Genomic DNA, 44186 nt, shown 5'->3' on the forward strand with positions numbered 1-44186 from the left:
GAAGACGCATCCGATATCATCACTCCGTTGGCATCCGGCGAAGCAGGTTCGCAAGTTGACGCCGGGCGGCAGGCTGCGGCGAAAAAGAAGAAGCGGCCGAAGGCCAAATCCGGCTCCAGGTCTTCGGGTTCGAAGGCCGCAACCGCGGCCGTCGAGGCACGGATCGGGCACAAGTTCGCCGACGCAGGCTTGCTTGCGACCGCGCTGACCCACGTCTCGGCGCTGAAATCCTCGCGCAAGCGGGGCGACAGCTACCAGCGGCTGGAATTCCTCGGCGATCATGTGCTTGGGCTCATCGTCTCGGACATGCTTTACCGCGCGTTCCCGAATGCCGATGAAGGCGAGTTGTCGAAGCGGCTGGCCGATCTCGTGCGCAAGGAAAGCTGCGCCGACGTCGCCAAATCGCTGGGCCTCGTCGATGACATCAAGCTGGGCGCGGTCGGCGCGGGTGCCGGCGCGCGCCTGCGCAAATCCGTGCTCGGCGATATCTGCGAGGCGGTGATCGGGGCCGTGTTTCTTGACGGCGGCTACCAGGCTGCGGCCGAGTTCGTCGAGCGGAACTGGACCGAGCGGATGCACAAGCTGCGGCGGCCGCTACGCGATCCCAAGACCACGTTGCAGGAATGGGCCCAGGGCAAGGGCCTGCCGACGCCCGTCTATCGCGAAGTCGAGCGCACCGGGCCGCACCACGATCCGCAATTTCGGATCGCGGTCGAATTGCCCGGACTGGAGTCAGCCGAAGGCATGGGTGGCAGCAAGCGCGCCGCCGAGAAGGCCGCAGCCTCTGCGATGATTGCGCGCGAGGGCGTTGGCGGCAGCAGCAATGAGTGAGACCTCGCCGGACGCCGCTGCGCCCGCGACCCGGTGCGGCTTTGTCGCGCTGATCGGCGCGCCCAATGTCGGCAAATCGACGCTGGTCAATGCGCTGGTCGGCTCCAAGGTGACGATCGTCTCGCGCAAGGTGCAGACGACGCGAGCGCTGATCCGCGGCATCGTGGTCGAGGATGGCGCGCAAATCATTCTGGTCGACACGCCCGGCATCTTTGCGCCCAGGCGGCGGCTCGACCGGGCGATGGTGTCGACCGCCTGGAGCGGTGCGCATGATGCCGATCTCGTCTGCGTGCTGCTCGATGCGCGCGAGGGTCTGGACGACGAGGCGCACGCAATCTTCACCAAGCTTACGGATGTGGCGCATCCAAAACTTCTGGTGATCAACAAGATCGATCTGGTGCCGCGCGAAAAGCTGCTTGCGCTGGCGAAGGCCGCCAATGACCGCCTTGCATTTGCGCAGACCTTCATGATCTCAGCGCTTTCCGGCGACGGCGTCGACGATTTGCGCCACACGTTGGCGGCGATGGTGCCGGCGGGGCCGTTTCATTATCCCGAGGACCAGGTGTCGGACGCGCCGATCCGGCAGCTCGCGGCGGAAATCACGCGCGAGAAAATCTTCCAGAAGCTGCATCAGGAACTGCCATATCGCTCGACCGTCGAAACCGACAGTTGGACCGATCGTAAGGACGGCTCGGTCCGGATCGAGCAAACGATCTTTGTCGAGCGCGAAAGCCAGCGCAAGATCGTGCTCGGCAAGGCCGGCGCCACCATAAAGTCGATCGGGGCGGATGCGCGCAAGGAGATCGCCGCGATCATCGAGCAGCCGGTGCACCTGTTCCTGTTCGTGAAGGTGCGGGAGAATTGGGGCGAAGATCCCGACCGCTATCGCGAGATGGGGCTTGAGTTCCCAACTGAATGACCGCGGAATCATCTGAGAAGAACTTGTGAGACTGTTGGCGGCGGTGATGAAAGTTCCAAATAACGTGGTCTGGTTCGAGTTGCTGCTGTACCTGTCGCTGACGCTCGATGCGCTGTCGGTCGCGTTTCAGGACCGCTCGACCCTGGAAGGCGATCTGCTGGCGCCGATGATCCTGGAGGCCGGCCTTATCCTGTTGCTGGTCTATTTCGTTCACCTGGCCGCGCAAAAGCGCAAGAACTGGCCGCGCTGGGTACTGACGGCGCTTTTGGTCCTGTCCGTGCTGTCGCTGCTGCCGGCCTTCGCCGAAAACGGCATTCAGATCGACAGTGCGATTGAACTGGTGTCCTGCGTCCTGACCGCCGTTGGTCTCTATTGCTCGTATACCGGCGACGCGCAGGGTTGGTTCAATGCTTGACCATCCCGTGTCCCGGACGCGGTGCGGCGCTTCTTCCGCGCCGCTCCGCAGAGCCGGGACCTGGCCAAAGACGCGGTGGACGCACCGCTTTCGCACTGCGCAGCAACCGGGGAACGCTGTGGCGGTTGGCTGCGCCTTTCGCCAGAATCCGCTAAACTTGCCGCATGGAATGGATTGACGAGGGCATCGTGCTTGGGGTCAGGCGGCATGGCGAGTCTTCCGCCATCGTCGAACTCCTGACGCGCGGCCATGGCCGTCACCTCGGCCTGGTGCGTGGCGGCGCGGGAAAACGGATGCGGCCGTTGCTGCAACCCGGCAACAGCGTTTCCGCGGTGTGGCGCGCGCGGCTCGACGAGCACCTCGGCTATTACCTGGTCGAAGGCACGCGACTGCGCGCGGCGAATTTGTTTGCCTCTTCGCATGCGGTCTATGGCGTCACGCATCTGGCCTCATTGGCGCGGCTGTTGCCGGAGCGCGATCCTCACGAAGATATCTATGAAATGCTCGACCACGTGCTGGATGATTTCGAGAACGCGCGCGCGGCGGCGGCGCATCTGATCCGCTTTGAGCTTGCGATGCTCACCGAACTCGGCTTCGGGCTTGATCTGGATACCTGCGCGGCAACGGGCTCGACCACCGATCTCGTCTATGTCTCGCCGAAATCCGGCGGCGCGGTATCGCGCAGCGCCGGGGCTCCCTATCAGGATCGCCTGCTGCGGCTGCCGGCCTTCTTGCGCCAAAGCGAGGAGGGGGCGCAGGAGAAAGAAATCGGCTGGACGGAGCAGGATTTGCGCGATGGTTTTGCCCTGACAGGGCTATTTCTGCTGCGTCATGTGCTGGAGCCGCGCGGCCAGGGTCATTCCGACGCCAGAGACGGCTTTATCAACGCCGTAACGCGCCCGCGCAGCAAGCTCGCGGTTTCGTAACATTCACACTAGTGGAGTGGATTTGACATTCGCTAATTGCCTAACAGCAAGCTCCGGAAGCGAATGTCAAATCCAAAACTCCACTAGAATCCTATATTTTGCAAGTGGTCCTTTGATTCTAACATTCGCAAAAGTGCCTGCCGAGAAGGGGTGCGAATGTTAGAATCGGACCGCTAGCGGCCTAAATTGAGCCACTGATTCGCTGAAGAACCCGCTTTTCTTGCCTAGCTGTACTGGATAACTGCTCCCCATGGGAAAACGAACACCTCCGCCCGAGCCGGCCGAAGTCCACGAGGTCATGTTGCGCGACGCGCTCGAAGAGCGCTATCTCGCCTATGCGCTCTCGACAATCATGCACCGCGCGCTTCCGGACGCCCGCGACGGCTTGAAGCCGGTGCATCGGCGCATCCTATACGGCATGCGGTTGCTCAATCTCAATCCGAACGCGCCGTTCAAGAAGTCGGCCAAGATCGTCGGCGACGTGATGGGCTCGTTCCACCCGCACGGTGACCAGGCGATTTACGACGCCATGGTTCGTCTCGCGCAGGATTTTTCCTCGCGCTATCCGCTGGTCGACGGCCAGGGGAATTTTGGCAATATCGACGGCGATAATCCGGCCGCCTACCGTTACACCGAAGCGCGCATGACCGACGTCGCGCGCCTTCTCCTGGAGGGCATCGACGAGGACGGCGTCGAATTCCGCGCCAATTACGACGGTCAGACTAAAGAGCCGATGGTACTCCCCGGCGGCTTTCCCAATTTGCTCGCCAACGGCGCGCAGGGCATTGCGGTCGGCATGGCGACGTCGATCCCGCCGCACAACGCCGCCGAACTGTGCGATGCGGCGCTGCACCTGATCGACAAGCCGGATGCGAAATCCAAGTCGCTGCTGAAATGGGTCAAAGGCCCGGACTTCCCGACCGGCGGCATCGTCGTCGATTCCAAGGAAACCATCACGGAGGCCTACGTCACCGGCCGTGGCTCCTTCCGCGTGCGCGCCAAGTGGAAGCAGGAAGAAGGCGCGCGCGGCACCTGGGTGATCGTGATCACCGAGATTCCGTGGCTGGTGCAGAAGTCGCGCCTGGTCGAGAAGATTGCCGAGCTTCTGAACGAGAAGAAGCTGCCGCTGGTCGGCGATGTCAGGGACGAGTCCGCTGAGGACATTCGCCTCGTGATCGAGCCGAAGTCGCGCGCGGTCGATCCGGAACTCTTGATGGAATCCCTGTTCCGGCTCACCGAGCTCGAGAGCCGGATTCCGTTGAACCTCAACGTGCTGATCAAGGGCCGCATTCCGAAGGTCGTCGGCCTCGCCGAATGCCTGAAAGAGTGGCTCGACCATCTGCGCGACGTGCTGATCCGCCGCTCCAACTACCGCAAGGAGCAGATCGAGCATCGCCTGGAAATTCTCGGCGGCTACCTGATCGCCTATTTGAACATCGACAAGGTGATCAAGATCATCCGCACCGAGGATGAGCCGAAGCCGGTGTTGATCAAGACGTTCAAGCTCACCGAAGTCCAGGCCGAAGCCATCCTCAACATGCGCCTGCGCAACTTGCGCAAGCTGGAAGAGATGGAGATCCGCGGCGAAGACAAGGACCTTCGTGCCGAGTTGAAAGGCATCAAGGGAGTCCTGGCCTCGGAAGCCGAGCAATGGAAGAAGGTCGGCGAGCAGGTCGGTAAAGTCCGCGACATGTTCGGACCGAAAACGCCGCTTGGCAAACGCCGCACGCAATTTGCCGACGCGCCCGAGCATGACCTTGCGGCGATCGAGGAAGCCTTTGTCGAGCGCGAGCCGGCGACAGTGGTGATTTCCGACAAGGGCTGGGTGCGCACGCTCAAGGGGCACGTCGCCGATCTCTCGAACCTTGCCTTCAAGACCGATGACAAGCTCGGCCAGGCCTTCTTTGCCGAGACGACATCAAAACTTCTGCTGTTCGGCACCAACGGCAAATTCTATTCGCTCGACGTCGCAAAGCTGCCCGGCGGTCGTGGCCATGGCGAGCCGATCCGCATGTTCATCGATCTCGATCAGGATGCCGCTGTCGTCTCGACCTTCGTCAACAAGGGCGGTCGCAAGTTCCTGATCGCAAGCGGCGAAGGCCAGGGCTTCATCGTCAACGAGGACGATTGCGTCTCGACCACCCGCAAGGGCAAGCAGGTGCTCAATGTCGAGATGCCGAACGAGGCGCGCGCGATTGCCGTCGTCACCGGCGATCGGGTTGCGGTGATCGGCACCAACCACAAGATGGTGATCTTCCCGATCGACCAGGTGCCTGAGATGGCGCGGGGCCGTGGCGTCAGGTTGCAGAAATACCTCAAAGCCGAACTGTCCGACGTCACGGTGTTCGATGCCAAGGAGGGGCTATCCTGGAAGGATGGCGCCGGCCGCGACCAGAGCATGACGGCCAAGGAGCTGTCGGACTGGAACGGCAATCGAGCAGACGCCGGCCGCCTCGCGCATGGCCTGCCGAAGTCGAACAAGTTCGGCAAGGCGGTGGAATAATCCCTGGCTCCCCGGTGTGAGGTGACAAGCGCCGCGCGCCATTGTCGGCGCGGCGTTTGTCACGGTAAGGTGCTATGCAGGCCCGATGGCCGGCAGAAGCCTTAAAATCAAAAATATCGGGGAGAGGCAGCATGAACAGGGTATTGGGTCTGGCGGCAATTCTGGGCCTTGCGGCGATCGGCTTGGCCGAGCCCGCAAACGCCGGCGTCGAGAAGCTCTACGTCCTCAATTGCGGCGAGGGCGTTGCCGGCGACATCTCGCGGTGGTCGCCCGGCGTCAACGAAGGCAAGTCGATGGACTTCGTCGACAACTGCTATCTGATCAAGCACTCCCAAGGCTGGTTCTTGTGGGACACCGGCATTCCCGATGCGGTCGCGGATATGCCCAATGGCCTTGCTCCGGCCGATCTGCGATCCGTGACCTGGCATCGACCGAAGAAGCTCGCTGCCCAGCTCGAGCAACTCGGCGTCAAGCCGTCGGACATCAAGGCGATGGCGATCTCGCACACCCATCCCGACCATATCGGCAATGTCGAGATGTTCCCGAATACGATGCTCTATGTGCAGAAGGCGGAATATGAGTGGCCGGGCGCCAACGGCGCGCCGCGCTTCAAGGCTGAGCACCCGGTGACAAAACTCGAAGGCGATCGCGATATTTTCGGCGACGGCAGCATTGTCGTGCTCTCGACGCCCGGCCACACGCCAGGGCATCAGTCGCTGCTGGTGAAACTGCCGAAGACCGGCGAGTTGATTCTCACGGGAGATGCCGTCCACTTCAAGAGCAACTGGGAGAACCGCGGCGTGCCCGTCAACAATGTCAGCAAGGAACAGACGCTGGCATCGATGCAGAAGATTGCGGACCGTCTCGCGCAGGACAAGGGCACGCTCTGGATCAATCACGACAAGGCCCAGCGCGACACGCTGAAAATGGCGCCGGAATTTTATGAGTGAGGCGATCTGTCAGCCAAGTCATTGGCAGCGCCGCGTCGCAGCGGCGCTGGTGCTTGCATCGACGATGATCATCGCGATCCCCGCACGGGCCGAACCGGAGCGGGAAATCGCCTTTTATGACGACATCCGCATAGAAGTCCTCTCCGAGGGACGCGGGCCGCTCGTTGTCATGCTGCCCTCGCGCGGCCGCGGCGCGGAAGATTTCGACGACGTCGCGGACGTGCTGGTCAAGGCCGGTTTTTTCGTGGTGAGGCCGCAGCCGCGCGGCGCTGCCCTCAGCCTTGGGCCCGTGCAAAATCTCACGCTTCACGATCTCGCCCACGATGTCGCCGCCGTCATCCGCATCAAGGGCCATGGCGGTCCTGCAATTATCGTCGGACATGCGTTCGGCAGTTGGGTCGCACGCATGATCGCCGTCGATCATCCCGAACTCGTGCGCGGCGTCGTGATGATCGCGGCCGCGGCGAAAGGCTATCCGGTCGGCTTTTCCGGCGCGCAGGAATTGTCGGAAGCAGTGCGTAAATCGGGCGATTTCGCGCTGCCGACCAGCGAGCGACTGAGATATCTGCGATTGGCTTTCTTCGCCCCCAATAGCGACGCCAGAATCTGGCTCGATGGTTGGCATCCGGCGGCGGACGAAATGCAATCGGCCGCTGGCCGCGCCACCAAACAATCCGAGTGGTGGTCAGGCGGTGCGGTGCCGCTGCTCGATCTTCAAGGCGAACTCGATCCCTTCAAGCCGCGCGCCATGTCGAACGAGATGCGCGACGAATTCGGAGAGCGCGTTTCCGTCGTGGTGATCCCGAATGCGAGCCACGCCCTGATTCCGGAGCAGCCGGCTGCGGTCACCGAGGCGATCCTCGCCTGGATCGGCAAGCTGCCAAAATAGGTTTTAGCCGCTCTCGCTATCGGTCGCAGCTCGGCCCGAATTCGTCCGCAACAGCAAAAGCGCGGCGAGCGCAGAAAGGCTGAGTGCGGACGAGACGATCAGGACCTTGAGCCCGATCAGATCGATCAGGAGACCGAACGCCAACGGCGCTGCCGCCTGTGCCATGCGCGCCGGCGCGCCGATCAGGCCGAGGCGATAGCCGTAATCCTTCGGGCCGAAGATCGCCAAAGGCAGGGTGCCGCGCGCGATCGTCAAGACGCCGTTGCCCATTCCGAAAAGGATCGCAAAAGCGCCCGCGGCCGAGCCGCCAGCGACGCTCAGGATCGCCGCGCCAATCGGGTGGGTGAGGCAGGCAAGCCTTGTCGAAAGCAGCGGATGATAGCGCTTGAGAAGCGTCGCCTCGACGATGCGCGCGAAAACCTGCGCCGGACCGAACAACGCGCCGGCCGCAACCGCCTGCACGGCGGTCGCGCCGCCGGCTTCGAGAATGCGCGGCATGTGCGCCGCCATCGCGCCGGTCACGGTCCAGCCCGCGGCAAAGGTGAACGCCAGCAGGATCATGCTGCGATCGATCGGGATATGCGGTTTGATCGCGTTCGCTGCCTCAGCCTTCGCGACGGTCACCTTCGGCAGCATGAAGTAGTTGAGCGGCAGGCCGATCAGGATATGGGCAGCCGCCCAGGCAAAACAGGTGTCGCGCCAGCCGATATGGTCGAGCCCGAAGGCGGTCAGCGGCCATCCGACGGTCGAGGCAAAGCCCGCCATCAGCGTGATGCCGGTGATGGGTCCGCGCGCCGCATTGCCGTAGATGCGCCCCAAAGCGGCGAAGGCCGCGTCATACAGGCCATAGCCCATGCCGATGCCGAGCAGGATCCAGGCCACGACCAGCAGCGGAATGGAATTGCAGACGCCAAGCAGCACCAGACCCGCCGCGATCGTGACGTTGGAGGTGCACAGCACCGGCCGGCCGCCGAACAGGTCGATCTGCCGGCCGATCCGGGGCCCCAGCACTGCGGAGATCACCAGCGCCGCCGAGAAGGCGGCAAAAATCCAGTTGGCGGACATGCCGAGATCGTGGCCGATCGGATCGGCCAGAATGGCGGGCAGGTAGTAGCTCGAGGCCCACGCCAGCGTCTGCGTGGTGCCGAGCGCCAGGATAATCGGATACTGGCGGGTGCGCGCTTCGGACGCCATCAACTTTCCCACGGAGGCGTCATTCGTCGTTACGCCCTGTTGTCTTTCTCATGCTGCCATTTGCAGCGCCGATGTTGGAGGGGTCAACGCCGCTTCACGCAGGTGCATGCGCGGTAGCGGCATGGGCCGGCCCGCCGCTAGTCCTCTTTCGATCGTTCCTTGATGATGAAGCCGGTCGCCATCATCGCGATCGCGCCGGCCACTGCGCCCGTCAGCACCTGCGCCGCGATGATCTGAACGCCCGAGGGATCGTTCAGGCTGCCGTTCGCGGTGACGACGGTGGAGGCGTATTTCTGCAGGAAAATTCCTGCGAGCGCGCCGGTCACGAGACCGACGAGGCTATGGCCCCAAAATCCGAAGCGGTGCTCGTGGGCTGCGGCCGCGGCGATGTTCGCTCCGATCAGGCCAGCCACGGTCTGGATGATCAGATTGGCAAACGTCCATTCCATCAGAACAGGCCCCCTTGTTAAATCAACGAATAGCTTCCCTTCGATTCCAAGCAATTTGACTGTTGAATCGCAACGCCGATCATTTCCAGCCATGTCCCTTGCAGGTCTTTTCCCCGTCGCGATCGCACGGCATAATCCGCGGCTATGGAACTTGCGACCCGTGTCGGGTTGATGAACTGGCTGGTGAGCCAGGGCCTCACCGGCTTGCCCGAGAACGATCTGATCCGCGGCTTCTGCGAGCGCTGCTGCGCCGCGGGTCTCGATCTGTCGCGCGCCCTTGTCGCGATCGATACGTTGCACCCGATCTTTGAGGGACGCGGATTTCGCTGGAACGATATCGAGGGGAATGAGAGCGATCGCTTCGAATATGGACCGACGGGCGAGAATGACGAGGGCTGGCGCCAGTCGATCTTCTATCACATGCTCGCAAACGGACACGACGAGATGCGGCTCGACCTTGCGGACCCGGACGTTCTCCGCTTCTCGCGAATGCCGGAGCTCCTCGAGAGGGGGCACAAGCATCTGCTCGGTCTGGTCCACCGTTTCGGCGAGACCGGCGCGCTCGGGCAGATGGATTGTCTCTATTCCTACTGGGTGACTCGACGCGCCGACGGCTTCGAGGACAAGGAGCTCGAGGCGCTACGCGACCTGGTGCCGGTGCTCGGGCTCGTCGTCAAGTCGGCCCAGCAGGTCGATATCGTGCGCACCTTGGGCCGTGTCTATCTCGGACGCGATGCCTCCGAGCGCGTCCTGCACGGGAAGATCTCGCGCGGCGTCACCGAACAGATCAAGGCCGTGTTGTGGTTCTCCGACCTGCGCGGCTCGACCGGCATCGCCGAGAGCATCGAGCCCGACGAGATCATCCCGTTCCTCAACGATTATGCGCAGGCCGCTATCGACGCCGTCCATGATTCCGGCGGTGACGTGCTGAAGCTGATCGGCGACGGCGTGCTTGCGATGTTTACCGCGGAGAACCTGAGCCAGGCCAAGCGCGCGGCGCTGCGCGCCGAGCATCGTTTTCGCCTCAACATGATTGCGCTCAATGCAAGCCGCGGCGCTGAGGGAAGGGCGGTGACCTCGGCCTATGTGGGCTTGCATGTCGGCGAGGTATTTTACGGCAATATCGGTCATGACGACCGGCTGGATTTCACCGTGGTGGGGCCGGCGGTGAACGAGGTCAGCCGTATCGCTTCGATGTGCGGTTCGGTCGATCGCGAACTCCTGGTCTCGGCGGCCTTTCGCGACGGCCTCGACACCGCCGGGCGGCACTATCTCGTGTCCACCGGCCGCTTCGCGCTGCGCGGCATCGGTCGCGCGCAGGATCTCTACACGCTTGAGCCTGCGATTGCGACCGACGAAGTGCTGGCCGGGCAATACGAGCGCTATCTGAAAAGCTGAAGGATGACGCTTCTGTGTAACGGGACGCTGCCTGCTCGATGATATTTCGTCTTGCGCAGAGCTGACGAGCGCTGATGCGATCTTTCGCCCGATACGCGGGCGGGTATAATACCGGCGCTACAGTTTGCGGGGCAAAAGGAGGTTTCTGCGATGGATCAATCAGCTTCCGTGCGACGCCCGAAACCGACCGCGCCCCAGAGCGCATTCCGCCGGCAACTGCTTCTGTTCGGGCTCGCGAGCTTCATCGCGGCACCGCCCGCGTTTGCGCGCGGGGGCAGGCGCGCCAGCCCCTTTTCAGGTATAGACCGGGATAACGACAGCACCATCGATCTCGACGAAGCCAAACGCGCCGCCGCGCTATTGTTCGATCATCTGGATCGCCATCATACCGGCATGCTCAGTCATGCGCAGCTTGGCCGGCGCCGCGTCACCGCCGAGGAGTTCGCGTGGGCCGATCGCGATCATGACGGTACCTTGACCAAGGACGAGTATTTCGCGCTGGTCGAACGGCAATTCCGCGCCGCTGATCCGGACAATGACGGCACCGTCAGCCGCCGCGAGTTCTATTCAAGGGCAGGACTGCCGCTGCGGCGGCTGCTTTACTGACCGCGCGGGCAAGCGCGAATGGACCGGACCATGCTCGGTCCGGTCTTGAGGGGGCGCCCGCGCGCGATCCGCGGGCATTTAAATAGAATAGTCAGCAATACAGACCCAATCGCACGAACAGCGGTCTTGCAAGCGGTCGCGGACGGGAGCATTTGTCCTCTATTCCGCCTTTCTCTAACGCTACCTGTAGATGCACGTCGGGCAGTTTTTCGTAATGGAGGACTCGTGATGACGAACGCTTCAGAAGCCCTTCGCAATCCCCAAACCACTCATGATCTAACACCGCTTCGCGCCGGGTGGGGCTGGATCGTTGCGCTCGGAGTCGTCTATCTGATCTCAGGGTTCATCGCGCTTGGCAGCGTCGTGATGGCGACGGTTGTCAGCGTCTGGATCGTCGGCGTGATGATGATCATTGCCGGCATCGCCGAAGTCTGGAACGCCTTCAAGATCAAGAGCTGGGGCAAATTCCTGCTTTGGGGCCTGCTTGGCGTGCTCTACATCGTCGCGGGCTTCGTCACATTCGAGAACCCTCTGCTCGCCGCCGCGCTGCTGACCCTCATGCTTGGCGCATTGCTGACGGCCTCTGGCGTCGTGCGCATCATCCTTGCCTTCAGCATGAAGCGGGAGTCGCCCTGGGTCCTGGTGCTGCTGTCCGCCGTGATCACGCTTGTGCTCGGCCTGTTGATTTTGGCGCATTGGCCGGTCTCGGGCCTCTATATCCTCGGCCTGTTCCTCGGCATCGATCTCGTGATGGCGGGCGTCGGCTGGATCGCGCTCGGCCTCGGTCTGCGTCGCGCCGCTTGAGTTAGCGCGGCTGATCGCCCGTTCGTCCTGCGCCAGTTCGATGCGCAGCATCATGGATCGACCTTGATCAAGCGTTGTTTCACTCGGAGGCAGCGACGATGGAAACAATGCCTGAGCCTGTTCTGGTGGACCTCGCGTTGCAGGGGGGCGGCTCTCACGGCGCATTCACCTGGGGCGTGCTCGATCGGCTGCTCGAAGAGAAGTGGCTGCGGATCGAAGCGATCTCCGGCACCTCGGCGGGCGCGATGAATGCGGCCCTGCTGGCGGACGGATGGACGGGCGGCGGCGCCGAAGGCGCCCGTACCACGCTCGAAGCCTATTGGCGGCAAGTATCGCAGGCGGCGGCGTTCAGTCCATTGCAGCGCTCGCCGCTCGACCGGCTGATGGGCCGCTGGACCCTCGATACCTCGCCGGCTTACGCCGCCATGAACATGATGGCGCGGGTGTTTTCGCCCTACGATCTCAATCCGCTCGGCCTGAACCCGCTGCGCAGGATATTGACCGAGACGATCGACTTCGACCGTCTCGCGCGCGCGCCGATCCGGTTGTTCATCACCGCAACCAGTGTTCGCACCGGCCGTGGCCGCATCTTCCGCAACAAGGAGATCACGCCGGATGTCCTGCTGGCATCGGCCTGCCTGCCCACCATGTTCCAGGCGATCGAGATCGACGGCGAGCCCTATTGGGATGGCGGCTATGCCGGCAATCCGACATTGACGCCACTGATCCGCGAAAGCGATGCGCACGACACGATCCTGGTACAGATCAACCCGCGCGAACGCATGGAGCCGCCTCGCACGGCCAACGAGATCATGAACCGGATCAACGAAATTTCCTTCAATTCACCGCTGATGAAGGAACTGCGCATGATCGCGTTGTTACGCCAGGTGTCGGACCCCGGACACGGCGAGGGCGCGCGGTGGGCCGGAATGCGCACGCACCGCATCATGTCCGACGCGCTCGCCGACTTCGGTGCATCGTCGAAACTCAATGCCGAGTGGGAGTTCGTTTCGCTCTTGAAGGAGGAGGGACGTAAGAGCGCCGACGTTTTCCTCTCCGAGCACGGTCACGACCTCGGAAAAAGGTCTACCGCCGATTTCGACGTGTTGCTGGCGGAGTGCTGAGGCCATGACCGCGGCTGGGCTGCTCGGTATCCTGATCGGATTGGGACTTTTGATCTGGCTGGCCTTCCGGGGTTGGAGCGTGCTGCTGCTTGCGCCGCTTGCGGCTGTGGTGGCGGCCCTGTTCTCCCGCGAGCCGCTGCTCGCCCATTGGACCCAAACCTTCATGAACAGCGCCGCAGGTTTCCTGGGGCAGTTCTTTCCGCTGTTTCTGCTCGGCGCGCTGTTCGGCAAGCTGATGGAGGATAGCGGCTCGGTTGCGTCAATCGCGAACTTCATGACGCAGCGGTTCGGTCCGAAGCGGGCCGTGCTTGCGGTCGTGCTCGCCGGCGCGCTCGTCACCTATGGCGGCGTCAGCCTGTTCGTCGCCTTCTTCGTGCTGGCGCCGATGGCGCAGGAGTTGTTTCGCGCAGCAGGCATTCCGCGCCGGTTGATGCCGGGGACGATCGTGTTGGGTACATCGACCTTCACCATGTCGGCCTTGCCCGGCACGCCGTCGATCCAGAACGCCATCCCGATGCCGTTCTTCGGCACCACGCCCTTTGCCGCGCCGGGCCTCGGCATCCTCGCTTCGCTCATCATGCTTGGCTTCGGCCTGTGGTGGCTCAATCGCGAAGAGGCGATCGCGCGGAAGAATGGCGAAGGGTTCGGCGATGGCGCGCCGATGTCGCCCGATCATGTTGCCAATGACGAAAAGCTGCGTGAACGCGCCACGACCGCCCGTGAATTCGATCCGGCGGAAATCACGCACGGCGCGACCGCCGGCGCGCCGCCCGCCGCCATCGTTGCTGCGCTGCCGCTCATGGTCGTGATCGTCGTCAATCTCGCGATGTCGCTGTTCATTCTGCCGGCGCTCGACACGTCCTTCCTTTCTGAAGTGCGCTGGGGCGAGACGTCGCTGGCCGCGGTCGGCGGTGTGTGGGCCGTCATTACGGCGCTTGCCTGCGCGATCGTCACTGTTCTTGCGACCAGTTTCGGCCGGCTGCCGTCGCTTCGCACCACCATGGATGCCGGCGCCAACGCGGCCGTGCTGCCGGCAGTGAGCGTGGCGAGCCTCGTCGGCTTCGGCGCGGTGGTGGCCGCCATGCCGGCGTTCGCCGTCGTGCGCGACGCCGTGCTCGGCATCGGCGGTGGACCGTTGGTGTCGCTCGCGGTTGCCACCAACGTCCTGGCCGCTCTGACCGGATCGGCGTCGGGTGGGTTGACCATCGCGCTCGATGCGCTCGCCTCAACCTATCTGACGCGCGCAGCGGAGGCTGGCCTTGACCCCGCGCTGCTGCATCGGGTCGCGGTGATCGGGGCCGGCACGCTCGATACCTTGCCGCATAACGGCGCGGTGGTCACCCTGCTTGCCATTTGCGGGTCGACGCACCGCGACAGTTATCTTGACATCGTCATGGTTGGCATCGTCGGCGCGCTTGTCGCGCTGGTCGCCGTGATTGCGCTCGGCTCGGTGGCAGGCTCGTTCTGAGCCGTCCCACTAGGCGCATTCTCCGACCATCTCCGGCTGCCGTGTCAGCGCGACCGCCGGCGACATCAGGATGACGAGGGCCTGCGCGCCGAAGATCAGGGCCGCGAGGTAAAGGCAGGCTTCCGCGCCGTAGAGCCCGCCGATGATGGCGCCGAGCGCGGAGCCGAGCGGGCGCGCGCCGTAGCTGAGGATATTGATTGCCGAGACGCGTCCCAAGAGGCTTGGCGGTGTCACGGATTGCCGCAAGGTCGTCGTGCTGATGACCCACAGGATCGGGCCGACGCCGAGCAGGAAGAAGCTCAGGCCTGCAAGCGCCGCGGTCGGAATGACAGTTGTGAGCGCCATGATGACGGCGGCGGCAAAGCCGGTGACGGGGCCAAGGCCGATTACGGTGCCGAAGGTGACGCGGCGCATCACCCGCGTGGCCAGCAGCGCGCCGACCACCATGCCGACGCCATACATCGCGAGCGTGACGCCGACGCCGGTCGCCGACAGCGCGAGGTGGCGCACCGCGTAGGGTACGAAGATCGCGAGCAGCAGGAACGAGCCGGTGTTGAAGATGAACTGCGTCACAAAGACCGGCCGCAGCAACGGATGGTTCAGCACGAACGACGCGCCTTCCTTCACCTCGTGCAGCGGATGCCGCCGGGGTGCGACCGAACGCGCGGGTTCGTAGAGGCCCGACAACAACACGACCGCGACCACGGATAACGCCGCCGCAAACGCGAAAGCAGGCGCGGCGCCAAGCCATCCCACGAGAGCGCCGCCGAGGGCGGGGCCGGAGGCAAAGGCGATGGTGCGGGCGAGTTCGATTCTGGCGTTCGCCGTGGGCAAAGCTTGTGCTGTCACCAGCGAAGGGACGAGAGCAGGGGCCGCGACGCTGTACACGACGGTGCCGCACACGGCGGTGAAGCCGCACAGGGCGAGCAGCGGCAGCGTCAGCCATTTCGAGGCGATGAGAAGCAGAATTGTGAGCAGCGCCACCGCGCGCAACGCTTCGGCGGCCGCCATCAGCCGCCGCCGCGAGATGCGATCGGCAAGCAGGCCTGCCGGAATTGCGAGCAGCACGAACGGCAGCGTCAGAGCGGTCTGCAACAACCCGGTTTCGCCTTCGCCGACGCCGAGCATCAACACGGCAACAATCGGCGCTGCGGCGAGGGCAATCTGCTCGGCCGATTGCGCGGCAAGGTTGGACCAGGCGAGGCGGTTGAAGGTTGCGGGCAAGCGGGGAGCGGTCGAGGAGGTCATGGCGAAATTCCTGAGCTTTGGTCGGCTTCGAGCTGAGGACGAACGGTGAAGCCTAACTCCGACACCCAACATGGAGGTTGCATCGCCTGGAACCCACCCGATTCCCGACATGCGAAAAAAGCCCGCTGCATCAACGGCAGCGGGCTTTTGTTAATGGATATTCGACCGTTGCTAGACCGTCACGATTTCGGGCCGAGCGTCGCTTTGGTGGTTCCCGAAATGGTTGGAGGCGGCGGCATCGGCGTATCGTCGAGAGCGATCGCGGCTGGCTCAGCGGGCTTTGCCAGCTGCTGCGCGGCGAGCGCGGTAGTTAGGCTGGTCAGCGCATCGGGGCCGGCGGCAAAGCCCGCCTCGGCGAGGATCTTGTCGATGACCGGCCGGAACGCTGAGACCGACAACAGCTGTGCGGCGAGGCCGTCGCCAAGTCCAAGTCCCTGTCCGTGGCCGATCATGCTGCCGTTGGCTGAGCCGTTGCGGCCGAGCAGGCTGCCGGTATCGAAAATACGGATGTCCGAAATCTTCTCGATCGGTTTGACGGCTTCGGCCAGCGCATTCGGGATGACATTGATGCGGGCGAGGTTGAGATCGTAGTCGATCATTGCCGGGCTGAGCTTGTTGCGCGCCTCAGCTTTCATCGTGGCGACCTCGGCCTCGGCCTGGCCAAGCGCCTTGACGCCTGCGGCCCTCGTCGTGGCCGCATTGGCATCCGCCTTTGCCAAGACATTGGTCGCTTCGGCCTTGTTGGCCGCAGCCTGCTTTTCGGCTTCAGCCATCACCGTAATCGGCATGGCGTTGGTTTCGGCGGCCTTGCGGGCCGCGATCACGTTGATGATCTTGTCGCGTTCGGCGATTTCGGTGGCGCGCGCGGTGGTGACCTTTTCTTCGGCGGAGATCGCGAGCGCGCGGGCGGTCTCGGCGATGGTCTGTGCTTCCGATTGTTCCTTGCTCTTGGTCGCAACCGCGATCGCGCTTTCTTGCGAGACGATCTGGAGGTCGCGTTCCATTTCGGTGTTGCGGCGCTTGACGGCGAGATCGGCTTCGATCTTGCGGGTGTCGCGCAGCTGGTTGGCTTCGGTCTGCTTGTTGGCGACCGCAAGCTCCTGATCGATGCGATACTGCGCTTCGTTCTGCAGCGCGGCCTGTTCGGCCTGCGCGGTCTGCGCGCGCATCGATGCGGTCTTGTTGGCGATGTCGCGCTGCTGCGCCAGTTCGGCTTCGCGCTTGGTGCTCTCGATCTGCAGCGTGGTCTGGCGCGCGACCAGGTCCTGCTGGGCGATGTTGACTTCGGTCGTGCGAATGATCTGGTTCCGCTCCTGCTCGCGCTCACGGGTGATCTTGGTGAGCGTGGTGAGGCCGTGCGCGTCGAAGAAGTTGGTCGGGTTGAAGTGCTTGATGTCGCTCTGGTCGAGGCGCGTCAGCGAGACCGATTCAAGCTCGAGGCCGTTGTTCTGGATGTCGGCGCCGACGGCATCCTGCACCGCCTTGACGAAGGTCGCGCGCTGCTCCTGCAATTCCTCGAGGTTCATGGTGGCCGCAACCGAACGCAGGCCGTCGACGAATTTCGCTTCGACCAGTTCGCGCAGTTCGGCGGTGTCGTTGGTGCGGCTGCCGAGCGTTTGTGCGGCCAGCGCGATCGACGACGTATCCGGCTTGACGCGCAGATAGAACTCGGCGCCGATGTCGACGCGCATGCGGTCCTTGGTGATGAGCGAATCCGGACCGCCGCGGGCGACCTCGAGCCGCAGCGTCTTCAGGTTGACGGCGGCGACGGAATGGAAAACCGGAAGAACGAGCGAGCCGCCGTCGAGCACAACCTTCTGGCCGCCAAGACCGGTGCGGACATAGGCTTCATCGCGCGTCGAGCGCCGGTAGAGTTTTGCCAGCAACAGGCCGATAACCAGAAAGACGAGGACGCCTATCGCGACGGGTACTGCAAGTTCCCACATTTTTATGCCCTGCGTGATGGTTGTTGGGGTGCGAGGTCTTCAGGTGCGGAGATGGCGATAAAACTTTTGCTGTCGCGGTCGACCAGAAGGACGCTGGCGCCGACCGGAAGGGGGTTCGAATCGGCGCTGGCGCGCGCCGGCACACTGTGCCAGTTGCCGAAGACATCCTTGAGACGGACGCGGCCGGGCAGTCCCTGATCGAGGGGGCCGATCGCAACTTCGGCGACCTTGCCGACAAAATCGGCGTCGTTCACGGCGTAAGTCTCATCGCGCGGGATAATGCGGGCGATGCCGCGGCTGGCGACCCTGACGGCCGGCAGGCTCAGCGCGGCAGCGAAAAGCGCGGCGAGGGCGACCGGAATTGCCGTGCCGGCAATGTGCGCGATGCCTTGCAGAAAAAATCCTGCGATCGCGAATACGCCCAGCACCAGGATAATCAGGATGAGAAGCGGGACGCGGCCTGCATTGATCCAGAGGAACAGGCCGCCGATGGCACTGTCATGTTCGGCTTCGAGCGCAAAATCGGCGCCGATCAGTTCGCTGATCGAGAAGCCGACGATCATTGTCAGCGCTTCGAGGCCGCCCAGCGCAGCCATGATCGCTGCCGCAATCGCAAAAGGCCGTACATCAGGCGCCAGCAAGATGTCGGTGACGGCACTCATTGCTGCGATTTGATCCTTTCAAGCCGCGCCGCGATCTCTCGTTCGCGATGCAACCGGTCGAGTTCGTCGAGTGACTTGTCGCCGAGCACGCTGGAAGCGGGAACGCCGGTAACGCGTGCGATCGCTGCCATGGCCCGGTCGGCACTCATGGTGTTAGTCGTGGGGAGCGTCTCGCCGGTTTCAAGCGGCGCGTGCTGCATCAGACTTGCTTCGAGATCGGCGAGACGGCCTTCGGCTTCACGTCGCGCCGCAAGCATTGCCTGCAAGGCCTTGGTCTGCTCGTCGATTTCCAGTTCGATGAAATCCATCGCGCGCTCGAGCGCGAGGCCTTGCGACTCCAGATCAATTTGCCGTGCGATTCCGGCGCGCGCGAGATCCTCGCGATTTTCCGCAACTGCGAGACGGATTTTTTCCGTTAACGTTGCGACGTCCGCGTCGAACTGCTCGCGCCGCCGCTTGAGGCGAAATTCTTCGGCGCGCGATTTGCCGAGCGCATAGCGCGCTTCATCCGCGCCGGCGTCGATTTCGCGGATCGCTTGCTTGACGAGCGCGACCTTGTTGTTGTTTTCGGCATTGTCGATGGTTTGGCTGGCGATGGCGGCAAGAAGCCGGCCCATACGCGCAAGGATGCCCTCGTGAAGCATGGTCTTCTCCTCCGGTGCTGCTGATTTGGATTTGACGGCGATGTGAATTTCGTAAGCTCGTCCGTCCGAGACCAGGTGCGCCGGGAAAGGGCTTTCCCAGCCCGTTACATAACCCGGCACGTCGAACGGCACCAAGACGCGTCCCTGGACAGTGCTAATGGTTAGTGAAGTGGGTCCCTTGATTGCGAACAACTTGTCATCGAGCGGAATTCGCCGAACCTGATTGCCCGCGACGTAGCTGGCGCGATCGCGCAGGCCAAGCGTGACCAGCCGTGCCGGCAGGCCGGTTTCGATCCGAATCTTCTCGTAGGCTTGGGCGTGAAGCGAGACGAGGTTCGCGCCGACCGGCGCAACTTCGGCGAGTATCGCCATCATGCGGTCGTAAGCCGCAAACGTCGCCTCGATCGCCGCGACAGCCGCCTCGTCGGGCGTGAGCGCGTAGCGCAGGGTTGCTGTCGGCGTTTCCAGAGGCAATCTGGCCATGGCCGATACAAAAGCACTTCCCTAGTACTTTACAAGCCATGTACCGATATCATTTCTGTGATCATCAGATGCACTTGCAAATCAGTTGCAATAAAGTCGAGCTTACGGCAGTCTCTGCAAATGGATGCGCAAAACCGCAATTTTGGTTCTGAATCCGGGGCCGCGACCGCTTCAGGCTTCACTGCGAGGCCGACGGGCTGGCGCGCGCAGCGCAGTACTCCGTCGCTGGCGGAAGCTTTCGCATCGGTACAGACGGCTCCCAAAGGTCCGTTCTGGCGCAAGCTGTTGGCGTTCCTTGGCCCCGGTTATCTCGTCGCCGTCGGCTATATGGATCCCGGCAACTGGGCGACCTCGCTCGCGGGCGGCTCCAAATTCGGCTACGCGCTGCTCTCGGTTGCATTGCTGTCCAATCTGATGGCGATCGTCCTTCAGTCGCTCTGCACGCGACTTGGTGTCGGCGCCGGACGCGATCTCGCGCAGGCCTGCCGCGATTCATTTCCGCGCTGGATGTCGCTGCCGCTTTGGCTGTCGGCGGAGCTCGCGATCACGGCGACTGATCTTGCCGAAGTCATCGGCACCGCGATCGGCCTCAATCTGTTGTTTCACATTCCGCTTTCCGTCGGCGTCATCCTCACCGCGGCCGACGTGTTTTTGATCCTGGCGCTGCAAGCCTTCGGCTTTCGCTGGATCGAAGCCTTCGTCGTGGCGATGCTGGGCGTGATCGCGGCCTGCTTTGCCATCCAGATTGCGCTCGCCGATCCCGACTGGGGCGCGGTGATCAGAGGCTTCGTGCCGAGCCAGGACATTTTCGCCAATCACGAAATGCTCTATCTCGCGCTCGGCATTCTGGGCGCCACCGTGATGCCGCATAATCTCTATCTGCATTCGGGGCTGGTGCAGACCCGTTTCATCGGCGAGAGCGGACCGGAAAAGCGCGAAGCCATCCGCCTTGCCACCATCGATTCCTCGATCGCGCTGTGCCTCGCCTTCGTCATCAACGCCTCGATCCTGATCCTGGCGGCGGCGGCATTTCACCGGGCCGGACAAACCGAAGTCGCCGAACTCGGTCAGGCGCATGCGTTTCTGGCGCCGCTGCTCGGCTCGACGCTGGCGCCGACGCTGTTTGCCGTGGCGCTGATTTGCTGCGGTTTGAACTCGACCATCACCGCGACCCTGTCGGGCCAGATCGTGATGGAAGGCTTCTTGAACTTGCGGATCGCGCCGTGGCTGCGGCGTCTGATGACGCGGATGATTGCCATTGTCCCGGCGGTGGTGGTGACGATCCTGGCCGGCGAGCAGGCGACCGGTCGTCTGTTGATCCTGAGCCAGGTGGTGCTCAGCCTGCAACTGCCGTTGGCCGTGGTGCCGCTCGTGATGGTTACCTCGAGCCGACGCAAGATGGGTGCGTTCGTCGCGCCGCGCTGGCTCAGCGCTCTCGCGATCGCGACAGCCGCCGTGATCATCGCGCTGAACGTGAAGCTGGTGTCGGATTTTTGGGCCGGAGGGTTTTAAGCACCTTCGCAGAACTCTATGCTGCGCTGGCTGGTCAAACCCGGAGGTCTGCCTTGAAGAAGATCGTGTTCCTGATCGCAGCAATGCTGTGGGTTCATTCCGCCGCCGCAGAGACGTTTCCGTTGTCGCCGTCCGGGGTGAAGACGCTGGCGCCCGAAGGAGCGATCAAGCCGACCGGCACCTGGAATCTCGGCACGCGCGCGGGCGATTTCGTCTTCATTGCCGGCATGCGCGGCATCGACCCCAAAACCAATCTGCAAGTCGCGGGCGACGAACCGCGGATTCGTCAGGCTTTTGCCAACATGAAGCTGATCGCGGAGTCCGAGGGTGCAACGCTGCGCGATGCCGCGCGCATCGTCGTCTATGTCACGGACATGTATCGCTTCCGTCCGATCGTGAACAAGATCCAGGAAGAGTTTTGGGGCAAGGGGCCTTATCCGCCGCGCACCATCATCGAAGTACATCGGCTGAACGGCGACGACATCTGCGAAGTCGAAGGCACCTTCTACGCGCCGGTGAAGAAGTGAGGGCGAGGGGCCGATCTTAATCCTGCGGCTCGGTCAGGGTCTCGCCTGAGGCGTCGACCCGCATCCACCCCGAGGGCGCGAGCCGCTGCTGCGGCAGGAAGCGGCCCTTGTAGTCCATCTTCTTCGAGCCCTCGATCCAGTAGCCGAGATAGACGTAAGGCAGGCCCTGACGCCGCGCGCGGTTGATGTGGTCGAGGATCATGTAGGTGCCGAGCGAACGGTTTTCTTCCGACGGTTCGAAGAAGGAATAGACCATCGACAGCCCGTCCGAGAGCACGTCGGTCAGCGCCACGGCGACGAGATCATTACCGCGACCATTGGCGGCGACGGCGTCGCCATCGCGGCGGCGGTATTCGATGATACGGGTTTCGACGTGGCTGTCTTCCACCATCATGGCGTAATCCAGCACCGTCATGTCGGCCATCCCGCCATGGCGATGCCGCTGGTCGAGATAGGCGCGGAAGATCGAATATTGCTCTGACGTCGGCACCGCGCTGCGCTGCTCGCCGACAATGTCGGCATTGCGGGCCATGATCTTGCGGAAACTGCGCGAGGGCCGGAATTCGTTGGCGATCACGCGAACCGAAACGCAGGCCCGGCACTGGTCGCAGGCCGGCCGATAGGCAATCGACTGGCTGCGGCGGAAGCCGCCATGGGTCAGGAGGTCGTTGAGGTCGCCGGCCTTGTCGCCCACCAGATGCGTGAACACCTTGCGCTCGTGCCGGCCCGCCAGATACGGGCAGGGCGAGGGCGCCGTCAGGTAGAATTGGGGGGTATCACGCGAATGCTGGGTCACGGGATGTCGTCAGTCTCCGGAAAGCGAGGCGTACGGGAGGTCAACGCAGCATCGCGCCGCCAAGCCTAACGGTCAATTGGTTTGCAAACCGTTTGTCGCCTGGACCTTTTCCGGCGGTTTCTACCCTAACTATCAGAAAGTCCGCGCTGGCTGGCCCACTGGACTACGAACGGCGTTGTTGATGATCACGGTTCCGAGCACGAAATCGTGCAACAGGCGGCGGCGGCCGTTGAAAAGTCCGACCAAAACCACCAGCGGCGACAGAAACGACACCGAAACCCAGAACAATACCGCGTGCATGGCACCCAGCACGAAATAGCCGGGCGCGCCGTACCAGGTGCGGAGCTCCAGATCCATCACCCGCATGCCGACCGTCGCCGAATGCGGGCCGCCAAGGGAGGCGCCGTAATAGACGATGGCCCAGACGACCGAGGCGGGCCACGCCAGCCAGAACAGCACCCAGCCGAGCCCGAGCGTCAACAGGCCGAACACGGCGATAAAGATGTAGCCGAGGATCACGGGCACCGACAGCACGACGAGGTCGATCAGGAACGCGAATATCCGCCGTGTGGCAACGCCGCGAAACAGTTCCGGCTCGAGCTCCGGATCGAAGGCATGCGGCGGAGCGCCGCTGTCATTGAAAGCGCCGCCGGTATTTCCAGAGCCAGTGTACGACATGATCGTCCTCCCGCACTTGGCTACGACATGGGAAGGGGCAGGGTGGTTGCAAGGCCGGCGCCCCATGAACGGGCGGAAATATTCCCTTTCTCCGTTGATCAAAAAAGCCTTGGCAAAGCCTGCTTCGTAGTTCCACGCTACTAGCGGCCGGCGATCCTGCCGTGACGGGGACGATTGATGAGCACAACTGCGGAATTTCGTTGTCGTTGCGGCGAAGTCCGCGGCACCGTCACGAATGCTTCGCCGCGGACAGTCAACCGCGTCGGCTGCTATTGCGACGATTGCCAGGCCTTTGCACACTGGCTCGGCCGCGCCGATCTGCTCGACCCGCAAGGCCGCTCCGATATCGTCCAGGTTGCGCCGGCAACGTTTACGTTCGTGCAAGGACAGGATCGCGTCAAGGGCGTGCGGCTGTCGCCGAAAGGCCTTTATCGATGGTATGCGAGCTGCTGCAACACGCCGGTCGGCAACACGCTCTCGCCGTCCATTCCTTTCGTCGGCATCCACGCCTCGGCATTTGATCAAGACGCGCCGCGCGCGGACACCGTGTTCGGCCCGCCGACCGGCGCCATCCAGGGCAAACACGCCATCGGCGAAGCACCGCCGGGCACGACGAAGATCAGGCCGTCGCTGCTGCTTGGGTGATCAGCAAGGTGTTGGGCTGGCGTCTGCTCGGCAAAGTATGGCCGCATCCGTTCTTTACGCGCGGCAACGACACACCGGTTTATCCGGTCAGCGTGCTCTCACGCGACGAGCGCGAGGCGCTGCGTGCCTATTGTGGCCCTCATCCGACCGCGCGGGCCTAGCTTCCCGTCTTTGACCTTCCCCGCGTTGTACGATTTTCGCGCGAGGTTCTTTCGACAGCGGCCAATGGCTTGGCCGCTTCGGCGAGAATCCAGGTTCGGAATGCCTTGATCGCGGGATCGCGGAGGCGATCCTCAGGGATGAGGAGTTGGTAATCGTCGGCTCGCCATTCCGGCGCGGGAAGCGGGCAGATGAGCCGGCCGGCCGCGATATCACTTTCGATCAGCGGCAGCGAGCCCAGTGCGACGCCGAGACCGTCGACGGCGGCCTGAAGCTGGAGGTAGACGTGATCGAACTCGAGGTCGCGGGCCGGCGTCAAGTTCGGCACGCCCGCGGCTGCGCACCATTGCGGCCAGGCCGGGCGCGTGGTGGTGGAATGCAACAGAACATGGCGCCGCAGGTCGAGGGCCGTTTCAACGGGGCGATCGCGCAAAATCCGCGGGGCGCAAACCGGAAGGCGACGGTCCGCCATCAATGTCTCGCACTGAATGCCCGATCCACGTTCTGCGCCGGTGCGGATGCCGATGTCGAAGGCGGTGCCGACATAGCGAAGCTTGCGTGATGTCGTCGTCACCTTGACCTCGACGCTGGAATATTCATCCTGGAATTTCGCAAGCCGCGGCAACAGCCAGCGCAGCGCGACGCTGGGCAGAACGTTGACGCGGACCACGCCGGACACGCGGCGGGCGGACGCTGGTCCGCGAAGCCTGCTTGTCGCCGATGTCAGGCGTGAGAGCGCCGAACTGACGTCGGTCAGCAAGTCCGCTCCCTGATCGGTCAACGCGACGCCACGGGTGCGCCGTTCGAACAGGGGAACGCCGAGCCAGTCTTCCAGAAGCCTGATCTGCTTGCCGACCGCCCAATGGGTGACGTTGAGATCCTTTGCGGCCTCGACAAAGCTGCCGCGGCGCGCGGCGGCCTCGAAAGCGCGGATCGCGTTCAGGGGCGGCAATTCCGGGTCAGCGGCCATAGGTGACTTTTTCTCCCCTCTAGTGGGAAAATAGCTCAGTTGAAGCTCTGGCGCCATCGGGCTACGCCAGCCGTCGGCGCTCGCGAGAATCGCTATCTCGATCGGATACTGGGAGGAATTCTCCCAAATCGTCGATATCGATCGGTCGGGATGGCCACGGATTGCTGATGACGACGCTCTCGACAAACAACGAAGCCGTGAATGCGCCGCGTGTATCGCGCGCGCGGACATTGTGGACGGCCTGCACGGCGCACGCGCTGCACGACGGCTACACCGATCTGATCTATCTGCTGCTGCCGATCTGGCAGGCCGAGTTCGCGATCGGCTATGGCGCACTGGCTTTTTTGCGCGCACTCGCCGCGGCGTCGATGGCTGGGCTGCAAGTGCCGACGGGCCGCGTTGCGGAACTGATCGGCGGGCGCACCACGCTGGCGCTCGGCACGGCGCTCGCTGCCATCGGTTACGTGATTGCGGGCACTTCGACCGAGTTGATCGGGCTCTGCGTCGCGCTGGTCGTGGTCGGATGCGGCCTCAGCACACAGCACCCGATCGCATCGGCGGCGGTGTCGCGCGCCTATCAAGGCGATGCGCGCGGGCCGCTCGGCACCTATAATTTCGCCGGTGACATCGGCAAGGCCGCCATCCCGAGCGGTGCTTCGCTGCTGCTGGCATTGATGACCTGGCACCACATGCTGTGGGCGCTCGCCGCGCTCGGCTTGATCGTTGCAGTTGGCGTGGCAATTTTTCTGCCCGCAAACCTGCGGCCGGTCCATAGGAGCGCCAAACCCGAACAGCACGCTTCCAGCGCGGGGGGCGGATTTGCCTTGCTGCTTGCCATCGGCATTCTCGATTCCAGCGTGCGCATGGGATTTCTGACCTTCCTGCCGTTCCTCTTGAAGGAGCAGGGCGCCTCGCTGTCGACGATCGGCCAGGCGTTGGCGCTGGTGTTTATCGGTGGCGCGGCCGGCAAGTTTGCCTGTGGCTGGCTCGGTGCCCGCTTTGGCGTGCTGGCAACGGTGCTTTTGACCGAGGCCGGTACGGCGGCCGCCATATCAGCCGTGCTGGTGCTGCCGCTCGCGCCGACGCTGGTGCTGTTGCCCATTCTCGGCGTGATGCTCAACGGCACGTCTTCAGTGCTCTACGGCACCGTGCCGGAACTGGCATCCGCCGGCCGTACCGAGCAAGCATTCGCGATCTTCTATACCGGCACGATCGGCGCAGGCGCGACGGCGCCAATCCTGTTCGGAATTCTCGGCGATCAGATCGGAGCGCATGGTGCGCTGCTGGCAACCGCCGTCACTGCAGCCGTGATCCTGCCGCTCGCGATTGCACTAGTGAAGCGGATTTGACATTCGCTACACACTTGGCCGCGCGCTTGGAAAGCGAATGTCAAATCCTAAGCTTCACTAGAAGCCGATGTTTGCCAGTGGTCCTTTGATTCTAACATTCGCAAGAATGCCCGCTGAGAAGGGGTGCGAATGTTAGAATCGGACCACTGGGCGCCGCGGCTGCCGGCCAAAGAGCGCGCGCTCTAACCACCCTTTTTCAGCTTCTCCGCCACCTGCACCGCAAAATAAGTCAGAATGCCGTCGGCGCCGGCGCGCTTGAAGCCGATCAGGCTTTCCATGATGGCCCGTTCGCCGTCGATCCAGCCGTTTTGCGCGGCCGCCATGATCATCGAATACTCGCCGGACACCTGGTAGACGAAGGTCGGCATGCCGAAGGTGTCTTTGACCCGCCGCACAATGTCGAGATAGGGCATGCCGGGCTTGACCATCACCATGTCCGCGCCCTCGGCGATGTCGAGTTCGACCTCGCGCAAAGCCTCGTCGGAGTTGGCGCTGTCCATCTGATAGGTGCGCTTGTCCCCCGTCAGCGTCTTCGCCGAGCCCACCGCATCGCGGAACGGGGCGTAAAAGCCGGAGGCGTATTTCGCAGCATAGGACATGATCTGCACGTCCTGGAATCCGGCCGCGTCCAATCCCTCGCGGATGGCGCCGACGCGGCCGTCCATCATGTCCGAGGGGGCGATGATGTCGCATCCGGCTTCGGCCTGGATCACCGACTGCTTCACCAGGATCGCAACCGTTTCATCGTTGAGGATTTTGCCGTCCTCGATCAGCCCGTCATGGCCGTGGCTGGTGAAGGGATCGAGCGCCGCGTCGCAGAGCACGCCGATGTCGGGAAACTCCTTCTTGATCGCGAGCACCGACTGGCAGACGAGGTTGTCGGCGTTGAGAGCTTCCGAGCCGTGCTCGTCGCGCAGGGAAGGATCGGTATAGGGAAAGAGCGCGATGCAGGGAATGTCGAGTTTCATCGCGCGTTCGGCTTCGCGCACCGCCTGATCGACGGAAAGCCGGTCGACGCCGGGCATCGAGGCGACGGGGGTGCGCTTGTTTTGGCCGTCCGAGACGAACAGCGGCCAGATCAGATCGTCGGTGGTCAGCACATTTTCGCGCACCATGCGGCGCGCCCATTCCGCCTTGCGGTTGCGGCGCGGCCGGATCGTCAGATCAAGCGGCGGGGCGGCGAAGGTAGCGTCACGGCGCGGCGTGTCGCGCATTTCGATCGGACGCCCGAATTTGATCGCCATTTGCTGTTCTTTCTATTGGACGGCTTTGGGGATGAATTGGAGCAAATATAGCATTCTATGTCCGCCTCGCCACCTGTTGGCCGTACCTAATGTCCCGGTTCTGACATTCGTATCATGTCGCAGCGGGCGCCGTTACGAATGTCAGAACCAAAGGGACATTAGCAACTATATGATTCTAGTGTGGCTTTGACTCTGACGTTCCTTCGAAGAACTCGCGGCGGCACTGAAAGGAACGTCAGAGTCGCCACACTAGCCCGATTGATTTTATCGGTGCGAACAGCCATGACTTAGTTCAAACCAGCCTGATTTGACGCAGCACTCCCCAAACGCACCCCAAAAGATGTCGGACACCTCCACGCGCGATTCCTCCCGAGACCACGCGATCTCGGTCGATGCGATATCCTCGGAACGCAGCGAGTCAGGCGACAATGTCTGGACGGGACGGCTGGTCCTGTTCCTGCGCATCATGGCCGTCGTCTCCGTGATGAAGGGCCTTTATCACTGGGCGCAGGTCACGGGCTTTGTCGGCGGCGAGGAGGAGGCCTTCGAGAACCAGACGCTCGCCTGGCAGGCTTCGACGGTTTATTTCGCCGTGATTGAACTCGTTGCTGCGGTCGGACTCTGGCTCGCGACCCCATGGGGCGCGGTGGTGTGGCTGATCACGGTCGTGTCGATGACGGTGATCGAACTGATGTTCCCGGCCATTTACGGCGGCAGCATCGCGATCGTCGTCGCGGAAGGCTTGATGCTGACGGCCTATCTCGTGCTGGCATGGATGGCCTCGCGGGAGCGACCGCCGTAGTTCAAAAAATCCCGGTAACCCTTCGGTCATCTTCGCCCTCATTGCCTCAACTGTTACGCAAGCGTTTCGGCTTTGCCGGGCGCTGTTTCCATATGTGACAGCAGGGCAGACGAAGCGTGAACAGGGTGAGGTAAGCGTCAATGAAAGGTTGCAAAAAGCCCTTGTATTGCAGGCTTAATCCGCGATTCACTGTAGTAAATTCATGATCTCTTTATTCTCTTATTTAAGCTGATCTTCAAACGCGTCCCTTACGTTTGCGATCATCAGGCGGGACAAAAGTTTCGTCGAATAAGTCGCAAAACGCGACAACAGGGGAAGTGTCATGATGAAAGCCGCAGCAACCGCGGTGGAAACCGTTGAGCGCGCGCCGGGGCAGCAGACCCAGGTTCAGCCGCTCTATCTCGAAGCTTTGACTCTGGTGGAGCGGCTGCATCGCCGCCTGCTCGATGTCATCAAGGATGAATTCGATCGCAGGGGCCGCGCCGATATCAATTCGGTGCAGGCGCTTCTGCTCTATAACATCGGCGACAAGGAATTGACCGCCGGCGAGCTGCGCACCCGCGGCTACTATCTCGGCTCCAACGTCTCCTACAACCTGAAGAAGCTGGTCGAGCTCGGCTTCCTCGATCATCAGCGTTCGCGCGTTGATCGCCGTTCGGTTCGCATTCGCCTGACCTCTCAGGGCCAGGAGATCCGCAAGATCGTCGATGCGCTCTACCAGAAGCACGTCAAGACGGTTGAGCAGGTCGGCGGCATCTCGAACGAGGAGTTTGCGACGCTGAACAAGTCGTTGCATCGCCTCGAGCGGTTCTGGACCGACCAGATCCTCTATCGGCTGTGATCTCTGCTTCGGCCAAGCCGGCTGCTTAAAAGACCGGCAGGCTGTAACTCCACGACACTTCCCCATCGACGCACCGGTTCGGATTTTTCCGAAGCGGTGCGTTTTGTCGTATCTGTAACAGCTTGAATTGCCTTCGCCTTTTTTGACGCCCTTTGGCGCCGCGGTCACAATTGGAACTTTAGCGCCTTGCCGGGCTTATCGCTCCGTGTCGGAGACGGAAAATGCTCGTCGAGCGCGGATTACGGGTCATGAATGTCGGGGTTGTCAGCGACGCCTACGCGATCGCCGCCGACTATCTGCATCGGACCGGCACGATCACCGACAGCTTTGCCACCAACGAACAACTGCTTGCCATCATCGTGCAGTTGTTCGAGCGCGGCGAGTTCAACAGGATCAGGCTTGCCAACAAGGCGATCGCCAAATTCGAGGCGCTGGAAAGCGCCGGACCGATGAGCGTCTGACTGATCCATCCCCCATCCAGATTTCACCACTAGCCGCGAGGAAGCCATGGAAGCCGCCATCGACCGCATCATGATGACGTATGATCTCTTGCTCAATCGTTCGGCGGCTGCGAGCGCCGAGGCACGGGCGAAGGTCACCGCATACGTCACGACGCTGTTCGAGGCGGGCGAAACGGACCCGCACCGGCTGACCGTGTGCGGCCTGACTTATCTGCGCGAGCTCGACGGTTCGAGCGATCCGGTCAAGGCCGGCTATACCGGGCTGTAACGTCAAGTGAGCCCGAGCGGCTAGTTCGTCGATCAAATGAGTCTTTGCGCGGCAATTTGGGCGTAATTGCAGCCCGATTTGTCGCCCAAAGCCGCCTGCTTTTTGCCGAAACCTCTGGTAAAGCGAGCCGTAAGGCTTTCCAGCCGGAGCTTCCAGAGGCAAAAAGGCGATGCTCACCCTTCATCATCTCAACGACTCCCGTTCGCAGCGGATTTTGTGGCTGCTGGAGGAGCTTGGCGCGCCCTATGAGATGAAGTTTTACCGGCGCGACGCCAAGACGCGGCTGGCGCCGCCGGAGCTGGCGGCCGTTCACCCGCTCGGCAAGTCGCCCGTCATCACCGACGGCGATCTCAAAATCGCCGAATCCGGCGCTATCGTCGATTATCTCATCCGCACCTACGGAAACGGCCGGATGATGCCGAAAGCCGGGACGGCCGAATACGAGGCCTATAATGAATGGCTGCATTATGCCGAAGGCTCCGCGATGCTGCCCTTGATGCTCAATCTCTATGTGTCGCGCCTGAAGGAAGCGGGCAGTCCGCTGCATCCGCGCATCGATAGCGAGATCGCCAATCATCTCGGCTATGTCGACGGCGCGTTGCAGGGCAGGGCGTTCTTCGTAGGCCAATCATTGACCGGCGCCGACATCCAGATGAGTTTCGTCGGCGAGATGGCCGGCGTGTTCGAACGGCTCGGGCCGTTTCAGAATCTGAGCGCGTGGCTGTCGCGGATGCATGCGCGGCCGGCCTTTCAACGCTCGGTCGAGAAGGGCGGCGCCTACCGTTTTGCGAAGTAAATGCTGAATCCAAGAACGATGAATCACTTTCGTCTGCTCTGCCTGCTATCCGTCTTCGCCGTGGCTGGCTGTTCGCAGCCGAGCTTTCTTGCTTCCTATGCCGAAAAAAACGCGGCGGCGCCGACCGAGCGACTGAACCCCGGCACGGCCCCGCCCGACAAGTGGACGCCGGCGCCCGATGTGGAGGAAGACGACGGCTTTCTGCCCAACACCGAGCGCATTTCGAAGCTGCCGCGCAAGGTCGGCGAATGTTTCGAGACAACAATCACCTCGATCACCGACCGTTACGGCGAGGACATCGCCCCGCGCCCGAAGAAGGGACAGGATCCCGGCACGATCGTCCGCTTCTCCAATTCCGGCGTTCAGGTGTCGCTGCGCCGCGAGAACTCGATCGTTCATTCCCAGGTCTTCGACAAGGTCAACATGTGCCTCGTCGAAGTGCCGAAGGAATGTCCCGGCGACCTTCGCGGCCGCATCTACAAGACGACCAACCTGCGGACCAAGGAAAGCTGGAGCCTCGCCAACGACATTACGAACTGCGGCGGCCCTGCGGGTTAGGTCTGCGACCCAAGCTCCCACAGCCAGCCCTCATGGTGAGGAGCGCCCTCGCGCGTCTCGAACCATGAGGCCTCATCCTTCGAGACGCCGCTTGCGCGGCTCCTCAGAGCCTGACCGAAAAAGCAGTGAGTGATTTTGGTCGACTGTGATTCCTTCGGATTTGCGAAGATTCGAGGGAGGACACGATGCCGTGGACCAAAATCACTCGTAGGCAGTATCAGCGTAGTGGACTGCGTTACGCAAGCGATCTGACAAATGCGGAGTGGGCGCTGATTTCCCGGAAGATGCCGGGACGACGGCGGCTCGGGCGACCACGGCAGGTTGATTTGCGGGAGATCGTTCAGGCGATCTTCTACATTCTGTCCACCGGCTGCCAGTGGCGGGCATTGCCAAGCGAGTTCCCACCATATTCGACGGTCCAAGGATATTTTTACGCTTGGCGCGACACTGGCCGATGGCAGCGGATCGTCAGGGCTCTGGTCCGGCAGGCCCGGCGAAAACTCGGTCGCAAGCCGACACCAACGGCGGCCGTCATCGACAGCCAAAGTGCTTCGACGACACAAGCCGGCGGCCCGCGCGGTTTCGATCCCGGCAAACGGGTTCACGGACGCAAGCGGCACATCGTCACCGATACTGATGGTCTCTTGCTTGCCGTCCACGTCCATCCCGCCAACGTCCAGGACGTCCATGGTGCGGTCCCTTTGCTGGAGGGGGTGCGCGATCGCTTTCCCAAGCTTCGACATATCTTCGCAGACCGCGTTTATCGCGGAAAACAGCTCATCAACGCGCTCTCCCATCGCGGGCCGTGGACCATCGAGATCGTTCAGCGCCCGACTGGGGTCAAAGGCTTCCAGCTTCTGCCTCGACGCTGGGTCGTCGAACGCACCTTTGCCTGGTTTGGACGATGCCGTCGTCTGGCCCGAGACTTCGAAGGCTCCGCCGCCACCGAGGCCGCTTGGCTTCTTGTCGCCCATCTCAGGCTCTTGACCCGACGCCTTGCCATGCCCCTAAAATGCTGAGTTCATTTTGAGTCAGACTCTCAGGATGAGGGGAGAGAGGGACCCGCGGTCAGTTCGACCGGCGGATGAACAAGTTTCACGTGTTTGCGAAAGACGGATTTGTGGCCTTATCCGGGCGGCAAGGCTCTGCTATGAAAAGGCTCTGCTATGAAATGCTGTTTGGTTAGAACCGGATAGGCCGGTCCCCGATCAACCCGACCACCGCCCCATGAGCGCGCCCACCCGCCGATCTTTCCTTAGCACCGCCGCCGGCTTTGCTGCCATGACCTGCGCCGCGCCGGCTTTCGCGGCCGAGGGGCAGACCTCCGACCAGATGCTCGACGAGCTGATGCGCCAAAATCAGGGCAACGACATCGGCAGCGGCTTCGACAATGCCTCGCGCAACGTCCGCCTGCCGAAGAAATCATTGCCGACGCTGTCGCCCTCGACCGCGGAAACCACACAGACCTCGATCGCGCAGTACGAGGCCATCGTCGCCAAGGGCGGCTGGCCCAACGTGCCCACATCAGCCACCGGCTTGCACGTCGGCGCCAAGGGGGCGGCAGTGCCGGCCTTGCGGCAGCGGCTGTCGGTCGTCGGCGATCTCGAGCTTAACTCCGGTGATCCCCAGGTCTTCGATTCCTATGTCGATGCGGCGGTGCGCCGCTTTCAGGTGCGTCACGGGCTGCATCCGGACGGCGTCGTGCATGAGCCGACGCTGCACGCGTTGAACGTTCCCGCGGATCAGCGGCTCGCGCAGCTGCGCACCAACGCCGTTCGCCTGAAGGCGCTTACCGGCAATCTCGGCAATCGCATCGTGGTCGCCAATATTCCGGCAGCCCAAATCGAGGCGATCGAGAACGGCGTTGCAGTGACGCGTCACACGGCGGTTGCGGGTAAGCCGGACCGGCCGTCGCCGGACGTGCGCAGCAAGATCACCCAGATCAACTTCAATCCGTTCTGGACGGTGCCGGTCTCGATTGTCCGCAAGGACCTGATCCCGAAGATGCAGGCCGAGCCGGATTATCTCACCAGGAATCATATCCGCATCTACGACGGCAAGAACAACGAGTTGCCACCCTCGCAGATCGACTGGTATTCGACCGAGGCGGTCAATTACAAGTTCAAGCAGGACGTCGGTGACTTCAATTCGCTGGGATCGATGAAGATCAATTTCCCCAGCCCCGACGGCGTCTACATGCACGACACACCGTCGAAGAACCTGTTCGGCGAGGATTTCCGCTTTGCTTCGTCGGGCTGCATGCGCGTGCAGAACGTGCGCGAACTCGTGTATTGGATTCTCGATGAAACGCCCGGCTGGTCGAAAGCGGAGATCGACGCGGTGATCAAGTCCGGCGAGCGCAAGGACGCTAAGGTCGCAAAGCCGGTGCCGCTGTACTGGGTCTATGTGACGGCGTGGGCGACGCCGGACGGCGTCGTGCAATTCCGCGACGACATCTACAACCGCGACGGCGTGAGTTAGTGGCCGGCCCGCCGCTTGCGTTCCCCGGATGCGGCGCGGCGCGATAGCGGTGCGCTGCTGATCCGGGGTCCATGTTTCTTTCCAAATGAAGGTGTGGGTCCAGGCTCTGCGAAGCGGCTTCCACGCCGCAACGCGTCCGGCACACGAGGACCCGGCAAGCCTTAAAACAATCCCAAACCTCTCAAACACACCTTGCCGAAAGCAACCAACCAAGGTGAGATGGTTTGCCGATCACGGCTTCGGGCAAAAGCTCCGTTCAAGAGGGCAGTCCCGGCACCATCATGGGAGGGGTTTGCATGACTGCGATATTTGCGCGGCGCTCGGCCGCGCTGGTTACCGTTGCTGCTTTTGGGCTTGGCCTTGCCACGTCGGCGCTCGCCGACGACAAGGTCGTCAAGATCGGCGTGCTCAACGACATGAACAGCCTTTACGCCGATATCGGCGGCCCCAATGCCGTGGTAGCAGTCAAGATGGCAGTCGAGGATTCCGGCCTTCTTGCCAAGGGCTGGAAGATCGACGTGATCAGCGGCGACCACCAGAACAAGCCGGACGTCGGCGTCAACATCGCGCGGCAATGGATCGATACCGAGAAGGTGGACGCCATCGCCGATACGCCGAATTCCGGTGTGGCGCTGGCCGTCAGCAACATCGTGAAGGAAAAGAACGCGATCCTGCTCAACAACGGCGCGGCCACCGCCGACCTCACCGGCAAGGCCTGCAATGCCAACACGATTTCCTACAGCTATGACACCTACATGCTCGCCAACGGCACCGGCAAGGCGCTGACAAAGGCGGGCGGCGACACCTGGTTCTTCCTGACCGCCGACTACGCCTTCGGCGCGGCGCTGGAACGCGACACCAGCGCGGTCGTCTCAGCCAACGGCGGCAAGGTCTTGGGCGGCGTCAAGCATCCGCTCAACACCTCTGATTTTTCGTCATTCCTGCTCCAGGCGCAGTCGTCCAAGGCCAAGGTCATTGGCCTCGCCAATGCGGGCGGCGACACCACCAACGCGATCAAGCAAGCTGCTGAATTCGGTATCGTGGCCGGCGGCCAGAAGCTTGCGGCGCTGCTTCTCTTCATCAACGATGTGCACGCGCTTGGACTCAAGACGGCGCAAGGCCTGACCTTCACCGAGTCCTTCTACTGGGATCTCAACGACCAGACGCGCGCGTTTTCGAAGCGCTTTCAGGAAAAGGTCTCTAATCACGCCATGCCGTCGATGACGCAGGCCGGCAACTATGCCGTCGTGCTGCATTACCTGAAGACGCTGGAGGCGATGGGCGGCAATCCCCATGACGGCGCCAAGGTCGTCGCCAAGATGAAGGAGATTCCGACCGACGATCCCTTGTTCGGCAAGGGCCCGTTGCGCGCCGACGGACGCCGCGTCATCCCGGCCTATCTGTTCGAGGTGAAGAAGCCGGAAGAATCGAAATATCCGTGGGACTATTACAAGCTGGTGGCGACGATCTCCCCGGAAGACGCCGCAAAACCGCTCTCGGCAAGCGAGTGCCCGCTGGTGAAGAAGTAGGATCGCGTTCCCCGGATGCTGCGCGAGCCGCGTGAGCGGTGCGCTGCTGATCCGGGCGTCCATGATCGAATAGCGACGGAATGTGGGTCCCGGATCTGCGGCGCGTCATGTCATGCCGCGCCGCGTCCGGGGCACGAGGGGTGCGTCGTCGGGCGCAGCCGGAATCCCTGACGCCGTCATATTGGCGGTCATAAGGTTCCGTTGAGCGGCCAAAGCGCAACAGTCGGGATTTTTTCAAAGCCCGCAGCTAACGTCGGGGCTGATCGTATGGCGCGTTGGCGCTATCCTGGGCATGGGCTTCGGGAATCTGGACAGGCGTGAGCGATCCGGGAAGGGTTGTCTTTCGCAGCGATCTCGAAGTGGGGCGTTGCGGCGGATGGCGGGGCAAACAAGGCGTCAGGCAGGATGTGGCCGATGGCGGCTGGCGGCGGTAATCGCCGCGGGCTTGGTCGGGCCTTTGTCGTGGATATCGCCAGTCAACGCGCAGAGTGCGACCTGGCTTGCCGCACCGACTGTCATCAACGCCGGCGACGGCAATCTCGACTTTAACGCCAATGCGAACTGGACTCCAACCACGTCGCCGGGAAGCACAACCACGACCGGCACAGCGACGTTTGGCGCCTCCGCCGGCACCAACATCAGTTTTTCTTCCGCATTGACTAGCGTTGGCGGATTTACCCTGACGTCGGCGGCGTCGAACTACACCTTTTTCGTCGGTGCCGCCAGCGGAAGCCTGAATTTCAACGGCGCCGGAATTGTCGTCAACGGCGGCAGCGTCAGCATCACCAATAATGTCACCGGCATCGTGCAGTTCAACGGCGGCAGCAGCGCAGGTAGCGCCGCCATCACGAACAACGACAACGCCTTGACCCTGTTCCTCAACAGCAGCACGGCCGGCACCGCCAGGATTACAAACAACAACAACGGCGTCACCCAGTTCGGCCAAAATGCCGGCGTCGACACCAGCACAGCTGGCAACGCCACGATTACGAACAACAGCGGCGGCCTGCTCAACTTCTTCGCCGGTACGACCGCCGGCAACGCCACCATCATCAATAACAACGGCGCCACCACCTCCTTCGCCAATACCAGCACTGCCGGCAGCGCCGTCATCACCAACGCCTTCGAGGTCATTTTCAACAACGCGAGCACGGCGGGCAACGCCACGATCAACAACAACAATACGCTGGCCTTTCATAATACCGCGACCGCCGGCGGCTCCACGATCGTCAACAACGACTTCCTGCAATTTTTTGACGGCACCAGCGCCGGAAGTTCGACGCTCACCAACAATCACAATACGTCGTTCTTCACCACAAGCACGGCCGGCAGCGCCAACATCACCAACAACAGCGTGCTCGGCTTCTTCCAGACGAGCACCGCCGGCAACGCCACCATCACCAACACCAGCAATCTGAGCTTCAACAACTCCGCCACCGCGGGTAACGCGACGATCACCAATAGCAGCACCGGCGTCACCCAATTCCTGGACACCAGCACGGGCGGCAATGCGCGCCTCATCAACAATGCGGCGGGTGGCACGTTCGATTTCTCCGGAACCCACGGACCGCTTGGCGACGGCAATGTCAGCGCCGGCTCGATCGAGGGCGGAGGCATCGTTAATCTCGGAAACAACCAGGTCACCATTGGCAGCAACAACCTCTCGACCACCTTCTCCGGCGTGATCACAGGCACCCCTGCCATTGGTAACGTCCCGATCATCAAGGTTGGCACCGGGACGCTCACGCTCACGGGCAACAACACCTATACGGGACCAACCTTGGTGCTCGGCGGCGCGCTGGAGGTGGATGGTTCGATCGCAAGTACGGCGTTGGCGGGCCCCGGCGCCATGCTGTCAGGCACCGGCACGTTCGGCTCCGGGGCCGGAATCAGCACTGGCGGCACGCTGGCGCCCGGCAATGCGGCGAACCCGACCGGCACGCTGGCAATTGTCGGCGATCTTAGTTTTCAGTCGAACGCATTTTATCTGGTGCATGTGGGCGCCAGCGCTAGCCAGACCACGGTCTCGGTAGCTACGCAGCTTGGAGGGACAGTGCAGGTCGCCGTCGGCCCCGGCGCCCAGGGCATGAAGACATACGACATCCTGCATTCGACCCTGGGTTTCCTCGGCGGCACGACATTCAGCGGCGTGCAGAGCCTGACACCGGGGTTTGCGGAAAGCTTGAGCTATACCAATACCGACGTTTTCCTCTCATTGACGGCAAATCTGGGCGGCGGCATTGGTGGCTCTACCGGCAACCAGCAGAATGCCGCAACCATCATCAACAATGTCTTCAACAGCGGCGGCTCTTTGCCACCGGGCTTTCTGAACCTGTTCAATCTGTCGGGCGCGCAACTCTCGAACGCGTTAACGCAAATTTCCGGCGAGACCGCGACCGGATCGCAACAGACGACGTTTGATGCGATGGGCATGTTCATGGGGCTCTTGACCGATCCCTTCATGAATCGGGGAGGCGGCTTTGGCGGTTCGCCCTTGTCGTCGGGCTACGCCGACGAAGCACTGGGCTATGCGGCCACCGGCAAGAAGACCGATGCCTTTGCGATGTTCACCAAGGCGCCGCCGGTGCAGGGCGCTTTCGAACAGCGCTGGAGCGTGTGGGCGGCAGGCTTTGGCGGTTCGCAATCAACCGATGGTAACGCGGCGGCCGGAACGAACAACACCACGAGCAACATCGCCGGCACCGCGGTCGGCGCCGATTATCTGATCTCGCCCAACACGATTGCAGGTTTTGCGCTGGCCGGCGGCGGCACCAACTTCTCGGTTGCGAACGGCGGCACTGGAAGATCCGATCTCTTCCAGGCCGGCGCCTATGTGCGCCACAATCAGGGCCCGGCCTATGTCTCCGCGGCGCTCGCTTATGGCTGGCAGGACATAACGACCAGCCGCATGGTGACTGTGGCGGGCGTCGATCAGCTCCGTGCCGAGTTCAATGCCAATGCGTGGTCGGGACGCCTCGAAGGCGGCTATCGCTATGTTGCGCCGGCGATGTTCGGCATCGGCATCACGCCGTACGCTGCCGCGCAGTTCGTGACCTTTGATCTACCGGCCTATGCCGAGCAGGCGATATCGGGCAGCAACACTTTCGCGCAGGCGTACGGCGCGCGCGACATCACCGATGTGCGCAGCGAGCTTGGCATTCGTACCGACAAGTCCTGGCTTGTGAACGAAGGCATTCTGACGTTCCGCACCCGCCTGGCCTGGGCGCACGATTACGATCCCAATCGTTCGGTATCCGCAACCTTCCAGGCGCTGCCCGGCGCATCCTTCGTCGTGAACGGCGCGGCGCAGGCGGCGGATTCCGCGCTCACCACCGCATCGGTTGAAATGAAATGGAAGAGCGGCTGGTCGGCGGCCGCGACGTTCGAAGGCGAGTTCTCGAATGTGACTTCAAGCTACGCCGGCAAGGGCGTGGTGCGATACACGTGGTGAGCGTCACGGTGTAGTCGTCACGTCTGTTCGAGCGAAGCCTCGCAGTTTCCCGCTCAATTGTCCGCATCAAGCTTAACAACAAGGGTTGCTTGCCTGCGGACGCTGACAAGTTATTTTGCGCGCGGGCAAGGGGTGACGAGATGGGAAGGGGAGGGCCTGTATGGCCGACAATGATTCCAACGCGCGGCGAAACGAAGAAACTCAAAGAGCGTATCAGCGAGACCGCGAAATGCAGCGGCGCGGCGTCAAGATAGACGATGCCATTCACGGCATTACGGACGACGATCGAAAAGCAATCATCAACAAATCTCTCCGAAAGGTGCACTCCACGCTGTCGGTAGGTTGATCCCGGCGGAATTTGCGCCGTACTTTCGCCATTGCGAAGGTTAGCGATCCAGCCTGTATATCTTGTGGCGGATGTGGAGCGGGCATGAGAAGAATCGTTCTGGCTCTTGCAATTTCCGTGTCAGGTATCGGGCTGGCTCACGCGCTGGACAAGGAACAGCTGCGGGCGCAGGCTTTGCTGAAAGAGTTCTGCGGCCGCTGCCACGCCGTTGGCACGTCCGGCAAAAGTCCGCACCCCTACGCGCCACCGTTCCGAAATCTTGGCGAGAACAAGCTTTATGACGAAGAATTCAGCCAACGGTTACAGAATGGGCTGAGCAGCATTCACCCGGATATGCCGACATTCCATTTCAGCCAAAACGATGCGGGAGCGGTGATCGACTATCTCCGAGCTATTCAGGCCGCCTCCCGGCGATGAGTTTCGCAAACGCGGGGCCGCCAAATTCTGCTATTGCGGCTCCTGCATGGTTGCAATCGGCCTATGGAGCCGGACTACTAAGCTGAGCGCGATCCTGACGCTTGCTGGGTGGCGGCACGGCTCGAGGTCCGCGCGAGCAAGACAGCCATCATCTGCGCCGTCAGGTCGCAACAGAGCGCGCGTCAGCCATTGCGTTGAGAGCTTCCCGATTGATGACCGTCACGTAATGGAGATTTCGCGGGGAAATGATTCTTTCCGCCGACAGGGTTCGAAACGCCCGGCTAAGTGCCGCAGGGGTCAGGCCGAGATAGGCGGCGATGCTTGAACGATCCATTGGAAGATGGATCTCGAAAATGGGCTCGCCGCTTGCGGCTTGCACATGTTCCTGCAGCGCCAGGAACATCGCGAGTCTGGTCGTTGCCTTCTTTTGGGCAAGCAGCACGGCATGCCGTTGCGCCTCGCGGAGTTCCTCGCAGAGCTTGACGATGAAATCGACATCGAGGTCGGCGTTCCTGTTCAGGAGACGCCGCAGCGCAGGCAGCGGCATCTTGTACGCCGTCACCGCCGTGGCAGCTCTCGTTGCGTTCGCGTATCGCCCTTCCTCCGACAGGCCGAAGAGATCGCCGGGAGAAAGGAACGAGAGGACCTGCTCTGCGCCCGGTGCGCCCCGGTAGGCGGTGACTATTCCGTCGATGATATTGAAGGTGGCCTCCGCCGTATCGCCTTCGCCATAGATCCTTTGACCCTTTTCGAAGCGCACGACGGTTGCAATCTTCGTGAGCTCGGCGCGCTCGGCATCGCTGAGCAATTGATGACGCTTGCCCGGTCCGGGATCGTCCGGGACCCAAGGGTTAACGGCGTGAATTGCTGGTCCAGTCATGAGCCTGGTCATCGGGAGCTCCACCCGAATGTCCTTACTCGCTTCATCGAACAGCAATATTGATCGCGATCAACTTTCGAAGCGCCGGTGCGATAACGAGCCCTACGGTTGGAGGTTACCTTCTAGGGGGTCCCAAGGAGAGGGAGGACATGTCGTGGACAGCTTTGTACCATACGCCAACATCGACCACTTCTTGAGTATCCTGACAAGCCAGGACATTTCCGATCACAACCGAAAAACCGTCACCAAATTGATGGTTGCGGAAGAGGACAAGCTGGGCCGTGAGCTCGCGCACCTGGAATTCGCACAGGCCAGAGCCAGCCAAAGTCGAGAGCGCTTGAGTTATCTTAGCCGACTGCGCGATGCGTTTGCCGATGGCACGGAGGACCGGATACGAGCCGACAGGTTGCTCACAAATTTTCAAGCCACGCATGATTTGATGGAAGACTTCTGTCGTCGATTGCGCGACAGGGTCAATTCGAGCCGTTTGTAGCAATGGGTCTGCAGTTTCGAACCTTGGCCCCTCACGAGACCGGTCCGCCAGCGAGTCAGTTCAAGGAACAGGCCTCCGTCCGGCTGTCACCTTTGAGGCACATCAACACAAGCCGGCGCGATCGCGTTAGACGTTTATCCCGGTGTTCACCGTCACCGGGAGAACGGCGTGAGATCAGGTCATTTCCTCGTATTGGCTATCTTTCTTGCCGCCATCCTGACGCGCTCGGGCTTCGGCGCCGAACACAGCAGGGTTGTTGGAACGTGGAGCTTGCGTTCATACGTCGTGGAAGTGCAGGCAACCGGCGAGAAGTTGCCCGTCATGGGCGAGACGCCTGCTGGCTACGTGACGTTTTTGCCGGAAGGACGTGTCTTCTTCCTGCTGACGGGTGAGGGGCGCAAGCCCGCGAAATCGGATTCTGAACGGGCGCAGCTGTTCAGCTCGCTGGTTGCCTATACCGGCACTTACACCACTGAAGAGGACACCTGGACAACCAACGTCGATGTAGCCTGGAATCCTGAGTGGGTTGGAACGAAGCAAGTGCGGTCTTTCAAACTGGAAGGCGACCGGCTTGACGTGTTAACGCCGTGGCGGATCATGCCGAACTGGCCGGACAAGGGCATGACACGCAGCATCATCAGCTTTGAACGCGCCAGGTGACAAGCGCTGGCGGGCTGAAGCCGTCCGGCCGCTCTGATAATGGCACGTTCCCCGGAGCGCAGCGCTTTAGCGATGCACCGCTGATCCGGGGGCCCACAAGCGGGCACCGACGGCGTGTAGGTCCCGGATCTGCGTCGCGGCATACCGGACGATGCTTCGCATCGCCGAGAGCATGCCGCAACGCGTCCGGGACACGAGAGGCTTGACAGCTTTTCTCTCAGTCCACCTGATTTGCCCGTCGCGTTAATCTGCCGCAGGCATGTCGCTTGTGACGTCGGGCAAATCACGGGCAGTTTCCCGCGCGTCCCGTGCTCCATGAGAGGGCGCTCGCGATCGTCACGAACGTTGGGTGCGGGATGCGGTGGACGCTGTCACATCGACTGACGAGCGATGATGAAAGCGGACGGCGAAGTCGTGTGGTCCTGATGCCTCGACGCTGGCATCTGGCGATAATGTTCCGCATTACGCCTGCGGTGACAAGAAAGCCCGATCACCGGGGAGAGCACGAAGGAAGCCGTAACACCATCGCGCAGGGAATGCCGGGCCAACCGGCGCGACCTGTGGTGGACTTATCTGCGTGCTTTCATTCTTTGCACGCGGAGCTGCGGGGTGCATCGGCACCCGGCATTCCCTGCGTCCTCTGAAAGGGGGACTTGGCCAGGACTCGGGTTTCGCGACCGCGGGAATGCTTCCCCGTGTCGGCTGTCAGGATCGGGAGGGATTAAGGGGGCCGACTGGAACTTCCGCCTATCCCCACCATATCTGGCATAATTGTCAGGCCGCAACCGCAAGCGCTTGGCCGGCGAGGGGCGATGTGGTATCCCCCAAGACACCCTTTAAGGCACCCTTTCGACCGCCATTTGTTGACCGCCCGCGACGTCCTTCCCCTCGCGGCGGTGGAGAATTTGCCCATGAACTCATCGACTTCCAGCGCCAAGACGGCTTCCACGCCCTCATCCTTCTTCACGGCAGGGCTTGGCGAGGCCGATCCCGAGATCGCCAGGGCGATTCAGGGCGAGCTTGGCCGCCAGCGCCACGAGATCGAGCTGATCGCCTCGGAAAACATCGTCAGCCGCGCCGTGCTGGAAGCTCAGGGTTCGGTGATGACCAACAAATACGCGGAAGGTTATCCGGGCGCGCGCTATTACGGCGGATGCGAATGGGTCGACGTCGCCGAGACGCTGGCGATCGAGCGCGCGAAAAAACTGTTCGGCGCCGCCTTCGCCAACGTGCAGCCGAACTCCGGCAGCCAGATGAACCAGGCGGTGTTCCTGGCGCTGCTGCAGCCCGGCGACACCTTCATGGGCCTCGATCTTTCCGCCGGCGGACATCTCACCCACGGCTCGCCGGTCAACATGTCCGGCAAGTGGTTCAAGGCGGTGCATTACACGGTGCGGCGTGAAGACCAGTTGCTCGACATGGATGCGATCGCGAAACAAGCCGAGCAGGTTCGGCCCAAGCTGATCATCGCCGGTGGCTCCGCTTATTCGCGCGCCTGGGACTTCAAGCGGTTTCGCGAGATCGCCGACAGCATCGGCGCTTATCTTCTGGTCGACATGGCGCACTTTGCAGGTCTTGTGGCCGGCGGCGTGCATGCTTCGCCGGTGCCACATGCGCATGTCACGACCACGACGACGCACAAGTCGCTGCGCGGCCCGCGCGGCGGCCTCATCCTTTGCAACGATGAGGCGCTCGCCAAGAAATTCAACTCGGCGATCTTCCCGGGTTTGCAAGGCGGCCCGTTGATGCATGTGATCGCGGCCAAGGCGGTTGCCTTTGCCGAAGCGCTGCGGCCGGACTTCAAGATCTACGCGAAGAATGTCGTCGAGAACGCCAAGGCGCTCGCAGAATCGCTGCGCGCCGAAGGCCTCGATATCGTGTCCGGTGGAACCGACAATCATTTGATGCTGGTCGACCTTCGCCCGAAGGGCTTGAAGGGCAACGTCTCGGAGAAGGCGCTGGTGCGCGCCGCCATCACCTGCAACAAGAACGGCATTCCCTTCGATCCGGAAAAGCCGTTCGTCACCTCGGGCCTTCGTCTGGGCACGCCGGCCGCGACCACGCGTGGCTTCGGCGTTGCCGAATTCAAGCAGGTCGGCGGCATGATCGCCGAAGTGCTGAATGCGGTGGCGCAGTCGAAGGACGGCTCCGCGCCGCTGGTGGAGCAGGCCATGAAGGAACGGGTGAAGGCGCTCACCGATCGCTTCCCGATTTATCAGTAGGTCATAACCGCATGCGTTGCCCAAGCTGCAACAGTCTCGATACTCAGGTGAAAGACTCCCGTCCGACGGAAGATTCCGCGGTGATCCGGCGCAGGCGCGTCTGTGTCGCCTGCAACTTCCGCTTCACCACCTTCGAGCGCGTGCAGCTTCGGGAATTGACCGTGATCAAGCGCAACGGCCGGCGCGTTCCGTTCGATCGCGACAAACTGGTGCGCTCGGTGCAGATCTCCTTGCGCAAGCGGCCGGTGGATTCCGAGCGGGTCGAGAAGATGGTCTCGGCCATCGTGCGCGAGCTAGAGAGCGGCGGCGAGGCGGAAATCTCCTCGGAGGCGATCGGCGAGATCGTGATGGAGCATCTGCGCCAGCTCGACGACGTCGCCTATGTGCGCTTTGCGTCCGTATACCGCAATTTCCGCGAGGCCAAGGATTTTGAAGCGGTGCTCGGCGAACTCTCCGGCGAGGATGAAGCGCGGATCACGCTGTTACGCAAATGATCTTCCGCATTCTGGAAGAACAGCTCGCGCAAAAAACGAAAGATTCGAAGGCGGCTGACCGGCGCTTCATGCAGCTTGCGCTCGCGCTCGGCCGCCGCGGCCTCGGGCGTACGTGGCCCAATCCCGCGGTCGGGGCGGTCGTGGTCAA

44 protein-coding genes and 1 pseudogene are annotated in these 44186 nt (G+C 62.3%); 34 read left to right on the top strand and 11 right to left on the bottom strand.

Features of this window, described 5'->3' with window-relative positions; all coding sequences use genetic code 11:
• The first annotated feature begins 27 nt into the window (after nucleotides 1–27).
• The 7 genes from rnc (at nucleotide 28) to VFB05_RS10540 (ending at nucleotide 7433) form a co-directional block, all read left to right on the top strand.
• On the top strand, nucleotides 28–831 hold the full coding sequence (gene rnc / locus VFB05_RS10510; protein ID WP_414643176.1) for a ribonuclease III: 804 nt from the start codon (nucleotides 28–30) through the stop codon (nucleotides 829–831).
• The gene (gene era, locus VFB05_RS10515) at nucleotides 824–1750 is read left to right on the top strand and encodes a GTPase Era (protein ID WP_325011898.1); all 927 of its coding nucleotides are present in this window, start codon (nucleotides 824–826) and stop codon (nucleotides 1748–1750) included. Before rnc ends, era begins: the two co-directional genes overlap by 8 nt.
• A 46-nt stretch (nucleotides 1751–1796) precedes the next feature.
• Nucleotides 1797–2165, top strand: coding sequence for a hypothetical protein (locus VFB05_RS10520; protein ID WP_325011900.1), 369 nt, complete (start codon nucleotides 1797–1799; stop codon nucleotides 2163–2165).
• 164 nt (nucleotides 2166–2329) lie between these two features.
• A complete protein-coding gene (gene recO, locus VFB05_RS10525) occupies nucleotides 2330–3091 on the top strand; it encodes a DNA repair protein RecO (protein ID WP_325011902.1) in 762 nt (253 codons plus the stop codon).
• A 250-nt stretch (nucleotides 3092–3341) separates the two neighbouring features.
• Complete coding sequence (gene parC / locus VFB05_RS10530; protein ID WP_325011904.1) at nucleotides 3342–5594, top strand: DNA topoisomerase IV subunit A; 2253 nt, start codon at nucleotides 3342–3344, stop codon at nucleotides 5592–5594.
• 131 nt (nucleotides 5595–5725) lie between these two features.
• Nucleotides 5726–6544, top strand: a complete 819-nt coding sequence (locus VFB05_RS10535; protein ID WP_325011906.1) for an N-acyl homoserine lactonase family protein — start codon at nucleotides 5726–5728, stop codon at nucleotides 6542–6544.
• Complete coding sequence (locus tag VFB05_RS10540; RefSeq protein ID WP_325011908.1) at nucleotides 6537–7433, top strand: alpha/beta hydrolase; 897 nt, start codon at nucleotides 6537–6539, stop codon at nucleotides 7431–7433. The genes VFB05_RS10535 and VFB05_RS10540 overlap by 8 nt, the downstream gene beginning before the upstream one ends.
• A gap of 3 nt (nucleotides 7434–7436) precedes the next feature.
• On the opposite strand, the gene VFB05_RS10545 is transcribed toward VFB05_RS10540, so the two are convergent.
• Together VFB05_RS10545 and VFB05_RS10550 are read right to left on the bottom strand one after the other, a co-directional pair.
• Nucleotides 7437–8627: an MFS transporter gene (locus tag VFB05_RS10545; protein WP_325011910.1), complete on the bottom strand. Its 1191-nt coding sequence runs from the start codon at nucleotides 8625–8627 to the stop codon at nucleotides 7437–7439.
• Nucleotides 8628–8764: 137 nt separating this feature from the next.
• Nucleotides 8765–9076: a hypothetical protein gene (locus VFB05_RS10550; protein WP_325011912.1), complete on the bottom strand. Its 312-nt coding sequence runs from the start codon at nucleotides 9074–9076 to the stop codon at nucleotides 8765–8767.
• A gap of 144 nt (nucleotides 9077–9220) precedes the next feature.
• Between VFB05_RS10550 and VFB05_RS10555 the strand changes: the two genes are divergently transcribed.
• The 5 genes from VFB05_RS10555 (at nucleotide 9221) to VFB05_RS10575 (ending at nucleotide 14476) form a co-directional block, all read left to right on the top strand.
• Nucleotides 9221–10474, top strand: a complete 1254-nt coding sequence (locus tag VFB05_RS10555) for an adenylate/guanylate cyclase domain-containing protein (RefSeq protein ID WP_325011914.1) — start codon at nucleotides 9221–9223, stop codon at nucleotides 10472–10474.
• 150 nt (nucleotides 10475–10624) lie between these two features.
• Nucleotides 10625–11080: an EF-hand domain-containing protein gene (locus tag VFB05_RS10560; protein WP_325011916.1), complete on the top strand. Its 456-nt coding sequence runs from the start codon at nucleotides 10625–10627 to the stop codon at nucleotides 11078–11080.
• A gap of 228 nt (nucleotides 11081–11308) precedes the next feature.
• Complete coding sequence (locus VFB05_RS10565) at nucleotides 11309–11884, top strand: HdeD family acid-resistance protein (RefSeq protein ID WP_325011918.1); 576 nt, start codon at nucleotides 11309–11311, stop codon at nucleotides 11882–11884.
• Nucleotides 11885–11991: 107 nt separating this feature from the next.
• A complete protein-coding gene (locus tag VFB05_RS10570) occupies nucleotides 11992–13008 on the top strand; it encodes a patatin-like phospholipase family protein (RefSeq protein ID WP_325011920.1) in 1017 nt (338 codons plus the stop codon).
• Between the two features lie 4 nt (nucleotides 13009–13012).
• Nucleotides 13013–14476 (top strand): GntP family permease, encoded by a 1464-nt coding sequence (locus VFB05_RS10575; RefSeq protein WP_325011922.1) that lies wholly within the window; start codon nucleotides 13013–13015, stop codon nucleotides 14474–14476.
• A 9-nt stretch (nucleotides 14477–14485) separates the two neighbouring features.
• Here VFB05_RS10575 and VFB05_RS10580 read toward each other — a convergent pair whose 3' ends face one another.
• The 4 genes from VFB05_RS10580 to VFB05_RS10595 all read right to left on the bottom strand — a co-directional run bounded on the left by VFB05_RS10580 (nucleotide 14486) and on the right by VFB05_RS10595 (nucleotide 19459).
• Complete coding sequence (locus VFB05_RS10580) at nucleotides 14486–15724, bottom strand: MFS transporter (RefSeq protein ID WP_325011924.1); 1239 nt, start codon at nucleotides 15722–15724, stop codon at nucleotides 14486–14488.
• 179 nt (nucleotides 15725–15903) lie between these two features.
• Complete coding sequence (locus VFB05_RS10585; protein ID WP_325011926.1) at nucleotides 15904–17670, bottom strand: flotillin family protein; 1767 nt, start codon at nucleotides 17668–17670, stop codon at nucleotides 15904–15906.
• Between the two features lie 2 nt (nucleotides 17671–17672).
• A complete protein-coding gene (locus VFB05_RS10590; RefSeq protein WP_325011928.1) occupies nucleotides 17673–18332 on the bottom strand; it encodes an OB-fold-containig protein in 660 nt (219 codons plus the stop codon).
• Nucleotides 18329–19459, bottom strand: a complete 1131-nt coding sequence (locus tag VFB05_RS10595) for a PspA/IM30 family protein (RefSeq protein WP_325011930.1) — start codon at nucleotides 19457–19459, stop codon at nucleotides 18329–18331. Before VFB05_RS10595 ends, VFB05_RS10590 begins: the two co-directional genes overlap by 4 nt.
• Nucleotides 19460–19573: 114 nt before the next feature.
• Here VFB05_RS10595 and VFB05_RS10600 point away from each other — a divergent pair, with 114 nt between their 5' ends.
• Both VFB05_RS10600 and VFB05_RS10605 read left to right on the top strand, forming a co-directional pair.
• The gene (locus tag VFB05_RS10600) at nucleotides 19574–20971 is read left to right on the top strand and encodes an Nramp family divalent metal transporter (protein WP_414643177.1); all 1398 of its coding nucleotides are present in this window, start codon (nucleotides 19574–19576) and stop codon (nucleotides 20969–20971) included.
• Nucleotides 20972–21024: 53 nt separating this feature from the next.
• Complete coding sequence (locus VFB05_RS10605) at nucleotides 21025–21498, top strand: RidA family protein (RefSeq protein ID WP_325011935.1); 474 nt, start codon at nucleotides 21025–21027, stop codon at nucleotides 21496–21498.
• Between the two features lie 16 nt (nucleotides 21499–21514).
• Here VFB05_RS10605 and VFB05_RS10610 read toward each other — a convergent pair whose 3' ends face one another.
• Together VFB05_RS10610 and VFB05_RS10615 are read right to left on the bottom strand one after the other, a co-directional pair.
• Entirely contained in the window at nucleotides 21515–22294 is a 780-nt protein-coding gene (locus VFB05_RS10610) for an arginyltransferase (RefSeq protein ID WP_325011937.1), read from the bottom strand.
• A 132-nt stretch (nucleotides 22295–22426) separates the two neighbouring features.
• Nucleotides 22427–22972 carry an RDD family protein gene (locus VFB05_RS10615; protein WP_325011940.1) on the bottom strand — a complete coding sequence of 182 codons (546 nt, stop codon included), beginning with the start codon at nucleotides 22970–22972 and terminating at the stop codon, nucleotides 22427–22429.
• A gap of 177 nt (nucleotides 22973–23149) precedes the next feature.
• Here VFB05_RS10615 and VFB05_RS10620 point away from each other — a divergent pair, with 177 nt between their 5' ends.
• Nucleotides 23150–23617 carry a DUF6151 family protein gene (locus VFB05_RS10620; RefSeq protein WP_325011942.1) on the top strand — a complete coding sequence of 156 codons (468 nt, stop codon included), beginning with the start codon at nucleotides 23150–23152 and terminating at the stop codon, nucleotides 23615–23617.
• An 8-nt stretch (nucleotides 23618–23625) separates the two neighbouring features.
• The gene (locus VFB05_RS10625) at nucleotides 23626–23778 is read left to right on the top strand and encodes a hypothetical protein (protein WP_325011944.1); all 153 of its coding nucleotides are present in this window, start codon (nucleotides 23626–23628) and stop codon (nucleotides 23776–23778) included.
• Here the strand turns inward: VFB05_RS10625 and gcvA are convergent.
• Entirely contained in the window at nucleotides 23775–24746 is a 972-nt protein-coding gene (gcvA, locus tag VFB05_RS10630) for a transcriptional regulator GcvA (RefSeq protein WP_325011946.1), read from the bottom strand. The two genes, VFB05_RS10625 and gcvA, sit on opposite strands and share 4 nt — an antisense overlap.
• A 167-nt stretch (nucleotides 24747–24913) precedes the next feature.
• Here gcvA and VFB05_RS10635 point away from each other — a divergent pair, with 167 nt between their 5' ends.
• Nucleotides 24914–26095, top strand: a complete 1182-nt coding sequence (locus VFB05_RS10635) for an MFS transporter (RefSeq protein ID WP_325011948.1) — start codon at nucleotides 24914–24916, stop codon at nucleotides 26093–26095.
• 182 nt (nucleotides 26096–26277) lie between these two features.
• Here the strand turns inward: VFB05_RS10635 and hemB are convergent, their stop codons facing one another.
• The gene (gene hemB, locus VFB05_RS10640; RefSeq protein WP_325011951.1) at nucleotides 26278–27339 is read right to left on the bottom strand and encodes a porphobilinogen synthase; all 1062 of its coding nucleotides are present in this window, start codon (nucleotides 27337–27339) and stop codon (nucleotides 26278–26280) included.
• A 340-nt stretch (nucleotides 27340–27679) separates the two neighbouring features.
• Here hemB and VFB05_RS10645 point away from each other — a divergent pair, with 340 nt between their 5' ends.
• The 12 genes from VFB05_RS10645 (at nucleotide 27680) to VFB05_RS10700 (ending at nucleotide 39289) form a co-directional block, all read left to right on the top strand.
• Complete coding sequence (locus VFB05_RS10645; protein WP_325011953.1) at nucleotides 27680–28141, top strand: DUF6163 family protein; 462 nt, start codon at nucleotides 27680–27682, stop codon at nucleotides 28139–28141.
• 322 nt (nucleotides 28142–28463) lie between these two features.
• Nucleotides 28464–28982 (top strand): transcriptional regulator LdtR, encoded by a 519-nt coding sequence (gene ldtR, locus VFB05_RS10650; protein ID WP_325011955.1) that lies wholly within the window; start codon nucleotides 28464–28466, stop codon nucleotides 28980–28982.
• Between the two features lie 221 nt (nucleotides 28983–29203).
• The gene (locus VFB05_RS10655) at nucleotides 29204–29443 is read left to right on the top strand and encodes a hypothetical protein (RefSeq protein WP_325011957.1); all 240 of its coding nucleotides are present in this window, start codon (nucleotides 29204–29206) and stop codon (nucleotides 29441–29443) included.
• A gap of 46 nt (nucleotides 29444–29489) precedes the next feature.
• Complete coding sequence (locus VFB05_RS10660; RefSeq protein WP_325011959.1) at nucleotides 29490–29711, top strand: hypothetical protein; 222 nt, start codon at nucleotides 29490–29492, stop codon at nucleotides 29709–29711.
• Nucleotides 29712–29880: 169 nt separating this feature from the next.
• On the top strand, nucleotides 29881–30507 hold the full coding sequence (locus tag VFB05_RS10665; protein ID WP_325011961.1) for a glutathione S-transferase: 627 nt from the start codon (nucleotides 29881–29883) through the stop codon (nucleotides 30505–30507).
• 18 nt (nucleotides 30508–30525) lie between these two features.
• Nucleotides 30526–31065 (top strand): hypothetical protein, encoded by a 540-nt coding sequence (locus tag VFB05_RS10670; RefSeq protein WP_325011963.1) that lies wholly within the window; start codon nucleotides 30526–30528, stop codon nucleotides 31063–31065.
• A gap of 185 nt (nucleotides 31066–31250) precedes the next feature.
• Nucleotides 31251–32084, top strand: coding sequence for an IS5 family transposase (locus tag VFB05_RS10675; protein ID WP_325011965.1), 834 nt, complete (start codon nucleotides 31251–31253; stop codon nucleotides 32082–32084).
• A 208-nt stretch (nucleotides 32085–32292) separates the two neighbouring features.
• Nucleotides 32293–33546, top strand: a complete 1254-nt coding sequence (locus tag VFB05_RS10680) for a L,D-transpeptidase family protein (RefSeq protein ID WP_325011967.1) — start codon at nucleotides 32293–32295, stop codon at nucleotides 33544–33546.
• Between the two features lie 296 nt (nucleotides 33547–33842).
• Nucleotides 33843–35075: an ABC transporter substrate-binding protein gene (locus VFB05_RS10685; protein WP_325011969.1), complete on the top strand. Its 1233-nt coding sequence runs from the start codon at nucleotides 33843–33845 to the stop codon at nucleotides 35073–35075.
• Between the two features lie 457 nt (nucleotides 35076–35532).
• A complete protein-coding gene (locus tag VFB05_RS10690; protein ID WP_325011971.1) occupies nucleotides 35533–38526 on the top strand; it encodes an autotransporter outer membrane beta-barrel domain-containing protein in 2994 nt (997 codons plus the stop codon).
• A 160-nt stretch (nucleotides 38527–38686) separates the two neighbouring features.
• Nucleotides 38687–38872, top strand: coding sequence for a hypothetical protein (locus VFB05_RS10695; RefSeq protein WP_325011973.1), 186 nt, complete (start codon nucleotides 38687–38689; stop codon nucleotides 38870–38872).
• 84 nt (nucleotides 38873–38956) lie between these two features.
• The gene (locus VFB05_RS10700) at nucleotides 38957–39289 is read left to right on the top strand and encodes a c-type cytochrome (RefSeq protein WP_325011975.1); all 333 of its coding nucleotides are present in this window, start codon (nucleotides 38957–38959) and stop codon (nucleotides 39287–39289) included.
• A 160-nt stretch (nucleotides 39290–39449) separates the two neighbouring features.
• On the opposite strand, the gene VFB05_RS10705 is transcribed toward VFB05_RS10700, so the two are convergent.
• On the bottom strand, nucleotides 39450–40181 hold the full coding sequence (locus VFB05_RS10705) for a Crp/Fnr family transcriptional regulator (RefSeq protein ID WP_325011977.1): 732 nt from the start codon (nucleotides 40179–40181) through the stop codon (nucleotides 39450–39452).
• 142 nt (nucleotides 40182–40323) lie between these two features.
• Here VFB05_RS10705 and VFB05_RS10710 point away from each other — a divergent pair, with 142 nt between their 5' ends.
• From VFB05_RS10710 to VFB05_RS10730, 5 genes and pseudogenes are all read left to right on the top strand, one after another.
• Nucleotides 40324–40662: a hypothetical protein gene (locus VFB05_RS10710; protein ID WP_325011979.1), complete on the top strand. Its 339-nt coding sequence runs from the start codon at nucleotides 40324–40326 to the stop codon at nucleotides 40660–40662.
• 168 nt (nucleotides 40663–40830) lie between these two features.
• On the top strand, nucleotides 40831–41322 hold the full coding sequence (locus tag VFB05_RS10715) for a lipocalin-like domain-containing protein (protein WP_325011981.1): 492 nt from the start codon (nucleotides 40831–40833) through the stop codon (nucleotides 41320–41322).
• 911 nt (nucleotides 41323–42233) lie between these two features.
• Entirely contained in the window at nucleotides 42234–43544 is a 1311-nt protein-coding gene (glyA, locus tag VFB05_RS10720; protein ID WP_325011983.1) for a serine hydroxymethyltransferase, read from the top strand.
• Nucleotides 43545–43555: 11 nt separating this feature from the next.
• Nucleotides 43556–44038 (top strand): transcriptional regulator NrdR, encoded by a 483-nt coding sequence (gene nrdR / locus VFB05_RS10725; protein WP_298252230.1) that lies wholly within the window; start codon nucleotides 43556–43558, stop codon nucleotides 44036–44038.
• Nucleotides 44035–44186 (top strand): annotated as a pseudogene (locus tag VFB05_RS10730) (riboflavin biosynthesis protein RibD); the annotation flags it as partial. The gene nrdR and the pseudogene VFB05_RS10730, both read left to right, overlap by 4 nt.

The sequence above is a fragment of the Bradyrhizobium sp. genome (assembly GCF_035652035.1).
GTDB lineage: Bacteria > Pseudomonadota > Alphaproteobacteria > Rhizobiales > Xanthobacteraceae > Bradyrhizobium.

Coding starts and splice junctions, on each gene's coding strand:
- era (WP_325011898.1), top strand. CDS start 824: ATGAGTGAGACCTCGCCGGACGCCGCTGCGCCCGCGACCCGGTGCGGC.
- gcvA (WP_325011946.1), bottom strand. CDS start 24,746: ATGGCCGCTGACCCGGAATTGCCGCCCCTGAACGCGATCCGCGCTTTC.
- VFB05_RS10685 (WP_325011969.1), top strand. CDS start 33,843: ATGACTGCGATATTTGCGCGGCGCTCGGCCGCGCTGGTTACCGTTGCT.
- VFB05_RS10670 (WP_325011963.1), top strand. CDS start 30,526: ATGAATCACTTTCGTCTGCTCTGCCTGCTATCCGTCTTCGCCGTGGCT.
- VFB05_RS10580 (WP_325011924.1), bottom strand. CDS start 15,724: ATGACCTCCTCGACCGCTCCCCGCTTGCCCGCAACCTTCAACCGCCTC.
- VFB05_RS10575 (WP_325011922.1), top strand. CDS start 13,013: ATGACCGCGGCTGGGCTGCTCGGTATCCTGATCGGATTGGGACTTTTG.
- VFB05_RS10635 (WP_325011948.1), top strand. CDS start 24,914: ATGACGACGCTCTCGACAAACAACGAAGCCGTGAATGCGCCGCGTGTA.
- VFB05_RS10695 (WP_325011973.1), top strand. CDS start 38,687: ATGGCCGACAATGATTCCAACGCGCGGCGAAACGAAGAAACTCAAAGA.
- VFB05_RS10665 (WP_325011961.1), top strand. CDS start 29,881: ATGCTCACCCTTCATCATCTCAACGACTCCCGTTCGCAGCGGATTTTG.
- VFB05_RS10680 (WP_325011967.1), top strand. CDS start 32,293: ATGAGCGCGCCCACCCGCCGATCTTTCCTTAGCACCGCCGCCGGCTTT.
- ldtR (WP_325011955.1), top strand. CDS start 28,464: ATGATGAAAGCCGCAGCAACCGCGGTGGAAACCGTTGAGCGCGCGCCG.
- VFB05_RS10565 (WP_325011918.1), top strand. CDS start 11,309: ATGACGAACGCTTCAGAAGCCCTTCGCAATCCCCAAACCACTCATGAT.
- VFB05_RS10560 (WP_325011916.1), top strand. CDS start 10,625: ATGGATCAATCAGCTTCCGTGCGACGCCCGAAACCGACCGCGCCCCAG.
- VFB05_RS10585 (WP_325011926.1), bottom strand. CDS start 17,670: ATGTGGGAACTTGCAGTACCCGTCGCGATAGGCGTCCTCGTCTTTCTG.
- glyA (WP_325011983.1), top strand. CDS start 42,234: ATGAACTCATCGACTTCCAGCGCCAAGACGGCTTCCACGCCCTCATCC.
- VFB05_RS10615 (WP_325011940.1), bottom strand. CDS start 22,972: ATGTCGTACACTGGCTCTGGAAATACCGGCGGCGCTTTCAATGACAGC.
- VFB05_RS10555 (WP_325011914.1), top strand. CDS start 9,221: ATGGAACTTGCGACCCGTGTCGGGTTGATGAACTGGCTGGTGAGCCAG.
- VFB05_RS10535 (WP_325011906.1), top strand. CDS start 5,726: ATGAACAGGGTATTGGGTCTGGCGGCAATTCTGGGCCTTGCGGCGATC.
- VFB05_RS10545 (WP_325011910.1), bottom strand. CDS start 8,627: ATGGCGTCCGAAGCGCGCACCCGCCAGTATCCGATTATCCTGGCGCTC.
- VFB05_RS10655 (WP_325011957.1), top strand. CDS start 29,204: ATGCTCGTCGAGCGCGGATTACGGGTCATGAATGTCGGGGTTGTCAGC.
- hemB (WP_325011951.1), bottom strand. CDS start 27,339: ATGGCGATCAAATTCGGGCGTCCGATCGAAATGCGCGACACGCCGCGC.
- nrdR (WP_298252230.1), top strand. CDS start 43,556: ATGCGTTGCCCAAGCTGCAACAGTCTCGATACTCAGGTGAAAGACTCC.
- VFB05_RS10705 (WP_325011977.1), bottom strand. CDS start 40,181: ATGACCAGGCTCATGACTGGACCAGCAATTCACGCCGTTAACCCTTGG.
- VFB05_RS10645 (WP_325011953.1), top strand. CDS start 27,680: ATGTCGGACACCTCCACGCGCGATTCCTCCCGAGACCACGCGATCTCG.
- recO (WP_325011902.1), top strand. CDS start 2,330: ATGGAATGGATTGACGAGGGCATCGTGCTTGGGGTCAGGCGGCATGGC.
- VFB05_RS10660 (WP_325011959.1), top strand. CDS start 29,490: ATGGAAGCCGCCATCGACCGCATCATGATGACGTATGATCTCTTGCTC.
- VFB05_RS10620 (WP_325011942.1), top strand. CDS start 23,150: ATGAGCACAACTGCGGAATTTCGTTGTCGTTGCGGCGAAGTCCGCGGC.
- VFB05_RS10700 (WP_325011975.1), top strand. CDS start 38,957: ATGAGAAGAATCGTTCTGGCTCTTGCAATTTCCGTGTCAGGTATCGGG.
- VFB05_RS10520 (WP_325011900.1), top strand. CDS start 1,797: ATGAAAGTTCCAAATAACGTGGTCTGGTTCGAGTTGCTGCTGTACCTG.
- parC (WP_325011904.1), top strand. CDS start 3,342: ATGGGAAAACGAACACCTCCGCCCGAGCCGGCCGAAGTCCACGAGGTC.
- VFB05_RS10570 (WP_325011920.1), top strand. CDS start 11,992: ATGCCTGAGCCTGTTCTGGTGGACCTCGCGTTGCAGGGGGGCGGCTCT.
- VFB05_RS10550 (WP_325011912.1), bottom strand. CDS start 9,076: ATGGAATGGACGTTTGCCAATCTGATCATCCAGACCGTGGCTGGCCTG.
- VFB05_RS10590 (WP_325011928.1), bottom strand. CDS start 18,332: ATGAGTGCCGTCACCGACATCTTGCTGGCGCCTGATGTACGGCCTTTT.
- VFB05_RS10540 (WP_325011908.1), top strand. CDS start 6,537: ATGAGTGAGGCGATCTGTCAGCCAAGTCATTGGCAGCGCCGCGTCGCA.
- VFB05_RS10675 (WP_325011965.1), top strand. CDS start 31,251: ATGCCGTGGACCAAAATCACTCGTAGGCAGTATCAGCGTAGTGGACTG.
- VFB05_RS10595 (WP_325011930.1), bottom strand. CDS start 19,459: ATGGCCAGATTGCCTCTGGAAACGCCGACAGCAACCCTGCGCTACGCG.